Here is a 52151-nt window from a genome sequence, read left to right as displayed (position 1 = left end):
AATTGGCATCTGTATAAAAAGCGCCATCTGATCGAAAACATGTTCGCAAAGCTGAAAGACTGGCGACGGGTGGCAACACGATACGACCGCGGCACTCATATCTTCATGTCCGCAATCCATATCGCAGCAAGCTGCACCTTCTATCTTAAAGAATGAGTCCTGAGCCTAGATGATGGTATTGTCAGGAATACTCATTGAAAGAACGAGACATGCGTAAAATATCCTTATTCCTTCTTTCTATCGCGCTGCTAGCCCCTTCAATGACTCATGCCCGATCATACGGTGGCGGAGGACGGTTGTATGGTGGTTACAGTCACGTAGAAGCGCCACGCTCTTATTCCGCGCCGTCTTATGGTCATGTAAACCCAAGAAATCACTACACGTCCGGTTATACGCGTGATAATGGAACGCACGTGCAGTCGTATCATGCAACCAATCCAAATCAAATGCGGAACGATAACTATAGTACACGGGGAAATATTAACCCTTATACTGGGCGGTTAGGCACCAAAAACCCAGATTAAATTTTGTGAGCACTTATTGTAATGGAGTGTTTACATCTTATTTATTTTTGACTGTTTGAGCTGGACGTTCGGCCTGACTTTGATGGGGGCTGGGGGTGCCCCCCACAGTGCATCTGCGTTAAACGCCAAATAAGCAGCCTATCCCGCTTGTAACACTCATGGCCACAATGCCCCAGAACGTAACACGCAGTGCAGGCCGCAATGGTGCAGCACCCCCGGCCACTGCACCGGCAATGCCCAATAAAGCCAGTGCGACGATGGAGGTGAGAGAAACACTCCACGCAACCCATGCAATCGGGCTCAAGACAGCCGCCATAACAGGAAGTAAAGCGCCTGATGAAAAAGCGGCAGCCGAGGCAAAAGCAGCCTGAAGGGGTCTGGCAGCAGTGGCATCGGAAAGGCCCAGTTCATCTCTCGCATGTGCGCCTAGGGCATCATGTTGCATAAGAGCGATGGCAACCGTATGTGCCAGTTCCTTGTCCAGACCTCTATTATGATAAATGCCTGCCAGTTCAGCGACTTCTCCATCCCAATCTACGGCAAGTTCGTGTTTTTCCCGGGCAAGATCAGCATGTTCGGAATCTGCTTGTGAACTGACCGAAACATATTCCCCCGCAGCCATGGACAAGGCCCCTGCGACAAGTGCGGATAGTCCGGCAACAAGGATGCTGGTGTGTGTGGCATGTGCGCTGGCGACCCCGACAATAAGGCTGCCGGTGGACAGGGTTCCGTCATTGGCGCCAAGCACGGCTGCGCGGAGCCAGCCCAGTTTTTCAACAGTATGGCGTTCGGTTAAAGGATGAAGGCGCGACATAAGGATTCCTGTTGTTCAGGGTCAATGCCGCTTAGGACTAACAAGGTGATCTGCGTCTCTGCAACATATATTTTATTATGATATTGCGAGTAATTTTCAATAATTTTTATGGTTGGTGGAATAGGTTTGTCGTTCATTTTCAAGTCAGGAAAGTATGATACAGAGGGTATACCAGACTCCATTTTTGCCGGGATATACATGACGTATTCAACTCCAGACATCAGGGATTCCCAGCGTTATGATGGGCCGACCATTGCTTTGCACTGGGTGACTGCTTTTTTGATGCTTTTACAGTTCACGCTGGGAGAGTGCTGGAGCTGGCCAGCAAAACCCGTGCATCATCTGATGGTTGTTGCACACCTGAGTGCAGGAATAGTGCTGAGTGCGGTCATGGTATTGCGTATTGTCTGGCGCCTGACAAAAGGGCGGCATCTGCCAGATGCCTCTAGGCCTGTCAGTCGGGTGCTGGCGCTTGGGGTGGAATATACGCTTTATGCACTGATTCTGGCAGAAATTGTGTTGGGTTATCTCTGGCGGTGGGGTGGCGGGCAGGCCATGAGCTTTTTTGGGGTGTTAATTCCGCCTCCGTTTGCGCATTTCCGGGCCACGCCACTAGGGTGGATTCATAGTGTGCACGATTGGAATGCGTGGCTGATTATGGCCCTTGCAATAGGCCATGGCATGGCTGCTCTTTTTCATCATTTTGTTCTGCGTGATAATATTTTGCGGCGTATGCAACCCAGTGTTTGCGATGTTTTCAGGTGCGAGAAGTAAGCAGCCATCCTTTGGTCCGGTCGGCCAGTTTGTGGGGCATGATGTAAAATAGTATTATGGAAAACATATTATATTTCAGAAATTTTTTTATATTCTGTATTTTTCTCTTCGTTCAGGTTCGCGTCATTTTCCCCTGATATGCATTAAAAAACGATTGGGGATATGATATGAACGTGCCGACCATTCCGCAACGGGCAAACCTTGTTGGCAAGATGGCCCGTTATGGATCTCTGCTGCTGCTTATGCTGGTTTTAGATGCAAGACTGGCGCGTGCGGACGATGCAGCAGAACATGCCTGTGACACGGTGGAGCAGGGCCTTTTGCTGCATGTTGATGGCACATATGGGGGCTATCCTTATTCCGTTCTGCGCGCTGCGGTGTTGGGGGGCCTGACCTGTCCATCTGACAAGCTGGAATTACAGGCATTTGGTGTGATAGCTATTCCGCCGCCGCATATGCGTATTACCGTCATGCGGCCTGTGGGGCAGGGGCAGCAGGGCACAATTTCTGCCATGTTGTACGCACAGGGGCGTTTTGTGATTGGTGAGAGAATGTCTCTTTCCTCATTTTCCCGCACCCAGTCTCCGGCATCTGTAAAAGCGGATATCAGTCTTGTCACAACCAATCTGTGGAGAGACTTGGGAGCACGGATTACGCATAATAAACCGATTATTCCATAATGCCTGTGTGGGAATAATTGTATGCGCAGCCTTATGTTTGCAACGGTGTTTTGTTCAGCTTTCAGCATTGCCGCCGTAAAAGCGCAGCCCGTGCAAGATGGTCTTTCGTTTCATGATGCGGTGCGTCTGGCATGGGCTATGGACCCGGTGAGAAGCGAACTTCAGGTCGGGCATCGTGCTGCGCGGGCACGGGCCAATGCGGCCGGGTCATGGTTTGCGGGTGGTCCGACGTTAACAGGTGAATATATGGATGACCACGCCATTGGCAGTAATGAGGGATACACGACCTATCAGGGTGGTGTATCCGTGCCACTGTGGCTGCCGGGGCAGGGGAGCGCCACCCAGCAGGTGGCCGGTGCTGAATCGGAAAGTATAAGCGAGCAGCTTAATGTAGAGCATCTGGCGCTCTCTATTAAGGTTCTGGATACCGCAGCGGTGCTGCAAATTGCTCAGGCGCGCTTACGTGTTGCAAACGACCTGTATAAAGCCGCAAGCCGGATCAGCCAGGCTGCTGTGCATGCCGTGCGTAGTGGCGAACTGGCGTTGTCGGATAGTCAGATGGCGCAGGCAGGGGTGGAAAATGCCAGAAATGAACAGGCTCTGGCGCGTGAGGCGGTAAATAATGCCAGTGCAGAGCCGGAGGTTTTGCTTGGTAATTCCGCCGGTGTGGACCTTGAGAAGAGCGAGGGTCTGGCACATGCGCGTTTTGTGGACACGCGCGAGATGGAAGACAATGACCCGCGCGTAAAAGCGGCCCATAGGCGCGTTGAGGCCGCACATGCCAATATGAAGCTGGCCCGCCGGTCTTTTATGCCTAACCCCGAAATCGGTATCGATGCGATACATGAAAAACAGTACGGCAGCCCGTGGGATGACCGGGTTGGCATTAACTTCAGCGTGCCATTACCCAGCGAGGTGCGGAATACGCCCATCATGTCCGAGGCGAGCAACAGGCTTGCTGCGGCTGATAGTGAGGAAATACAGGCGCGTCGCATGGTTCATCTGGAAATGATACGGGTTCGTGAGCGTTTGCTTGCGGCTACGGCGGCACGGCAGAGTGCGCGGATGGCAGCAGAAAATCTGGACCGTCGCGCTGCAGCACAGGAACGCGCCTGGCAGGTGGGGGAAGTCGCGTTGGGGACAACTCTTCAGGCGCAACAGGATGCTAGCACCGCCCGGTTGGCGCAGGCCCGGGCCGAAGCGGAATGGCGTGTGGCAACCATTCGCATGTTGCTCGCCATGGGAGTGGTGCCATGAGAAAGCTGGTTCTATTTTACATGGTGTTGTGCGCCAGTTCTCCGTTAACAACCTTTGCGGCGGAACAGCTTTTGCCAGCAGACGTCGTGTTGGATCATGCAGCACTTAGCCATAATAACCTTGTGGTCGCCCCCGCATACCCGGGCATGGTTTATCCCACTTTGGCTGTTGTTACTCAGGTTGTGCCTGACCCGACCCGCCTTGTACACCTCCACCCTGCAGGGAGTGGCAAGGTTGTGGCGGTGCTGGTGCAGCCGGGCACACGCGTTACACAGGGGCAGGCTTTGCTGCGTTATCAGGATCATGCGCTGCATGCCACGCGGTTGCAGGCTGCGCAGGCGCAGGCAGCCCTGAGCGCGGCCTTTGCCGCACGGCAGGATGCAGCACAGGCTGTGCATCGGGCACAGCAACTGGTGGGGCAGAGCGTGTCTGTTGCCGAGTTACGCCGCAGGCAGGATGTGCTGGCGCAGGCGGAGGCCAGCGTGCGGGTGCATCAGGCGGATGTGGATACGCTGGGACACAGGTTTAATGAGGAATTCAACTCTGTTTCCGAACAGAGTGCGCGGCAAAGCCAGAATGAAATTTCCACTCTGATTTCCCCTCTGGATGGTGTGGTGCAAACTCTGGATGCTTCGGTCGCAGCGGATCTGAGCGCGTCTCAGGAGATTGTGACGGTGGCGGACCTGTCTTGCGTATGGCTTGTTTCCGATATTTTGCCAGAGCAGGCACATCTTATTCAAACAGGGGGGCAGCAGATAACCACGGTAGGGGCGCAGCCTGTGGTCTCGCGGATCGATACGGTGGAGGGGCTGGCCAGCCCGCTTACGGGCCTGCTCAAGGTGATAAGCCATGTGACTGACCCGGCTGGCCGTCTGGTGCCCGGCATGGTGTTGAATGCGACATTGTCTGAAAAAAATGGAGTGTCGGGGCTTATTGTTCCATCGCAGGCCGTGCAGACAATAAACGGTCGTTCCGTGGTTTTTGTGCGCAAGGATGCAACGCATTATCGGCCTGTGGAGGTGGATGTTGCTTTGGATAATGGTGAGCAGGCGGTCATTCACGCAGGGCTGCAAGAAGGAGAGCCAGTGGTTGGGCAGGGGAGCTTTGTTCTTCGCTCCGTTCTGGAACTGGCCGGAATGGATGCGGACTGATGATTGCCAGATATCTGCAAGCTCTTATTCGTAATCGCCTTTTGGTTGTCAGTGCGCTGATCTTGTTTGTTGTGGTCGGGGCTGTGGTGGTCACGGGGCTGCCGGTTGAAGCCGTGCCCGATATCTCGCCCAAGCAGGTTCTTGTTTCGGTTGTGGCTCAGGGGCTGGCGACGGAGGAGGTGGAAAAACTTATTACATTTCCAGTAGAATCTACCATGACAGGTCTTCCCGGTATGGTGGATTTGCGTTCTGTCTCACGCAGTGGTGTGTCAGTTGTGTACGCACAGTTTGCGGATGATACGGATATCAACCTTGATCGCACACGGGTGAACGAGCGTATGCAGCAGGCCCGGGCAGCCATATCTGTCCCGGGTATTACGCTGAGCATGGGGCCGCTCGCCACGGGCATGGGGGAGATCATGCAGTTCCAGATCAAGGGCGCCGGTCGGTCCTTGCTGGAACTGAACCGGCTTATGAACTGGGTTGTGGTACCGCAGATGCGCCTTGTCCGTGGTGTGGTGGATGTGAATGTCAACGGCGGGGGGGAGGAGACCTATGAAGTTACTCTGGACCAGGCGCGCCTGATTGCCAGCAACCTCTCTGTAGGGGATGTCTACCGCGCGGTGGATGCCAACAATGCTGCGTCTGGCGGTGGCTGGATTACACACCATGCGGAGCAGCAGGTGGTTGTCGGGCGTGGTCTGGTTGGCAGTCTGGCGGACTTTGGCGCCATACCAGTCAAAAGCAACGCAGATGGTTCCGTCCTGCGGCTGCGTGATCTGGGGCGTATTGATACGGGAGTACGTACCCGCCTTGGCGCCGTCACGCGTGATGGTGAGGGAGAAATTGTGACGGGTGTGGTAATGATGGAAAGCGGAGCCAGCTCCAATGCCACACTGGCCGCCATACAGGAGGCTCTGCCACGTATTGGGCGGAGTTTACCCCGTGGGGTTACGCTGGAGCCATACTATACCCGTTCAACACTGACCGGAAACACCATAGCAACCGTGCGGGATAATCTGCTCATGGGTGCGGCACTGGTTGTGGGTGTTCTGGTCGTTGTGATCGGGAGTTGGCGGGCCGCACTGGTTATGACGTCTGTTATTCCTGTTGCTCTTGTCAGCGCTATGGCAGGCATGCGTTATTTTGGAATTTCAGCCAATCTGCTCAGTCTGGGGGCCATTGACTTCGGGATGATTGTTGATGGCTCTCTGGTGGTCATCGAGCATATTCTCGCCCGTAGGGAAGAAGAACCAGAGGCCAGCTTTGTGCCTTTGGTCATTTCCTCCGTGCAGCAGGTCATAAGGCCAGTAGGGTTTGCCATACTGGTGATTGTCATGGTGTATTTGCCGGTACTGACCTTGCAGGGCATAGAAGGCCATATGTTCCGCCCCATGGCGCAAACTGTCATCATGGCGTTGCTGGCTTCTTTAATCTACTGTTTTGTCGGCATGCCCGTTCTGGCCGTTCTGGTGCTGGGGCGGGTGCGCCCCAAAGGGGATACATGGCTGATCAGTTTTTTGCGGCGGCCATATACTGTTATGCTTGGGTGGGGGGAGGTTCATCCCCGCATCCTGTTTGGTGGCACCTTGGCCTTGTTGGGTGTTTCCATCGGGTTGGCAATGCATTTGGGGGGGGAGTTTATTCCCCAGCTTGATGAGGGCGCTCTGGCGGTTACAACAACACGCCTGCCTTCTGCTTCGTTGCAAACCGTGCTGGCCTCGGTATCCCGTCAGGAGCAGATTTTACGCCGCTTTCCTGAAGTGAGGACAGTTGTCAGCAATACCGGCACTTCGGCTATTCCAACTGATCCAATGGGTGTGAATGAAACAGACAGTTTTATTATTCTGAACGACCCCACAACATGGAAAACAGCGCGGACACAGGCCGGGCTGGTGGCGATTATGAATGATGCCTTACAGCGTGAACTGCCCGATGCGCTGTACTCCTGGAGCCAGCCTGTGCAGATGCGTATGGATGATCTTTTGTCCGGTGTGAGAACCCAGATTGCTGTCTCCATTTACGGAGATGACCTGAACACCCTTGCGCGATTGGGGGAGGCCGTAACCGCTGCCATGTCTGAGGTAAAAGGCGCAGCAGATGTGGCTCCTGCAGGGGAGGGGAGTATTCCGTTGATTGTGATTGACGTGGACAGAGTGCAGGCAGCCAGTCGCAATGTGTCCTTGCAGGATATTCTGGACACTGTGGAGGCTGTAGGGGGACATCTGGGGCGGCCAGTCAGTGTTGATAATGCCATTATCAGCACTCAGGTCCGGTTTGATGCCCGGCAGGTTGCCTCTGCTAAGGCTATCGGTGCTCTAAAAGTCCGGCGGGCGGATGGTCAGGGTTATGCCCTGCTGGCGCAGGTCGCGCATGTGCGTGAGGTGGATGGTCCATCACGCATCAGTCGGGACCGGGTGCGTAGGCGTATGGTTGTGCAGGCCAATGTGCGCGGGCGTGACCTTGCCTCCTATGTTGCAGAGGCGCAGCTCCGCGTGCGCCAGAAGGTCCGGCTGCCTGCCGGTTATACAATGGAGTGGCAGGGGCAGTTCCAGAACCTGCAATCTGCAACCCATCGGTTGGAAGTTGTGCTGCCTATTGCTCTGGGGTTGATCTTTGCCTTGCTTGTTTTGGCCTTTGGGGCTGCTTTGCCTGCACTTTTGGTGTTTATGAATTTACCGGTCGCCGCAACCGGGGGTATTATTGCCCTGACACTCAGGGAAATGCCGTTCAGTATTTCCGCAGGCATCGGGTTTATTGCGTTGTTTGGTGTAGCCATTCTGAATGGTGTTGTGCTGATCAGCGAAATATCGGCATTGCGCGCTGGGGGGATGCGGGTTGCACAGGCAGCTTCCGGTGCAGCGCAATCGCGCTTTCGGCCCGTTATGGCAACGGCTCTGGTTGCCAGTCTGGGCTTTTTCCCCATGGCGTTTTCCCAAAGTGCGGGAGCAGAGGTTGAGCGTCCGCTGGCCAGTGTTGTTATTGGCGGTCTTGTGTCTTCCACCCTGCTCACACTTCTGGTTCTGCCCACCCTGTATGCCCGCGTTGTGCGGGAAAAGGAGCCGGAGTAATGCGTATTCTGGTTGTGGAAGATGAGCATGATCTGGGAGCAGCCGTGCAGGAACGCGTCAGTCTGGAAGGCCATGCGGTGGACTGGTTCATGACGATGGAAGATGCACGGGCGGCGCTGGCAACTGTCGATTATGATTTTTTGTTGCTGGACATGGGGCTGCCGGATGGCCATGGGCGGGATTTGCTGCGTGAGGTCAGGCAGGCGTCAGGGCACCTTGCTGTTCTTATCACCACAGCAGAAGACCAGATTAGCGACCGCATTGCGGGTCTGTCCGAGGGAGCGGACGATTATATTGTCAAACCTTATGATCTGGATGAACTGGTTGCCCGCATTGCGGCTGTGGCGCGCCGGTACATTACTCCTCGCAAGCAGTCAGTGCATCAACTGGGGGAGTTGACCATCGACCGAGCAAATCAGTGTGTGTCCCGTAATGGCCAAAAGTTGGAACTGACAGCGCGAGAGTGGACGATTATGGAACTTCTGTCACGCAATCCGGGCCGCATTTACTCCCGCCAGCAGATAGATACAGTGCTTTATGCCCTGGATCATGAAGTTGATAGCAACACGGTAGAAGTTTTTATAAGCCGATTGCGCCGTAAGCTGGGGAACACAGCAATCAGAACCCTGCGTGGTCGTGGTTACTGCCTGAATGACAAGACCCAGCCCGCATGAAAAGCTGGAAACTCTCGACCCGCATCGTCAGTGGTATCTTGATGGTGGTGGTGCTGGGCATGGTGTTGCTCAGTGTGGCAGTGGGTGGTTTTACCCGTTATGAGGTGACGGAAAGACTGGATAATTCCTTGCAGGAAGTGTCCGAGCGTCTCCAGACAATTGTTACCGAACGTATTCAAAAACAGGCACCCACTTCAGTCGCATTGTTGCCCGAAGTAGGGCCGCGCACACTTGCTTATCAGGTACTTGATGATGCAGGGCATATTGTGTTGCGCTCGCAAAATGCTCCCAATGCTCCGTTTGTTAGAGATTTTCGGCCCGGTTTTGTCAATGTGGCGGCGTTCCGGGTTTATGTGGCCGCACCCAGTGCAGAAAAATACCATGTACTGGTAGGGGAGCCAACATTCCACCGGCAGGAGGCTGTCCGGCGGGCGATCATGATTTCGATTGTGCCTATGCTGGTCTTTTTGCCGTTTATCTGGTGGTTGGTGCGTCTGATTGTTCATCGTGCCCTGCGCCCTATGGACCGGCTGCACGATGAGATGCGCGCACGCGGGAGCGGCAACCTCCAGCCGATCCCTCCACTGAATTTACCTGATGAACTGCTGCCTATCCAGCAGTCGGTGAACACGCTGCTGGAACGGTTGGAAACAGCCCTGTCTACAGAACGTGCTTTTGCTGCCAGTGCGGCGCATGAACTGCGTAACCCACTTGGCGCACTTCTGGCGCAGGTGCAGATGTTGGGGCATGTTCTTCCCGCCGGGTCGGATGTTGGGGAACGGGTGGAACTGATAGCCAACCGTACACGTAGACTGGCGCGAACTGTGGAAAAACTGCTGCAACTGTCCCGCGCGGCATCCGGGGCCGCATTTCGGCGGGATCGTTTTGATGTGCTGGCCATTTTGCATGTTTTGGTGGATGATCTATCTTGCAATATATCCAATAATGTGACGATCACCGTGCACAATAACAGTATTTCCAAAATGCTGGTTTATGGTGACATGGATGCAACGGGAATTCTGCTGCGCAACCTGCTGGAAAACGCCATTCTGCACCGCCACCATGCAACGCCTGTGCATGTTGTAGTTTCGCCTGATGGGTGTGTTGACATAACAAACGACTGTACTGCCCTTAAGCCCGCAATACTGGCACGCCTGACAAACCCGTTTGTGCGTGGTGGCAGCACGGCCCATGGCAGTGGTCTTGGGCTGGCTATTGCGAGTAATATTGCCAGTCAAATGGATGCACGCTTTACACTTTATTCGCCATTGCCGGGAACGGTGCGCGGGTTTGGGGTTTGTATTCAGTTTCCTGATATGGAAATTTATTGTGAATTAGAAGGATAATACGTAGCGAACACGTTAATGGCGGGGGAGCCTGTCCTTGCTACGAGGTAACTGAATTTCGCAACGTAATCCGGGCGCGTTATCCCGTAATGTGATGTGCCCGTGATGGAGTTGGATAATAGCCCTGACCAGACTCAGGCCCAGCCCAGTGCCGGGAATAGACCGGCTATGGTCCAGCCTTACCATTTTCTCAAATACACGCTCGCGTTCATGTTCGGGAATACCAGGGCCGTTATCGGCTATGATGAGTGTATCGGTTGTGTCCGTAGTAAAGGAGGAAACTGTAATTGTGCTGCCAGCCGGGCAGTGATTGGCGGCATTTTCCAATAGATTGGCGAACATTTGTACCAATAAAACCTTATTGCCGGAGCAGGTCATATCGTCTTGCGCAAGAGCGACTAGAAGAGTTTGTTTTCGTTCTTCCATAATCGGGTGATAAATGTCTGTAATGGAGAGCAGAATTTCCCGAACAGAAACATCTTGAATGTCCGGAATGCCTGAGCCAGCTTCCATTTGGGCAAGTTTGAGCAAGGAAGAAAAAATTTCCAATGCTTCATCAAGGTTGGCTTTGGCGCAAGTTAAGGCATTGCTCTGCGCGGGAGAGCATTCCTGCTGCATGGCATCATCCAGATGCTGACCAAGGTGTGCCAGAGGGCGGCGCATATCATGGGCAATATCATCTGTAACCCGATGCAGGCTTGCAATCAGGCGTTCGTTCCTTTCCAGCATGGCGTTCAGACTTGTAGCAAGGTGGTCGAATTCATCATTGCTGGCGTTCAACTCAAGCCTTCTGGACATATCCCCACGCATGATGTCGCGGGCTGTCTGGCTGATGGCTTCAATCTTGCCAAGCACAAAACGGCTGACAAGCAACCCGCCCCCAGCCCCGATAATCATAAAAACTGCCATACCCCAGATAAATGTAAACCACAGGTCGTGGCGCAGGGTCTGTATAGGTTCGGCGTCAATCCCGACAAACAGATAGCCTCCATCTTGCAGGATTAAACCATACCCTATGACCGGTCGGCGCTCGGGGAGGAGGGAGCGATGTGTCCATGTAAGGTTTCGCCACCCTTGATCGGGTTTGAGATGAAGCATATTACCCGTGACAATGCGCTCCTGCGCATCTTGCAGCAGGTAATAAAACCCCGGCCCATTTCGGACCAATTCGGCCATGACGGGACGTAAATGGGCAACATCGTGGATACCGGCCTGAGAAAGGGCTTCTTCTCGTTCGTCCGAGACAGATTTTTGTATCTGCCGGGTTAATAAAGACAGGCTGTGGTAGCCTGAAATAGCCATGACACAAAGACCACTGATAACAAAACATCCTGTAAATATAGCCATGATACGGAATGATGAGCTTTTGAAAATTGAAAACTGGTAGGTGCTCGGCTTTACATGTTCTCGCATTCTACTGGTTCCGCAGCATATAACCCTGCCCTTTAATGGTATGGATCAGGGGGGAGCAGTCACGGCCCAGTCGCTCCCGTAGTCGGCTGATGTGTGTTTCAACCAGATTGGTGCGGATTGGAAAATCAATATCCCACACGGCCTGAAGCAGCATTTCACGAGAGAGCAGGACAAAAGGGTTGCGCATAAAATATTCAAGGAGTTTCAATTCCTGTGGCTGAATATAAAGCTTTACGCCAGCGCGCCACACCTCCCTGCTCAGCAGATCGACCTCGACATCCTCAAAAACCAGACGGGTTGTATTCAAAGGTAATTTATGCCGCCGCAGCAGGCTTTTTATTCTTGCTGATAATTCGGTCAAAGCAAAAGGTTTGACCAGATAGTCGTCTCCACCGCTGCGCAAACCACGGACACGATCATGAATACTATCCATGGTTGTCAGAAACAGGACGGGGGTCTGTATATTTTTTGCTCTCAGATGGGTCAGAATTGTCAAACCGTCCATGCCGGGAAGGCGGCGGTCAAGAATAATGCAATCCCACGTCCCCGATACAGCCAGTTCCAGAGCCTGTGTGCCGTGAGTGGCTGTAGTAATGCGAATTGGCGTTTCTTCAAAGAATTTTTCTATATACGCTACTGTTTTACGGTCATCTTCTATCAGAAGGACCGATGCCGCAGGGCAGGGTGTGTCCGCATTCATGCAATAGCTCCGGGTCGTGTGTCAGGATATATAAAAGACTGTTTTGGCGAAACTGTGATGCGTTTTCTGGGCAGATGCGCAACAATGCTGATTACTGCGGGCGTGGAAAAATACCCTAACCATTTGGTCGTCAGGAACGATTGCATAACTCCTGTTGTATGCGGCGTGAATGAATGCAAATGATGATTGCAGAAATATAAATTCCGGGAAATATAAAAATCCCAATGTTGGGCATATTTAATAACATATGGATAAAGATGGGGTTAGAACTCCTGTCGCTGGCATTGTTCTGCAATCAAGAACATGCGCTACGATGCAAGTCTGTTCAGGTTGTGTGATGAATATTTTCCATCAGTTATTTATACATATTCTTTGTTTTATCAGAGATTTCCCGAATTGGTTGCGTAGAAAGTGACGCCTGTTCCGTGCTGCTTTTGTCAAACCGGCGCGCATTGACGCTGCGGAGTGCTTGTTTATGGTCGTCTGGGTTGTTTTATTCTTTGCCGCAGTCATGGCGTTTGCCCTGAGTGCAGTCGCTGGAGGTGGGGCGGGGTTGGTTCTTATGCCAATCCTTGGAGTGATCCTGGCGCCAGAAAGTGTTCCTGCTGCACTTTCTATTGGCACAGCCGTAAGTTCTGTCTCTCGGATTGCATTTTTTTTCCAAAATATTCGTTGGGCCATCGTTGTTCGGTTTGTGCCCTTGGCGCTTCCTGCTGCATGGGGGGGCGTGCTGCTGCTTAGGCAAATGCAACCTGCGTATTTGAGTCTGCTTCTGGGCCTGTTTTTGTTGGGTAATCTGCCGTTTATGCTGCGTGGTCGTCGGGGGGTAAACAACAGCCAGATAACTGGTCCCCAAAGCATGGTCTGGTTGCCTGTTATTGGTGTGCTGGCGGGGTTTATTTCCGGATTTACGGGGGCAGTGGGGTTACTCTTTAACCAGTTTTATCACAAATTAGGCCTTGAGAAGTCGGAAATTGTTGCGACCCGTGCCGCCAATGATGTGCTTTTACATTTTGTTAAAGTCATCTTGTATGTCAACTATGGCATGGTCAGTCAGGCAACATTGCTGGCAGGGGGGCTTGTTGCCGTGGCTGCGCTGGCGGCTTCTTTTGGTATGAAGCTATTTTTGCATCATATTCCCGATCATCTGTTCAAACAGGTTGGGCATGGAGCGGCAGTGCTGGCCGGTGTGGCAATGATGGTAATGGCAGGCCAGCATGTTGTTGCCCAAGATCAGGTGGTTTTGCAATATACGCGACAAAGTCATGCTGTGGGTATGGCCGTGGACTGGCGGCAGCATCGCCTGTCTGTAGAAATGGAGGCGCCAATTGAGCTGGAAGTCCGGCATAGCCTGATTGCTCAGGAGATGCAGCCATCTTCCAATGCACCTTTGCAAAACGCCACCCTGTCTATTCTGCACATTTCGCCGTGGCAGGGGGTTTATGTGACACGGCTTGAATAGAGCCGTGGATTTCTATCCTATCCAGTCAGGGCGCATCGCTTATACGAGTGCTCCCAGCATAGCCACAACAACATCTGCCATAAGAAGAGTTGCAGCCCAGCCCAACCATTTTAACCAGCCCCGAATAACAAACTCCCCCATGACACGCTTGCTGGCTGACACAAGCATAATAATGACCATGATCGGAACGGCCGCCACGCCATTGAGCACAGCGCTCCAGAACAAAGCCTTTATGGGGTCGAGAGGGACAAAGTTAAGGATCATGCCAACCAGAGTTGCAATGACCAGTGTGGCGTAAAAGGCTTGGGCTTCCTTGGGGCGGTGTTTAAGGCCGGTGGGCCATTGGCGTGCTTCTCCCACAGCATAAGCGGCAGAGCCAGCCAGCACTGGCACGGCCAGTAACCCGGTGCCAATAATGCCAAGAGTAAAAATAAGGGAGGCAAAATTTCCAGCAATGGGCCGTAGCGCCTCTGCTGCCTGCGCGGATGTCTGGATATCCGTAATACCGCTGACATTCAGCGTGGCTGCCGTAGTGATAAGAATGGCTAGTGCAACAAGGTTGGAAAAACCCATGCCTACTAAAGTATCAATCCTGATCCGGCGTAGGGCATCTTTCCCTTGATCTGGGGCATCGATCAGCTTTGTACGGCGGGGGTAGACATGCATGTCCTCCACTTCTTGCGATGCCTGCCAGAAGAACAGATAAGGGCTGATTGTGGTGCCAAGGATTGCGACCAGAGCCGTCAGGTAGTCCGATGTCAGGGGATGGTTGGGCCAGAGCAGATTCCATGCCAGTGCGTGCCAGTTGACATGCACATATGCCAGTGCGGCAAAGTAGGCGAACAGGGCAAGAGTTAACCATTTGAGAACGGCAACATACCGCGTGTATTGCAAAAATACCTGCATGGAAATTGAAATGGCGGCAAAAAGCAGCACATAAAGTACACGGTGTGCAGGAACCAGCAGGTGCAGGGCATCTGCCATGGCGCCAAGGTCTGCGCCAAGGTTAATAATATTTGCAACCAGTAAGAGCATGATGACGCTGCTAAGCAACCATGTAGGGCAATGCTGGCGTAACACACCAGCCAGCCCGTACCCGGTTGTGCGACCGATACGCGCACTGATTGTCTGGATAGAGACCATGAGGGGGTACGTAACCAGCAGCGTCCAGGACAGCCCATAAGCAAACTGTGCGCCGACCTGAGAATAGGTGGCTATCCCGCTTGGGTCATCATCTGACGCGCCGGTAATGAGACCGGGCCCCAGAACATGGAACAGGCGAGGCCGGCTTGGCCCGACAGTCGGGCTTGGCATTTCCGGGTCATGGTCGGGAGTGTGGTCCGGTTTTTTAAAGCGGTCAGATGACAGGAGGAGTTTGCCGCTTTTGGTGCAACGGAATATCTGGGACGCTGCCATGGGGAGTTCAATTCTGCTAAAATGACTTTGTGGCCAGACCATAAGGCATATCGCAGCGCAAAAATATTAAATAGAAATGTATAATTAAGCCTCTATGGTAGAGGCTTTTGTGATTTTTATTGGGAGGAGGTGGTGGTATTGTAGAATTTTGAATTGAATATATTGTGGGCTTTATCTTAACAATATTAAATTTATATCAAAATAGAGTATTTTCGGATGTGTTGGAATATTTAAGCGTAAAAACCACCAGAATTTTTTTCCTGCATGATATTTTTAATCGTTTTATCCACAAATTTTTCGTTAGCATCTACGCGAGCTTCTTTCAGGTCATTGGCATAGACTTCGCCAGATCCGCTGAATGTAGCCTGAATACTGTTTGCATCAGTATTGCTCTTGGACGGAATCGTATTGTCCCGGATATTTGTATATGCCTGATTTACAAAAGAAACAGCGTATTTGTACATAGCTTACCCCTCCATGGCGCGAATATGCCTGTATTTTTAGAGTCGTGTAAAACAAAATTCGATATGAGGAAGCAATAATTTGGTATTTTTTATAACAATTGCGTGATTGTTGGCAACGCTGAGCTACGGTTGGGGGCGGGATTTTTTCACGTTTGGTACAGGCATGGGGGAGGTGCGCAGATTTCTCTGTATGTTTTGCAGGGAATGGAGAAACATACCCTCATAACGGACCAACGTGGGTACAAGGGGGGATCGTGGGCAATACCGAGCCGAGTGACTGGGCGACAGATGAGAATCTGGCCGTTCGGGTTGTTGCCATGCGGCGGGATACCAATGCGGCGGGCGATATTTTTGGCGGCTGGGTTGCCGCACAGATGGACCTTGCCGCCAGCACGGCGGCGGAAGGCTTTGCCGGGTGTAAATGTGTGACAGTGGCCATTAACGGCATGGTCTTTCACCACCCCATGGCGGTGGGGGATGAGCTGAATGTGTATACGCGTATTGTTAAGGTCGGTCGCACCTCCATTACCATCTGTGCTGAATCCGTGCGGCGTATCCGGCGCAGTAATATTCGGCAGAAGGTGACATCGGGGAACTTTGTTTTTGTTGCTGTGGGGGAGGATGGGCGACCACAAACCCTAGGCCAGAGCTGAACGCGGTGGTCAGTGCTGGTGGGGCGGCAGTACGCCCTTAAAGAGCATTGACGGGTTTACAGGTTGGCAATGATTTTGAGCCCGACCAGAGCCGCATCGGGAATATGCGATGTCTCGCCCGGGCGGATCATGTATTCAAATTCGGGCTGCACGGTAACACCGGGCATGGCATCAATCGCGTAATAGGCCTCAATCACGTGTGAGTCTGTTTGTGGCCCACGCACCTGTGCCCCCAAAGACAGTCCAGCCGCCTGAGTATACATCTGCCCCAGCCGCTTGCGGTCGCTGACGTGGTACCATGAATACATGATGCCAAGCCGGTCCGTCATACGGGACGGGATAAGGCCGTTAAAAGAGAGGCCACCATATGCCTCGTCTGAAATGGTGGAAACATGGGGCGTGTTGTGGATGTAGCCTGCCATCAGGTATCCACCAGCCATCTGGTTGCGCCCTCCCATGCGATAGACCATCTGATCTCCTTCAAACCAGAAAATATCCATGGGAGCACTCCGCTCGTGCTCAGGCTGTGCCAGCAGGGCGGCGGGTTTTGCCCCCAGAGCATCGGCATAGCGGGATGTATCGTGCGCGTAGCCGAATACATAGTGGCCGGGTAGGCGGTTACGGCTCAGAAAAGGCTGCCAGCTCACTTCCACAGGGAGCATCAGCCCCGTTGTCTGCTCGCTTCCCCAAGACCATCCGCTTGGATTGCCGCTGAGGGGGGAGACCTGATACGCACCCAGTTGCATCATGGTATCCCGCGTAGGGCGGAAGCGCATACGCGCCCCCCATGTGGCTTTGGGGTAAACGGAAAAACCTTGGTCCAGCTTAAGGGCTACAGGAGCGGAGCAGGTGACCATAAAGGAGCATAGGAGTGGAGATGTCGCAAAAACATGGGTGAGCGACATGCGGCCAAATGTAATGTCCATCCGGTTATTGAGGAACTGCTTTTCGGCGTACAGATCAACCAGATGGGCCACAACGTGCCCTGACAGGCCATAAACTTCCATCAGGTTGACATAATACTCCCCCACCATGTCGTGCGAGACCTCGCGCCCGGCGCGGTTCATCAACAGGGTATGAACAGACCAGCCTTCCAGCCCTGCCATTTTGCCCAGATCAAAATTCATCTGCAATGTCAGCTCATGCACATAGTCCATGCCCTGACGTGTGCCACCATTGATATTGGCCATGGTCTCGCCTTTGTAAGTAAAGGAGAAAGCAAATCCTTTTTGTTGCAAACGTGTACGAAAAAGCATGATCTGGGGCAGCAGATGACTGCTGCCAGCGGTGGGCACGTAGTAGGGGTCTTCCATATCCGTGCGGCGCTGGGCATCCACTTCCGACGGCAAAAGCCAGGATGGTCCTTCACGCAGGCTTAATGGTTCCAGTGTCATAATATGATGCGGTGTTTTAAGGCCGTAATCATTCACGCTGGGAATGTTCATGGTGGCAAGTCCCGGCCAAGGGGCCACTGGCACGCCGCTGGGGGGCAGTGGGGAGTTGTCGGGGCGTTGCAGAACATGGGGGTCGGGTAGCAGGGGCGGCTCTAACACAGGGGGCATGGCATGGTGCACCAGTGCTTCGGTGTTGGCTGGGGTGGACAGGAGTGTGCGGGCATATGCATGCGGTGCGGTGTAACAGGCCGCAAAACTCCATGCGGCCAGAGCCAGAAGCCCTGATGATTTGATGGTCATGTCGCGTGATCTGTTATTTTTTGAAAAAATGATTTTTCAAAAAACTTTCCAGTTGTTTGTGCGGGAACTGACGTGACCGGACAGGCGCGTCAGGCTTTGATAAACTGGAGTGTGCGTAACATGATTTTTTAAAAAACTTATTATAAGATAACGTGATTTCAAGCACGTATTGGTGAGTGGCTGCGTGCATAAAAAAACGCCCCGGACTTGCACCCGGAGCGTTTTTTACTTGGCACTATGCGTGGCAGATTATGAAACCTGAGGTTTGCGGGCATTGGCGGACGCCACGCGCTTGCCCCACTGCACCAGCATGTCCGTGCAGTCCGTCCGTTCAATCTGGCATTCGATAATGGTTGGACCACGGCGGTTGGCCTGCGCCTTTTTAATGGCTTCGGCCAGTTCCGCACCGGTTGTGACCGTCATGCCCAGACCATGGCCTTCACCCGCGTTGAACACGTTCATCAGGCCGGCATAATCCCAGTTCTTGATATAGTTGTAAGGCCCGTCATGGATGGCAATTTCAATGACGTAACCACGATTGTTCACCAAGAAAATAATGACTGGCAGTTCGTAACGCACCATCTGGGCGACTTCCTGCGCCGTCAGCTGGAAGGAACCATCCCCTACCATAACAATGTGTTCGCGGTCCTGCGACCCCATGGCATTCCCGAAGGAGGAGGGAACAGACCAGCCAATATGGCCCCACTGCATTTCTGTTTCCACGCGTGCATGGCGTGGCAGGTGCATGCGCATGGCGTTGAACCAGGAATCACCCGTTTCGGCCACAAGGGTGGTTTTGGATGTGAGCATACCGTTGATCTGACGGGTCATTTCGTCATTCGTCAGGCGTGCATCCGGGGCGGCAGGGGCAATTTTGGTCGGCGTATAGCGTGACTCCCGTGCACTGGCGGGGCGGGTGGGGGCTTTTTTGGCCAGTGCGCTCAGGAATTCGCGCAGAGTAAAGCCCTCAAACGTCTGCCCACCCACGGTTACGCGGTTGGGGTCAGCAACCAGTACGTTCTCACCCTTGGGCCATGCGGTCCAGCCAACGGTTGAGTAATCGTTGAACACGGGTGCAATGCACAGCACGGCATCGGCTTTTTCCACCAGTTCCTGCGTGCCGGGGGCGGAGACTTCTCCCCAGTAAAGGCCACGGAAGTTGGCGTGGTCTTCGGGGAACAGTCCTTTGGCTGCGGCCATAATGGTTACGGCGCAGCCAATACGGTCGGCCAGTGCTTCGGTTTCGCTCAACGCATGGGCGGAGCGGGCTTTGGTGCCAACCAGCATGACGGCCCGCTCGGATTTTTCCAGCAACGCCACGGCAGCATCCACAGCGGCGTTCAGGCTTGTGGTGTCGGGTGTCAGTTCTGCCAGCAGGGCGGTCACAGGGCCGGGGCGTACGCACGCGGCGGAGGACACGTTGCAGGCAATTTCCAGATACGCCGGTTTACGCTCACGCAGGGCGGTGCGGATGACGTGGTCGATCTTGGCTGGGGCGGAGGCGGCATCAGTAATGCTTTCCGCAGCGCAGGTTACGTGGCGCACCATTTCCAACTGGTAGCCATAATCGGTATTGCCCAGTGTGTGGTGCAGCACATGGCCGCTGCCATAGTCATTGCTGTTGGGCGAGCCGGAGATCAGGATAACGGGCAGGTTTTCCGCATAGGCGCCGCCAATGGCGTTCATGGCGGAAATGGCGCCTACGCTAAAGGTGACAACCGCTGCGGCGGCACCATGGGCGCGTGCGTAACCTTCAGCACTAAAGCCGCAGTTCAGTTCGTTGCAACAGTAGATCTGCTGCATGTCCTTGTTGAGCAGGAGCTGGTCAAGGAGTACGAGATTGTAATCCCCCGCCACGGCAAAATGATGTTTGAGACCGATCTGTGCCAGACGCTCGGCCAGATACATTCCAACTGTATAGGTCATGATGGGTATGCATTCCTCAAAAAATAGAACCCTGCGTGGACGGGGCATTGCGGTAAATAAACGCGTGATGCTGGGGGGATGTCCAATATATGAATCCCCTATAACCCATATGTAACCAATATGACTTATCAGGGGCCAATGAGCCCTTGTTATGCCCAAAAAAATTAACAAACCATTGTTATTCAATGGCTTGATATATATTTTAAAGATTTTCCTGTCCCGTCCCACAGGCGTGCCTGGTTTTGTATGGCGGCGGGGGGCACACCCTGTTTCACCTCAACGTGATACAGGGTGGAATGATACACTGTAATTTTGCTGCAAAAAGGCAGCATCTGTTTGGAAGCGACTGGTCGTGATTTAAAAATTCTGAATTATTATTGACAGAATTGAATAGAATGGAACACAGACCTTCATCTTTCCAAGGAATGGCGGGGTGTGGACCAGTCAGGGCGGTTTATCCAGGTCTGCAGCACTGATGTTTTTGGAAATTTCGGGTATTGGGAGAAAAAAATGGATCAACCGCTCAGGACGGGGGCTTGGGTCACATTGACCAATGTGTACCGGGTTCTTTTTGCGCTGCTCAGTGCCGGGGTCGGGCTTGCCCTCGCCTATGGTGGCGGACAGTTGCTGGCGTTGGGGGGCTCGGCATATTACCTGCTGGCAGGGCTTGCCTATATTGGGCTGGCAGCCCTGTTTTTCCTGCGTAAAAGCAGTGCTCTGCCTGCCAGCGTTGCCGTATTTGCGGCGACATGCGTATGGGCTTTGTACGACACGCCCCATATTGGTTACTGGGAGTTGCTGCCGCGTCTGGTTGTGCCTGCCATTCTGCTGGCACTGAGCCTTTGGCTGGCAGCCCTGTTCCCCAATATCCGTGCTGTTGTGCGGCGCTGGAGCGCTCTGGGTGGTCTGGCTGTGCTGGTTGCTCTGGTGGGCACGCTGGTTGCAGCGTTTTTCCCGCATGGTCGTATAGCCAACCCCGGTGCGTTGAGTGCAGAGGCCACCGTTGCGCAGGCCGGTCGGGCCGATGCGCCGCAGAACTGGGAGTTCTATGGCCGGAATGCCGCAGGCACACGCTTTGCGCCCTATGACCAGATTACGCCTGCCAATGTTGGTCAACTCAAGGTCGCATGGGTTTACCGTACGGGCCGCCGCATACGCGGGAGTGGTTTTGGTACGGATGAGAATACGCCCCAGCAGATCGGGAATGTACTGTATTCCTGCACACCAGAGAACCTGATTACGGCGATTGATGCCGATACGGGGCAGAAAATCTGGGCTTTTAACCCCGGAGCAAGCACGGCCGAGCACGTAAGCTGCCGTGGCGTCGGGTATTATGATCAGGACGCGGATACCAGCCTGACGCAGGAGCAGAAGTCCAACTCCCCCAACCCGGAATGCCGCCAGCGTATTCTGGTCTCCTCTGTTGATGCACGCCTGTTTGCGCTGGACGCCCACAGTGGTGCGCTCTGCAAAAGCTTTGGCGATGCAGGGTTTGTAGACCTTAAAAAGCAGATGGGGCCGACCGAAAACAGCAAGCGCTACCACCCCACCGCTGTTCCCGTGGTTATGGGGCATCTGGTTGTTATTGGTGGCTGGGTGCGTGACATTATGCCCGGCGAGCCTTCAGGCGTTGTGCGTGCGTTTGACGTGCGTGACGGCGCGCTCGCCTGGGCGTGGGATGTAGGGAACCCGGATAACACACATGCGCCCGCCCCCGACCAGACCTACACGCTCTCCACCCCCAATGTCTGGACCGTGCCGACATATGACAAGGAGCTGAACCTTGTTTACCTGCCTACGGGTAATGGCCCGCCAGATTACTGGGCTGGAGATCGTAGTGCGGCCAACAACCGGTTTGGCTCGGCGGTTGTGGCGGTAGATGCGGCTACAGGCCAGACCCGCTGGGTCTCCCAGTTGATCCACCACGATGTGTGGGATTATGACCTGCCGTCCCAGCCAGTGTTGTATGATGTCACCAACGCGCAGGGCGAGCGTATTCCTTCGCTGATCCAGACCACCAAGACCGGGCATATTTTTGTGCTGGACCGCCGCACAGGTAAACCCGTGACCGAGGTGGTGGAAAAGCCGGTGCCCACATCGCCCGCAGGGCAGGGTGAGCAGCTCTCCCCCACCCAGCCGTTTTCTGTTGGCATGCCGACCATTGGCGCAGACCCGCTGAGCGAAAGTGCCATGTGGGGGGTCAGCACGTTTGACCAGCTTTATTGCCGGATCATGTTCAAAAATTCGGTGTACGAAGGGCCGTTTACACCACCGGGCGAAAAACCGTACATTGAATGGCCCAGCCTTCTGGGTGGGATGAACTGGGGCGGCATTTCCATTGATGAGAACAGTGGCCTCATGTTTGTCAACGACATGCGCATGCCTTTGCGGATGTCGCTTGTCACGCGGGAGAACGCCAAAAAGTTCAAGGTCTCAACGGACGAGGTGCCGGGCTTTATGGGCACCATACGCCCGCAGCTTGCTGGCCCGTATGGCGGGGTAAAGATTGATATTCTGCAATCTCCTCTGGCGGTGCCGTGCAGCACGCCACCGTTTGGCACCATGACGGCTATTGACCTGCACAGCAAAAAAATTGTCTGGCAGGTTCCCATGGGTACGGTGGAGGATCTGGGGCCGCTGGGGATCAAAACCCACCTGCCTGTCCCCATTGGTATGCCCACATTGGGTGGACCGACCTCTACGGCATCGGGTCTGGTCTTTTTTGCTGGTACGCAGGATTATTACCTGCGCGCCCTGAACGCGCGGACCGGGCAGGAGGTGTGGAAGCAGCGCCTGCCAGTGGGTGCCGTGGCGGCCCCCCTTATTTACCGCTCACCCAGAACCGGGCGGGAATATGTGGTGATTTCCGCAGGCGGTGCCAGCCATTCGCCTGATGTGGGGGATTACATCATCGCCTATGCTCTGCCCGAGGGTGTAAGTCCGCACGAATAAGCTGCGTTAAAATATGGGGGCATTGTCCGGTTTGTCATAAGCCGGACAATGCCCTTTTTTTGTGCCAGTGTTCCCTGTGTTGTGCAGGTTCAGGGTTATGGCAGAAGTGCCAGCACCGTATCGGCCGGACGGCAGGCTCTGGCCCCTTTGGGGGTGACAACAACAGGGCGGTTGAGCAGTGCGGGGTGCTCGGCAATGGCATTCAGGATCTGGGCATCTGTTACGTCTGCCTTGTCCAGCCCGAGTTCTGCGCACAGTTTTTCTTTTGTGCGCAAAAGATCGCGTGCGCCCTGCGGGTCTTGGCGGGCAATTTCCTCAAGCTGTTTACGGCTGGGAGGGTTTTTCAGGTAAAGCACCACTTCGGGCTCTATCCCTGCGTTACGCACCAGTTCCAGCACGGAACGCGACGTGCCGCAGGATGGATTGTGGTAAACTGTTACAGTCATGTTACATGCCCCTTTTGCAAAGGCGCAATTGTTGCATGTTCTGCAAGGCTGGCAAGGGCCGGGGTTGTCTGGCAGGGGCGGCGGCAGACCACGGTTGAGGCAAAAAAGGAGCAGGTGCCACGTGCGTACAGTGACCGGCTGGTGGCAAAAACCGTTGACCATAAGCAAAAATATGTGGGCGGGGTTGTCTCTGGCATCCATGAACATTCCGCAGGTTCTGGGGTATGCGCGTATTGCGGGCATGCCCACGGTAACCGGGCTTTACACGGTGCTTTTTCCGCTGGTGGCTTTTGCCCTGTTTGGCTCATCCCGTCATCTGGTGGTCGCGGCTGATTCTGCTACCGCTGCCATTTTTTCCAGCGCTTTGTCGGAAATGGAGCCGGTGGGGAGTGCTGCTTACATACGGCTGGTCAGCGCGGTTGCCCTGCTTAATGCGGTGTTTTTGCTGGTTGCTCGCCTGTGCCGGTTGGGTTTTTTGGCGGATTTTTTGTCCCGTACGGTGCTGGTCGGTTTTTTGGCCGGTGTTGGCGTGCAGGTCAGCATGAGCATGTTATACGACATGGTGGGGCTGGAGGCAGGGTCGCACAATACTGTGGCGCAGTTTGCCGGGCTTGTGCAGGCTGTGGCGCATGTGCACCTGCTCTCGGTTGCCATATCCTGCGTGGCCTGCGCGCTCCTGCTGTGTGGTGGGCGTTTTCTGCCCGGTCGGCCTGTGGCGCTGGTGGTTGTGCTGGGCGCACTTGGGCTGAGCTGGCTGTTGGGGCTTGCGCGCTATGGTGTAACCGTTCTGGGGCCTATGCAGGGAGGCCTGCCGCATTTTCTGGTGCCCGTAGTTTCATGGCATCAGTTTTTAGCACTTTTGCCCATTTCGGCTTCCTGCGTGTTTGTTATTATTGCGCAAAGTGCGGCGACATCACACGCATTTGCCTATCGGCTGCATGAGACGGTCGATGCAAATGCCGATATTATGGGCCTGTGTGCCGCCAATGCCGTAGCGGGGATGAGTGGCACGTTTACGGTCAATGGCAGCCCGACCCAGACCGCCATGGCCGTGCAGGCCGGGGCAACAAGCCAGCGGGCGCAGCTTGTATTTGCTGCTGTCACCTTGTGCGTACTGCTGTTTTTTACCGGGCCACTCCAGTATTTGCCCCGCTGTATTCTGGGCTCTGTGGTGTTCTGTGTTGCTGTGGGCATGATTGATGTGGCAGCCCTTAACCATATCCGCAAGGAGAGTCCGGGGGAGTTCCGTCTGGCGCTGGTTACGCTGGCAACCGTGGTCAGTATTGGGGTGGAGCAGGGGATTTTTATTGCCATTGCCCTCTCCTTGTTCCGGCATGTGCGGCATAGTTACCGGCCCCATACCATGGTGCTCAGGCCCGACCCCGCAACACATGAGCTGGAGGCAAGCCCCGTGCGCGCCGGTATGCAGACGGAGCCGGGGCTTGTGATCTACCGCTTTTGTGCAGATCTGTTTTACGCGAACTGCTCGCTGTTTGCGGAGGATATTGATTTACTGCTGTGCAACCCACCCACTCCGGTGCGCTGCGTGGTGGTTGATTGCAGCGCCATTACAGATATTGATTACTCTGCTGCCAGCGTGGTGCGTGACGTGCTGTTCCGCCTGCAGATGCGCGGGGTAAGAGTGATTTTTGGTAGGGTAGCCTCTTATGCACTGGCCGATATGGAGCGCCACCATATTGTTGCAGCGCTGGGGGAGGGGAATATTTATGCCCAGTTGCATCAGGCCATGGCCAGTGCGCGGCAGACACTGGCGCAGCCGGAACCGAACAAAAGTGCTGCGGACAGCCTGTAAAAAATACGTTCGCGTAAGAGCCGGGGGGGCTTAACCCATAAGCTGGTGGATGCCCTGCCAGATCATATATGCAGCCACGACAAAGATCAGGCCGGCAAAAACAGTGGTCAGCCTGCCCGTGGAACCTGCCAGTGCGCGGGATGCCTTGGTGCCAATGCTGCACCCTATGGCGCCACCCAGAATGAACATTCCGGCCAGTTGCCAGTTGACGTAGCCGGAGAGCATGTAGCTCAAGGTCGTGCTCAGCCCGAATGCCGCAACAGCCACCAGGGATGTGCCAACCGCGTTAAGGATGGGCATGCTGGTCGAGGCCATAAGGCCGGGTACAATCAAAAACCCCCCGCCAATGCCAAAAAAACCGGACAGCACACCAGTGCCAAATCCGTATCCCATGACTTTGGGCGCGTTCTGCCTGTTACAGCTTGCGCCGGGGCAGCCTGTATTGTGGCGTCCACGGATCATCAGAACCCCCACCCCGATCATAAGGATGGCGAACAGCAGCAGCAGGTGCTTGCCGTCCATGGCCTTGCCAAGTGATGCTCCCAGAAAAGCGCCCCCAACGCCGCAAAGGGCAAAAATGCCGGCACAGCGCCACTTTACGGTTTTATTGCGTGCATGATGCGCCAGCCCGACCAGCGCGTTGATGGAGACAGAGAGCGCACTGGTGCCAATAGCCACATGGGCATTGGGCACCCCCACCAGATACACCATAAGTGGGACAGCCAGAATGGAACCGCCCCCCCCAACCAGCCCGAGGGTAAACCCCACAATGCCGCCAGAGGCAATTTCCAGCGCGATATGCAGGATGTGGGGCGTTAACATGGGCTCTCCGCAATAAAGGTGGTCTGGGTATGCACGCGAGGTTTACAGGCGATTGACGGGAATTTTGATATAGCTGACGCCATTGTCTTCAGGCTCAGGCATATGTCCACCGCGGATATTGACCTGCACGGAGGGCATGATCAGGTTTGGCAGGCTCAGGCTTGCATCACGCGTGGTGCGCATGCTGACAAATGCGTCTTCCTCCACACCATCATGAACATGAATATTATGTTCGCGTTCGGCCCCTACGGTTGTTTCCCACGCAAATGTATCGCGCCCGGGGGCTTTGTAATCGTGGCACAGGAACAGGCGGGTCTGTACGGGCAGGGTCAGCAGGCGGCGGATAGAGCGGTACAGCATGCGTGCATCCCCACCGGGAAAATCGGCGCGGGCAGTGCCATAATCGGGCATGAACAGCGTATCGCCAATAAAAGCGGCGTCCCCTATGACAAAGGCCATGTCCGCAGGTGTGTGGCCGGGTACATGCAGGGCAATACAGTCCAGATTACCGAGCTTGAAGCCCTCACCATCCCGGAACAGGTGGTTGAACTGGGAGCCATCGCGCGCGAACTCGGTTCCGGCATTGAAGATTTTGCCAAAAACCTCCTGCACTCGCACAATGTCGGCCCCAATGGCCAACTGGCCACCAAGCTGCTCCTGCAACCATGGTGCGGCGGAAAGGTGGTCGGCATGGGCGTGGGTTTCCAACTGCCAGGCAACGTGCAGCTTCTGCTCGCGCACGTAATCCACGATCTGCTGGGCAGACGCATAGTTGGTGCGGCCAGATGCGGGGTCATAATCCAGCACGCTGTCTATGACTGCGGCCTGCCTTGTGGCGGGGTCATGTACAACATGGCTTGCGGTAAAGGTCGCAGGGTCAAAAAAACTCCGCACGACGGGCCGGTCCTGCGGGTGGCGCAGCATCATCATAATCTGGGCCGTAGCTGCTGTGATGGCGGTATCCGACATGCGAAGACTCCAATGATTTATAACTTACTGTAACATTGTATATTTGGTTTCACTAAATATGAAACCATCTTGCGTCAAGATCGGGATTTCGCGTAAAGGAAACTGCCATGAATGATCGCATAGCAGATGCCTGTCCCCTGGTGCCTCTTTCCTCCTCCCTCAAGATCGGAGACGAGGCCCCAGATTTTACGGCCCGGACCACTCAGGGTGACTTCACGCTCAGCAGTCTGCGCGGGCGGTGGGTGATCCTGTTTTCGCATCCGGCTGATTTTACCCCGGTCTGCACCAGCGAATTTATTGCCATGGCCCGTGCCGTACCGCAGTTTGAATCCATGGATTGCGCCCTTGTTGGCCTGTCGGTGGATAGTCTGCCAGCCCATCTGGCATGGCTGGAGGCCATACGCGCCCGCTTTGGCGTGACAATCCCTTTCCCTGTGATCGAGGACCCGTCTCTGGCTATTGCCCGCGCCTATGGCATGCTGGACCTGGATGCGCGCAATAGCGCGACCGTGCGTGCGGCGTATTTTATTGACCCGCGCGGTATTGTGCGGGTGATTACATGGTACCCCGCAACAGTTGGCCGCTCCGTAGCCGAGATGCTCCGTGTCTTGCGCGCCCTGCAACGGGTGGAGCGAGGTGATGTCATGACCCCCGAAGGCTGGATGCCGGGTGCTGATGTGGTGTTGCCCGCAGGCCAGACGTATGATGAGGTCATGGCAGCAGGCCCGGACTGGTTCATGAACATGCAGCCGGATGCCGAGGCATGAGCGCGCTGTGTGTTGAGGAAGCGCGGCAGCTTGTGGAACGCATGAAGCTGTTTGCCCAGCCACAACGCCTGATGATTCTGGATGCTCTGCTGGAGCACAGCTCTCTGGCCGTGGGAGAGCTGGAAACCTGCACAGGTATTGGCCAGCCAACCCTGAGCCAGCAGTTGGGCGCGCTCCGGCGGGCCGAAATTGTGGTGCCACGGCGCGAATCCCGCACCATCCACTATAGCCTTGCCAGCGAGGAGGAGGCCCTGCGCGCGCGTGCACTGATTGGCCTGCTACGGGGGGACCGTGCGGCTCTGCCAGCCCTGCGTGCTGTCTCCGAGCGTTATGCGGCCAGCAATCGCACCACTGCCCAGCGGGAGGCGGAAGGTGGTGCGCAGTTCGCCCTGATCCGCACCAGTGACACGCCCCGTTCCTGACGTGGTGCCGGGCAGCACCCACGCGCTGGTCCGCTGTGGCTGGGCCGAGGCCAATGACCTGCTCCGCACCTACCATGACCGGGAATGGGGGCAACCTGTGACGCAAAGCCGCGCCCTGTGGGAGGCGCTGGTGCTGGAAACATTTCAGGCCGGGCTGTCGTGGAATACGGTTTTGCAAAAACGTGAGAACTTCCGCGCCGCATTCTGTGGTTTTGACCCGCACAAGGTTGCGGCCTTTACCCCCGATGATCAGGCGCGGTTGATGGAAAATACCGGTATTATCCGCTCCCGTGCCAAAATTGCTGCGACCATTGCCAATGCGCAGGCTTGGCTGGCCATGCACAATGCAGGGGAGGATTTTTCCGCATTTGCATGGGGCATGGTGCATGCAGCGCAGGCGCACGAGCGCGGCACAGGGTTGGAGGCACAAACCCCTTTGTCGGGCAGGGTTGCAAAAGCTCTCAAGCACAAGGGCTTCCGCTTTGTTGGCTCCACAACCGCGCAGGCCTGGATGCAGGCGGTGGGTATGCTGGACGGGCACGAGGCCGCGTGTTTTTGCTACCGGGGTGCCTCTTCCAGACCCTGAGCCGGGGCCTGGCCCAGTGCGCCGGTTGCAAAGCCAAGGCTGGCAGCAGCAATAAGGGCTGCGTAATAAGCATCCGAGCGGGCCAGTTGTGCATCAACCAGTCCGCTCTGGGCCAGTGTTGCGGGTGTTATGGAACCAACACCACTGCGATAGGCTGCAAAGGCTGCATCAAAACTGGTCTGGGCAGCAGCCTCCAGCTTGGTGGCGGCCCGGTAAGCGCTCAGGCCCGTGTGTAGGCCGTTTTGTGCGGCAACAATCTGCTTGGCAGAGTCGTCTACTGTCTGCTCCAGCGTGACCTGCGTGCTGTCTGCCCGGCTTTGGGCCTGTTTGAGCACGGCGGCACGCATCCCGCCATCAAAAATGGGGACAGAAATACCGCCCAGCACAAGGCTGCTGAAGTTGTTGGAAGAGAGGTTGAGGGTGGGGGATGAATCGGTCCCCGCTCCAGGCACGGAGGAGAGCGCCAGATGCCCGGTAGTGTAGGCGACATTGCCGGTTACAAACACTTTGGGCAGGAACTCGGCCTTGGCGGCGGTAACATTGCTGCGCGCGGCTTTTGCTGCGGCATAGGCCGCCAGCACGTCCGGGCGTTGCGATACAGCGGTGCGGATCATCTCGTCCGTCATGCGCATGTCGTCTATGTTCAGCACCCGTCCGGAGACATCCTGCGTGTGCAGGCGCGTGGCGGGGGCAATGCCCATGGCGGTCATGAGTTCCAGATAGGTGTTTTCAATTCCGTTCTGGGCCTGCACAAGGCGTAGCTCTGCCTGAGCAGTCATCTGCTGGGTCTGGGCAACATCCACAACAGTGCCTTGTCCCTGATGCAGGCGTGCTTCTGCAGCAGCCTGTATGGTCTGGGCATTGCGGAGGGACTGCGCGACCAGCCCGGCGCGGGCAACGGCTGCGGCGTGGGTGTAAAAGGCCAGTGTTACGCCATAAATGACTTTCTGATGGGCGGCGGTAAACAGCACATTGCTGGCCAGTTGCAACTGGGATGCCGCATCAATCATGGCCTCGCGCTTGCCAAAGTCGAACAGCAGCCATTCCATGTTCAGCGTCTGCACCTCCCCATGCCCGTTGTTGTGGGTTCTGGGGGTGTCCATGTTGTTGACGATACTGCCCGGCAGTCCGCCATTTTCAACACTCAGGTCGCTGTTGTTGTGCCGGGTGCCATAGCCGCCAACAATGGAAGCACTCAGGTGGGGGACATAAGCGGTGCGCGCAATGCCCACTGTGAGTGCCGCATTGCGTGCTGCATCCCACGCCCTGCGGGTGCTGGGGTTGTTGGACTGGGCAATGTCGATCAACTCGGGGAGCGAGTATGGGTGTGCCGTGTCTATCGCACCATCCGGCGCGCGGGGCGTTATGGCATGGTTGGCAGGTAGTACATAACCGGGGGGCAGCATAAGCCCCCGCCGCCCCGCTTTGCCGGGCAGGAGCTCGCCATTGGCGGCAACATTGGGCTGCCACGGCATGTCTGGCCGTGCGGGTGCGCTGTTGAGTGCCTGTGTGGCACAGCCTGACAGGCTCAGCAGCAGGCTGGGTATGGCTAGCAGGATCCGGGTCTGTGCGCGGTCTATCATGTCAGAGCCTGTTCCATATCCTGTATGTGGTGCTGCACGGCGTGACGTTGAGCGGGCAAAAGCCCGTCCTCGGCCGCAATGGCCGCCTGTCGTGTTAAAATGGCGTAGGTGGGCAGGAGCGGCATGTGAGCACGCATGTGCTGCGGTTCAGCTTCCGCCAGTTCCAGTGCCCGCTCCGCACCGGACAGGTCCTCCTGCACGGTGGAGGCCAGCCGGACCTGTTCGGCGGGATCTGTGGTTGTTGTCAGTTTTTTCAGGCTATCCAGCAGGGTGCGCCACCGTTGTGCAATTGGGGCATAGGCACTGGTGGGCCAGAACGTGACAAAAACGGCATAGGTAATAAAATTGCCCAACAGAATGCCAATAATACGGTCGCGGGCGGTGGTCATATCTGCGGTGGGACCATACCCTTTGAGGTCGCTCAGAAAAAAGGCAAGCCCGATCTGGAAGCCTGCATAGGCTATGCGCTCGTCACCATTTTTGATCCATGAGGCAAACAGGGACACAACAAAAATCAGCAGCAGAAAAGCAGCAATATTGTAAAGATGCGGCAGGATGAAAATAATGGAGGCAATGCCAATGCTGCCTCCCACCAGTGCACCGCTAATACGCAGCCGGAGCTTTGTTGTCATTTCCCCCACGGTGGGGAGAGCAACAATAAAGCAGGTGATAATGCAGGTGTGTATGCCCGGCCAGAAGAGAATGGTGAAAATAAAATAGCTGATCAGCACCGCTGTCGTACCCTTGACGGCAAAGCGGACATGCTCGGGGTTGCTGAATGCATCGGGTACAAAAAATCCCGATTTTTCTTCCGGTGGGCGGGTGTGCTGTGCGGCTGGTTCGGCCGGGTTGGTAAAGACGTGGAGCAGGGCCGCAAGTTCGGCCAGAGCCGGTGTGCTGGGCGGGGCATGCAGGAGAGGCACATCCTGCGGGTAGCCGTTATGCGAGAAAATTTCGGCCATGTTGCGCAGGGTTTGCGGAAAATCCTGCCCTTCTGGCGGCCTCTCCCCATGGCGGAAGGCTGTATGGGTCAATGCAAGGGCTGCGGCACTGGAGTAGGCGGCTTGCTCCAGATGGGCCAGATGGTCCTTGCTCAGGATTTTTTCCAGCCGGGCCATTTTCAGCAGTTTGAGCATGCCGCTGGTGCCTGCACGTAATGTCGTGCGGGCGTAGTCGAGCTGGTAGCGGTCGGGTTGTTCGAGCAAGGTGGCGCACAGGCGCAGGCGCGCGGCAATTTCGCGCATCAATAATGTAGCAGGCGAGGGGCAGATGAGTGGGCCACACACGATCATGACCGCGCCGGGCACCAGAATGAACAGATCGGCGTACAGCAGGGCGCGGGTTGCCAACTCACCAATGGGGGCCTGATCCGCAACAATTAGTGCAAAAACAACAATCAGCCCCAAAAGATAGGAGACGGGTTTGAGTTTGCTGGCCGAACCCAGAAAAAAGAATGCGAAGGACAGCAGCATAATAGCCACGACCAGAGCAAACGGGTGGTCCAGCGTGAGGTGAATCAGCACAAAAAGAAGGGACAGAATAAGGACGATCAGTACATTGACCGCAACACCTGCCAGCAGGTTGGTTGTGCGGTCCTTCTGCCAGAGCGCCATTGTGCACAGGGCGGGCACAGCCAGATCAGGGATCTGCCATATCTCCCCGATTAGCACCACTATGGTACATGCCGCAGCCATACGCAGGCTGTGCCCCCCCCGCCCCGGCAGAGGGGCGCGGATCAGCCACCATAACCGTGCCAGAGTGCTGTCGCCTGTGTCAGTCGCAGGCAGCGCCATGGCGTATTTCCACTGTGGCCGTGGCCCCGAGCCGCAGCAGTTGCGGGTTGGCATGTTCCAGCCTGATCCGGACGGGAAAACGCTGGGCGACATGGACCCAGTCCATCTCCCGCGGGACAATGGGGAGTGTGCGGCTCAACCCCGCAGAATCGGCGGAAAAAACACCCCAGCCAATGCTTTCCACATGGCCGCGTATGGCTGTGTCGCGGTTGATCATGGAGTAAACCGTGGCACAATCACCCGGATGAATGGCGTGTAGTGTTCCTTCGCGCATATTGGCGGTTACAAACCATGCGTCATCGGCGATCAGGGTAAACAGGACCTGTGACGGCATGAGCACTTCCCCCGGTATGACCCGCAGACTGGTGACGTAGCCGTCTGCCGGGGCCGTAACGGTGGTCTGGCGCAGCGCGTAGCGTGCCTGTGCCAATGTGGCCTCCGCCACCTGCCGCGCTGCAATGGAGCTGTTAAGGTCGCCTACCGCAACCTGAGCGGCATTTGCCTGTAGGTGGCTCTGGTCCAGTGTTATGCCCGAATCATGCAGGGCTACCTGTGCCTGATCGTATTGCTGCCATGGAATATAGGATTTGCTGGCAAGTGGGCGCAGGCGCTCCACAGTGCGCGCCGCAAGTTCCTGATTAGTCTTGGCGCGTAACGCCTGATTTTTGGCAATGTCGGCATTGGCCGCTTCCACCGCAACCAGACGCTGCTGCTGCTCCACCCCTGCCTGAGTAAGTGCCAGCCCGGCTATGGCCTGCTGGACGGCCAGATTATACGGCTCGGGGTCGAGTTGGTACAGCAGATCTCCCTTTTTGACCGACTGGTTGACGTGGACATGCAGGCTTTGCAACCGCCCGCCAACAGTGGAGGCAACATGCACGACCTCTGCATCCACCGTGCCGGTATCGGACGAGGGGTAGGATTCGTCTTTCCCCATGACATAAATGCCAAGGGCGGATGCGGCGACAATACAGACAATGGCAATGGTCATGCCAAGGGGGCTGCGTGTGGTGAGGGGTATTTTTTTCATGCGTTACGGCCCAAAAGCCAAAAGCCAGAACAGCAGTGCCGTTATGGTGCCAAGCGAGACATAGGTGAACAGACGCAGGCGGAGCAGGGCGTCAATGTCGGTGGCAAGGAAGAGCACGCGCAACCCCACGGCCACAACAATGCCAATAACGCCGCATAGCATCCAACTGGGGAAGTATGCTCCGGCGATTGGAAAAGAGGGAGCGCCCGCAACCTTGCAACCTGCCAGTGGCAGAAACACAACAGGTATGGCGCGCAGGAGAGGACGGTAGCGCATGGTCGGGGCATTAGGACGTGATCGCGCTTTTACTGTCAAGAAAATGCCGCCAGTATTGGTATTTATGGAACAGTTTTTGAAAAAAAACGCCATTGTTAAGGTTACACTAACTTATTTTGCGAAAGGCACATACAAGTCATGGCGGATAATGTCATACAACAGCGCGTTGAGCTGGCGCGCGGGGGAGCATACCCCAAGGTTATTGGACGTATGGCATCTGGCTGGCTGGTCATGGCGGATACACAGCCCGTGCCGGGATACTGTATTTTACTGGCAGACCCGGTCGTGCCCAGCGTAAATGACCTGCACGGCCAGCAACGGCTGGATTACCTGCAAGATGTTGTGCGGGTCGGGGATGCGTTGCTCAAGGTAACAGGGGCTGCACGCATTAATTATGAAACATGGTGCAATCAGGCGCCATCGCTACATACCCATATTGTTCCGCGGTATACAACCGAACCTGCGGACAAGCGTCTGTCCCCGCTCTGTGTGGCTTATGATATTGCGCAGGCCCGGGCGTTTGATGCATGTGTGGATGCTGAGTTCATGCAAAAAATGCGTGTTATTCTGGGTATTTTACCAGTGGAGGATCAAGACGTGCCGACTTGCCTGACGTTATACGGCATTAAAAATTGCGATACCGTGCGCAAGGCCCGTAATTGGCTGGAAGAGCATGATATTGCGTATATCTTCCACGATTACAAACTGGCAGGCGTTACCGCGCAGACGCTGGAAGAGTGGGCAGCACAGGTGGGGTGGGAAAAACTGCTGAACAAAGCCGGTACGACGTTCAGAAAACTGCCAGATGCGGATAAAACGGACCTGACGGAAAAGCGGGCCATAGCCCTTATGCTCGCCCAGCCAACGCTGATAAAGCGACCGGTGCTGGATACACCGCAAGGCTTGCTGGTGGGTTTTAAACCCGACCTTTACGCTGCGGCCTTGGGCAAAAACTAGGCCATTCAGGCCGACCTGCCGCCATGCCCGGATAAGGGCATGGCGGCAGGGAGCATGTTATTCCTGCTCGGGAGCGGAGGCGGAGTTGAGCTGGATGTAACGCTCAACGCCAATCTGCTTGATCAGGTCGAACTGACGGTCAATGAAGTCTTCATGTTCTTCTTCATTGGACAGGATCTTGAGCAGCAGGTCGCGGGACACAAAGTCACGCACGCTCTCGCAATAGGCAATGCCTTCGCGCAGGTCGCTCATGGCCTTTTCTTCCAGCTTCATGTCGCATTCAAGGATTTCCTTGACGTCCTGACCGATCAGAATCGTGTTCAGGCGCTGTACGTTGGGCAGGCCACCCAGATACAGAATGCGTTCGATCAGCCAGTCGGCGTGACGCATTTCCTCAATGGATTCTTCGTATTCTTTTTTGCCCAGCAGGGTTACGCCCCAGTGGCGCAGGGTGCGGGCATGCAGAAAATACTGGTTGATGGCGGTCAGCTCGTTGGTGAGCTGGATGTTCAGGTGTTCAATAACCTTGGGGTCTTTAACCATGGTGGCTTACTCGCAATAACAGAAATGACTGGAGTGGACACTACTATAGAGTTTGGCGCTTCGTAAACAAAAAAATGTGAAAAATCAAATGGTTTTGAATAAATAATTATTACTTGCAACACCCGTTCTTTCAATTGCGAGTGATATGCATGTATTCGGCGTTATTTTTATTTATTCGCAAGTGCGAGTGGTAGGTGTTCGCGTATTTTATTAGAGTAATTCGCATCTGGTGTGGCATTTTCTGGCCGTATGATCCGGCTGAGCCTGCGCAGCGTTGCAAAGTCATACTCTGTGTTGAGTAACCCCAGATCATAGGCGAGGGAGGCTGTGTAACCGCTCAGCAGAACCCGCCAGTCCAGCCTGTAGCGGGTGCGGGCGTTGGCACGGGCCAGAATTTCGGTTGTGCAGTTGTCCATGAGCGTATTGTACCAGCGCGGTTGTACGGTGAGCTGGTGGATCTGTGTCAGATAGTTTTTAAAAACCGCTTCACGCGTCTGGGCGGACAGGTCAAGGCGGTAAAGATAGACCCGCTCCTTGCGAATGTCGGTGCGCACGCCAATCAGGTCCCGTTCGTCTGCTGTGACGTATGTCAGTTCGTAATGGTGGAAAAAACCGGCAATAGTGGAATAGGAAAATTTTTTCTGGCGTCGTGTTTCAATGGATACGGCAAGATGGCGGCCATCATCAAACCCGAAAGACAAAAACACATGGGCAATGCTGTCTCCCGCCCAGTAGGATGTAATCAGGTCAATGCTGGCCAGATGGTCGAGATCAAAGTCGGCGTTGTAGTAATGTGGGGTGTAGTCGGTTTCGGTTCTGTAGGTAAAATCACGGATGTTGCGGACATGGACTATGCGACCGTCCTGTATGGCGTCTGCCAGAATGGCGTATTCGCCCGCCCACTCGCGGTTATTGCTCGGGCGGTCAGTATAGAGCCAGATGGCAAAGCACGCGCACAGGCCGCATAATGCCCCCAACCGGTGCAGTGTGTGGCGGATGCGCAGGGTAGATGCACATAGCAGGGCGCACAGGCCCACTGCCCCAAGGCGCAGGGCGTCTGGCTCAAGCGTGGAATAGTAGAGAGCCGCACAGGCATAAATGGCAAAAAGGCAGGTCACAACACAAAGTACGCGTCTGGTGTGGCGTTGGGGGCTGGCGTGTTGTAAGGTCATTGTGCGGGTTTTGCCCATGTTGTGGGGAGTGTGTAATCCCCGCCAATACGGGTGATGTTGGTGTGGTTCATATCCCCCTTCATATGCATGTCGGGCGTGGTGGCGGCCAGCTGTTGCAGCAGAATGCGGCGGACTTCGGCTATGGTTATCGGGTTGGCCTGCGTGGAGTGCCCCGAGTTGCGTACAATCAGTTCGCTTTGCACTCTTGGATCATGCGCGCTGGCGTACGCAACAACACCGTCATCCGCTGTGCCGAGCGGTCCATCGCCCAATACGGGAATAATGGAGTGGCTTTGCACCTGAGGGGCCACCGGAATGGCGGCCAGAGCCTGTATGAACGTACTGCGGGGTGACATGCCATAAACGCTGCCAAGGCGGCTGGGGCTCATATCCACCTTGAGAGCCCCCGCATTGCCCTGCAAAATCTGCTGGGTCACTTCCGTAATGGCTGCGGGGAAGGTGACCATCCGCCCGATCAGATGGGCGATGGAAAAATCAGCCAGATAGCTGCCGTGTTGCGGGGTGGAAATAAACACAACACTTTTGACCTCGGGCATGGGGGTGGGGAAAAGGGCACGCTCCAGCAACTGCCGTACATCGGCCGACAGGGTCAGGCTGGATAAGGAGCGAGGGGTCAGCGCGTTCCACAATGCATCATGCGGGTCAATGGCCAGCATTTTTGCCAAAAGCCCCCCCTGACTGTGACCGATCAGGGTGATCTGGCCCAGTGCAGGGTCTGCCTGTGTGCCCCCGAGGTCGCGGATGGTGCGGCTCAGCGCATCGCGGAGTTGCAAGGCGGAATAGGGGATGGGGTTGCCCGTTGCATAGGAGAAAAACCAGAATTCAAAATGGGCGCGTATTTCCGGGTCTTCCAGCAGGTCATTGACCATGTCCGCCCAGCGCCCGGGGCTGGAGGCCGTGCCATGCACCAGAACCACAGGCATGTGGCCATACTGGTGGGGCTCCATGGCAATAAGCTGTGCACGTTTATTAAAGATGTTCCCGTCCAGAAAACCCTTGTATTCAACCGACCAGTCCACGGCATTGTTCAGGCTGATGGCGCGTGATGCCGTCTGGTCATATTGCAGGGGAATAACCCCCTCTGTTGTGGGCAGGGCAGTGGTCTGGTCAATGGTTGCCAGTGTCAGGCGCGCATGGATGTGGTCGGTAAAAATCTGCTGGCGTGGGTTGGGTATTTCCATAAAAAGATTAACGGGAATACGCAGCTTGTCGGTAATGGAAAAGGAAATCTGGCTATTGGCCGGGGGCTGCGGTACCGCAGCCAGTGGTTCGCCCAGCCCGGCCCTGCGGTAAATATTCTTGATCCCACGGACCGATAGACGCGCCGTGGGGCGGAAGTCGGTTAGGGTGTACCCATACCACTGCTTCTGTTCCGGGGTGGTGGACAGGTCCAGTGTGGCAAAGGGGAGTGTCCAGCGCTGTGGTGTTATGTCCACAGGGTTGCCCATGGCTTCGGTCAGGCCAAACATGTACAGGTCACATGCTTGGCGAAAATGCACGTCATATGGGTTGGGTTTTGCGTCGTCCGGCCCTGTGGGGTTGAGGTAGGCATAGGCATACAGGGCCGTGGCCATATAGGCCGCGCGATCGGAGTTCTGGCGGGCCAGCAGGTAATTCAGTTCCGCAAGGGCAAATAGCTGGTCCTGTAGGTCTGGTGTGTAAAACTGGGCCTGTGTGCTTGCCCGTAATGTGGCAATTGCCTGTGCTGGTTTCTTTTTCCATAACGGCAGCAGGTTCTGGCGTTCCAGCACAATGCGTGTGGTGTTGCTGAGTGTGCGCCCGCTCAGCGTGCTTTGGCTGCGCTCCTTGTAGCTGTCCGTCAGGCTCAGGCGCTGGACCGTAACGGGGGCAGCACAGCCTGAAACGGCCAGACACAGGACAACACACGAAAAACGTGAGCGTAGCGTGCGAGAGGGCATGGGGGTGGGGGTGGGCATCCGAGTCTCGATTTTAAATCGCGGTCAAATAATGATTGATGGTGTAGGGTGTCCGCGCCATGCTGGCAAATCCTGTGCGGCCATGGGCATGTCCTATGGGTGCGGGCCAATGGGGGAGATGTCTGGGTTGAGGTTGCTTTGCTGTGCATCTGCGTTGCCTCCGGCTGTCAGCCGGGGCGAACTGCCCGGGGGGGCAGACGCGCTGGCAACCGGTTTTGACCTGCAAAAAGCGGCGGCTTACCTGCCAGCGACCAGCGGCTTAACCCTTCATTACGCCCCCGATGTTGCAGCCCCCGATGTGGACGGGCCTTTGCTGTGCTCGCAAAATGCTCTGCGTGACAGGGATTATGGCCTGTGGGCAGGGCGGAACTTGCGGGATGTAGGGCCGGAGGAACAGTTATCCTTTTTGTCCGATGTGGCGTTTGCCCCACCGGGGGGCGAGAGCTTTGCCACCAGCTACCAAAGAATGGCCCACTGGCTGGATGTTTTGGAGCAGACGGTGCCAGCCGCCGTGGTGCTGGCGCGGCCAGCGTGCGTGCGTAACCTGATCCTGCGCGTGCTGTATCCGGGAGAAAACCCGGTGAGCATGGCCCATGCTGCCCGTGTGGATGTCTTGCCCCACAGTTACAGCCTGCTGACCTGCCACGCAGGCCGGTGGCGCGTGGGCATGCTGTCAGCCCCGATGTAAAGGGAAAGGTGCCCGCCTTTTTTGCTCGCGGTGCTCTGGGCTTGCCGCTATAGGTTTAAGCTGTCGGTCAAAGGTTCCGTGCAAACGGATGAAAAGGGAACACCGTAAGCTCTGCTCAGGAGTAAGTCGGAGACTGTGCCCGCAACTGTAGGCAGTAGCCTGCCACCCGTTGCTCCATAAGGGGCAGCCACTGGTGCATGCCGGGAAGGCAGGGTGGAGTGCGCATCTGCAAGTCAGGAGACCTGCCTTTGTCTTGCAAGCCATGCCACCGGGCGGGACGGACCGGGGGCGGGGATGTGTGATGTCACGGTATTTTTTGCCGGGTTCCAACCCGTATTCTTTTGCATGTTTTTCCACGGCGGGAGCGGGGGTACACCCTGTTCTGCACCGCCTGCTCAGTCTGGCACCCAAACGAACAGAACTGCTGGCCCTTGTTGGGGAGAATGTTCCTGTTGCGGAGGAAGAGGCTCTGCGATGTGCTGGTGGACAGATGCTGGAAGTTTTTGCGCAGAACCTACCACGTTCCTACAGAGAGAAAGGGCAGAGGCTGGAAGACCTGTTCCGTATGATGGTCGAGCATGCGCTTGATCTGGCCCACAAGGCCCGCTTTATGCACGAACAGGGTCCGCAGCAGGCGGACACCACCCGGCAGGCCCTGATCACGGCCTATGTGGCCGCACAACATGTGATTGGCGCGCAGTGCAGAGCCATGGATTTGTATAACAGCAAAGGAACATGCTCATGAAAATCGGGTTTATCGGTCTTGGGGCAATGGGTCACCCTATGGCAAAGCGCCTTCTCAAGGCGGGGCATGCTCTTGTCGTCTATAATCGGACAGCCGCAAAAGCTGATGATCTGGTCGCGCAAGGTGCGGTTGTGGGCGCAACACCCGCTGCGGTCGCCCACGACGTTGATATTGTTTTTTCAATGCTGCTGGATGATGCCGCTACTCAGGATGCAACATTCGGCCCAAACGGGATAGCCGCAGGGTTGCCACCCCATGCTGTGCACGTCTGTTGCAGCACAATTTCTCTCGCTCAGGCGCGCCGGTTAAGAGATGGCCATGCCGAGCGTGGGCAAACCTATGTTAGCGCCAGTGTTCTGGGGCGTCCTCCCGCAGCGGAGGCAGGAGAGTTATTTGTCATGGCCGCAGGGCAGGCTGACGTGCTGGACCGGCTGGAACCGGCACTTCAGTGCTTTGGCCCAAAGATTTTTCGGGTGGGTGAAGACCCGGTGCAGGCCAATCTTGTAAAACTGTCTTTGAATTTCATGATCTATTCGACCATAGAGCAAATGGCAGAGGTATTTGCCCTGAATGAAAAAGCTGGAACAGACCCACATACGATTTTTGAGATCATGACCGGCAGCTTCTACAATGCTCCGGTTCACAAGAACTATGGCAAGCTGATGGTTGATCAGGAGTATGATCATCCCGGAGCGCCCGTTACACTCGGGCTGAAGGATGTTGGCATGTTCATGAACGCGGGAGGGGATTATGGTGTGCCACTCCCTTACGCATCTGTCGTGCGTGACCGTTTACTGAGCGCTATCAGTGCGGGTGATGCGGAACGCGATTTTGTTGTGATACAGGAGCGTGTCCGGCAGGAGAGTGGCTTAAAGCAGGACAGTAAAAAATAGACCAAGACTTACCAGCCGTTAGGCTATTTTGGATGTGGCCAGCTTTAACCCGAAAGCAATAAAGACAAAACCGGTCATACGGTCGAGGATTTGAACAGCCTTGGGCTGGCGCAAAAGGCGGCTCAGGGATGCTGTTGCGGTAATCAGCACTGCAAACCAGATAAGTGTGATGACCACATGCAGGCAGGCCAGAAAAAAGCTGTACCGTGCGACTGATGCTCCGGCAGGCACGAACTGCGGCAGAAACGTGATATAAAAAACTCCCATTTTGGGGTTGAGAAGATCGGTCAGGAAGCCACGCAAAAAAGCACTCGAACCTTTGGGGGAGGGCGAACGGCTTTCGGTTTGTAAGGTCGTTCTGGGCTTTAAAAGGAGTTTGCCACCAAGCCAGATAAGGTAGAGTGCACCAGCAGATTTAAGCACTGTATAGGCCAGTTCAGAAGCACGTAATACCGTGCCAAGCCCGAACGATACAGCCGCGCCCCAAATCAGACACCCCAGCGCAATACCGGATGCTGCCAGTATGGCAGGACGTTGCCCGTCAACTGTTGCTGTGCGCAGCACCAAAGCGGTGTCGACCCCCGGTGTGATCGTCAGAACAAACGCTGCCAGCGTAAAGGCGAGGAGTAGAGGAATATCAATCATCGCACGGTCTTAACACATCAATCATGCGCAGGCATGGGGCACACCCAAAGTTGCTCAACAAAAGGGTATAAAATCCTGCATACCATAACGCACGGATGTGCCGCAGGTGGCCCGGAGCAGATGGTGTCCGCCCCGGTAGCCAATGCGTGCGCAGTTTACCAGCGGTAGGCCAGAGTTACGAACATGGCGCGCCCCGGTGCCCATGCGCATGCGACATTGCGGGTGCAGACCGCAACATATCGGCGGTCCGTTATGTTGGTTCCGTTAAGCTGGATAGATGTGCGTCTGTAATCAACATGCGCAACAATATCCCATACCAGCTGGCTGGGAACGGCAAATGTCTCTGGTAGAGAGCCAGCTGTGTTGCCAGTGTAACGTAACCCGCCCCCCGCGCCGAAGGTAAGGTCATGCAGGATATGGACGTCCCGTTTAAGAAAAAGCGAGGCCATATGGGATGGCACGGCAACAGGGCGCTGATTGATTTGCGATGTTGTTGTAGATTTTGTTATTTTGGGGTCCTGATAGGTAAAAGAAGCCAGAAAATCTATTTTCCCCGGTAGGCGGCCCATACCTTCAAACTCAAAACCTTTCGTCCGTTGTTCGCCTGCCTGAATATCATAAGTTGAATCCACTGGGTCGGGGGTGAGGATATTGGTCTCAACCAGATCAAAAAAATCGGCTGTCAGCATCAGGTGTTCGCCCCACGGCGCACCCGGCAATGGCTTGTATTTTAACCCGGCTTCAATCTGCTTCCCACGGGTTGGCAGAAAAGGGGTGTTCAGGCGTGTGGTGCCAACCTGAGGCTGGAATGATGTTGAATACGCCACATACGGTGCGAACCCCAGAGGGGCTGTGTAAAGCAGCCCGGCGCGGCCGGTAAACGCATTGTTTTTTTGTGGTGTCTGCAAACCGGTAAGGTTGTTTACAGTCAGGCTCTGGGTAAAATCCCCCCGTCCTGAAAGCGTTAAATGGAAATTATGCCAGTCAGCCTGTTCCTGCGCGTAAAGTCCGGTCTGGCTTTCTGTCTCGTTTGTATTGGTTGTGGTGCCATATGATGGCCATGTAATGGCGCGGTACACCGGATTATAAAGATCCAGCGAGGGCGCATTACCCTGCCCACGACGGTTTGCCAGAAAATCACTGCGGAAATCAACGCCTACCAGCAGTTCATGCTTGACGGGACCAGTTGTGAGTTTGAGGTCGGAGCGCGTATCAAGCGTGACATTGTTATAATTGGCAGATTGGCGGAGTGCTTGACGCGTAATGGTGCGCTGGTCGCTGGAAAGCGCTTTGGTTGTTACAAAGCGGTAGTCTAGGTCCAAATGGGCATAACGCATATTTTGTGTAATGCTCCAGTTGGGCAGAATACGGCGTGTCAGACTATAACCAATGGCGGCCTGCCGTTTGGAATACACATCATAATTGGCATCGCTGGATAAGAAGTCGCGTGCGATGCGCCCATATTTTGTAGCAGTAATTGTGCCCGCAGCAGGCAGAAACTGTGCTGTAGAGCCCGCATCCAACTGCTCAAAACTGGCGAGTATGGTAAAATCAGTTTTGTCGTCCGGCTTCCATCTCAGGGATGGAGCCACGTAAATCTCATTGTTTTTGATGTTGTTTGCATAGGTGTTTGATTTGCGGATCAAGCCATTAAAACGCCATAACAGTGTTTTGGAGGGGTTGATCGCGCCCCCAATGTCGGCCGCCCCCTGAACCCGGCTGTAGGACCCTGTTTGAAAATTGATCTCGTTTTTTTGTCCTGCATTCGGGCGTTTGCTCACCGCGTTAATAATGCCGCCAAGTTGCCCTGACCCATAAAGGGCGGATGTTGCACCGCGGAGCACGTCCATTTCCTCCAGCCCCCATGGTTCGATACTGAAAGACTGGGAGGATGTTGCATCCGGCGTGCGCGTGCCATCCAGATAGATGTCGGGCGAAAACCCCCGGATCGTACCAAAATATCCTCTGGGATCGTCCTTGGACCCGTAGTCAGAAACACCAGCCGCATAGCGCACGGCTTCCGAAACACTGCGGGAGTTCAGGATTGCCATCCGTTCCTGGGTAATCACGGTAATGTTCTGGGGTGTCTGCTCGATGGGTGTATCTGTTTTGGTGGCAGAAAACCCGTTACGCGCCAGCAGGCCGTGCCGTAATGCAGAGACGTCGATTGTTTCGTCTTTGCTGGTTTTATCCTTGGAGGGGCGCTGTTTGTTTGTGGTGGGTTTATCCTGCGGAGCCTGCGGTGTTGTTGCAAAGGCATGCGTTGCCATAAGCAGCAGAAACGAAGACGCAAGTAAAACTGTGCGAACGGAGTGCTGCATGAACGTAGAGTGCTCATCATAAATGTTGATGGCCCTCAATAGTGCATTTGATAATCATTATCAATATAATCTGGCGTGCTGGCAGCGGGTATTCCTCATAATGTCATAGTGCCTGTGGCTTATTGGCACCACGTCCCGGCCCGCCAGCCTTATGTTTGCAAATTCCGGAAGTGGACGGGCGATAAACCCATCAGGTTTGTAAATGCTTTTGCAAATGCGCTCAGCGATGCGTAACCGACATTGGCCGCTACATCAGTAACCCGATGGCCTTCAGCCAGCAGGCCTGCCGCGCGGAAGAGGCGCGCCTGCGTAATCCAGTCCTGCCATGTCATTCCTGTTTCTTCCTGAAAATGACGGCGGAAACTCCGTTCTGACATACCAGCCTGTTGCAGCGCTCCAGTCAGGTTTGCAAGGCCGGGGTTGGCAAGGGCCGTATCCATGGCGCGCACCAAAGACGAGTGGGTTGCACGTGGTAATGTAAAAAGCCGGTCGGTTTTCGCCTGCATCTGCTCCATGCAGAGCAGGCCAAGAGTGCGGAAAAAACTCTGGGCAATGGGGGACTGCTCGGCTGCCCCTGCCTGCCAGCGCAGAGTATGGAGCAACATCTCCTGTAGCATGGTCGTTATGGGGAATATCTGCACGTGCTCCGTGTGGGCATGTGGAAAACAGGCCGGGTCAAAATAAACGGAAACACCATCCAGATCACAGATCATGGTCCGGTGCCGTGTTTGTGCTGGAATCCAGATAGCGTGCGCCGTGGGCAGCAGGTGATGACCATCCGGGCCTTCAACCTGTGTTGTTCCACGTCTTGCGTAAGTAATCTGGTGGCACGGGTGGACGTGCCAGTCGTAAAATATGGCGCAAGACGGATTGCGGAAGGCAAAACCGGGCTTTGCTGACGTGTCCAGTCTGTTCGCGACAAGGACGCTGTGTGTCTCTGTGGCTGTGAGAGTTTTCATTGGCCGATATCCGGTTATTTATGGCCGGATAGCGTTAGACGGCCAATTGCCCATACCTTACCCTGAACCAATAAGGAAAGGAATCATGATGTCTGCTTCTCGTACATCTCACGATGCCCGGATTGTTGCGCAGTTCACGCGTTGGGCAAAACCGTTTGCTGAGCTGGCTATTCACGCAGAGGCGGACAGTATGGCGCAGACGCTCGCCGCCTGTGCCGTGTGCTCCGACATGCCTGTGCTGGATGTTGCCTGCGGCCCCGGGATTGTGGCCTGTGAACTGGCGCGCGCCGGAGCGCAGGTTACAGCCCTTGACCTGACACCCGCCATGATTGAGCAGGCCCGCCAGCGTGCGAATAATATGGGTGTGACTGTTGCATATCATATTGGCTCTGCACTGCATTTACCGTTTCAGGCCGAAAGTTTTGACCGGGTGGTCACACGTTACAGTTTGCACCACATGCTGGAGCCCCAGAAAGTTCTGGCGGAAATGGTGCGTGTCTGTCGTCCCGGTGGCCGGATTATTGTTATTGACGCCACTCCAGCCCCGGAATGCCAAAAAAACTATGACCGGGCGGAAACACTCCGGGACCCGTCGCATACCAGCGCTCTAACACTGGACCAACTGCTGTCATTAGGCGCTGAAGCAGGGTTGTCCCCGGTTATGATGCACCAGTATCGCCTTGAATCCCGTTTGCACGATCAGGTGGCACCGGAGGACTGGCGTGCTCTGCAGACGCTGTTTGCAGAGGATATTGCCAGCGGTGAGGATCGTCTGGGTATGGGGGCGTGGGAGAGTGCGGACGGGATCTGCTTCTATTTCCCAATTTCAATTGTGGTATGGAGCAAAAGCATACCCCAAAAAGCCGGTTGATCCGCAGGCACGCTGATATTGCTTCGGAGTATTGCTACTCTTTTACCAACGTCCCGGTCTGCCTGCTTCGGGTTTGGCGGGTGCTTGGTGCCTGTGTTTTTTTGTGTTTCCTGTTCTTTTTTGGCACAATCGTGTTCTCATGCAGGTTGTGTTGGCGTGCATTGTGGAGTGTATTGCCCGATATTGCAGAGCAGGATCAAAGCATGCCGGATATGTTGTTACCCATACTGACCTTTGCTGCCGCGTGGGGTGTTCTGGTGCTCACACCGGGGACCGAAACGGCGCTTGTTATCCGTCTGGGTATGAATGTCGGGCGTTCAGCGGCTCTGGGGGCGGCACTGGGTACGGGCACCGGGCTTGCTCTTTGGGGCGTAGGCACTGCGTTTGGGGTCAGTGCGCTGGTTGCGGCCTCCCCCACGCTGTATCTGACGTTGCAATGGGCGGGGGCCATTTATCTGGCTTTTTTAGGTATCCGACTGCTTAGACCCTCTACCGGGGCCAACGATCAGGCTCAGGCAGATGTGCAGGCCCGCCGGGTTGCGGGCATGGGTACGGGGTACCAGCGTGGTCTGTTGACAACATGCCTGAACCCGCTGGTGGGTGTCTTTGACCTGACGGCCTTTGCGCAGTTCATTCCCGCAGGCGTTGAGCGGGTCAGCTACTCCCTGCTGCTTGCCGGGGTGCAGGTGGTTATGGCTGTGGTGTGGTACGCGGTGCTGGCCTGTCTGGCATTTTCGCTCGGTCGTGTTCTGTCCAGCCCCAAAGTGGTGCGTGCGCTGGATATGCTGACGGGTGTGGTTTTCCTCTATTTTGCGTTCAGGCTGGTCCTGAGTGGTCTTCCTGCCTGACGCGTAGGGGGGCTGTGGCTTAAAGGTTCAGCCATGATGGATTGAGAGGCGATGCGTAAAACACCCAAGCTTATTCAGTCCATAGAGCGTTCTGCCGCTATTTTGGAAATTATTGCCCAGCAGGGTGGGGGCGCGCGCTTGCAGCAGATTGCCAGTATTTCTGGTATTGGCAAAACAACAGTGCACAATATTTTGCAAACTCTGGACCATCTGGGCTACGTGCAGCGCCGCGCGGGGGATGTGCGTTACCATTTGGGAGGGCGCATCCTCAATCTCGCGCGGATTGCGGGGGATGATAACATGTTACGCACTCGCCTGCGCCCGGTGCTGGAGAGTGTGGCGCGCAAAAGTGGTGCCACGGCGTGGCTGGCCGTGCCCAGCGGGGATCAGGCAACCTATCTGGATATTGTAGACCCCAATGGGTTTTGTGCGGGGCTGCCCGCCATGCCGCAGCGCGAAAATCTGGAAGGGTCTGCTGTTGGCTGGGTTTTTCTGGCCTGTGTGCCGGGCTTGGGCAAGCGGGTACTGGCAACGCGCGCCAATGCGCTGGATGATGATGTGCTGGGCAGAATAGAAGATGTCCGCATCAAAGGATATGCGCTGGATCTGGAGGCATACAGGCCGGGTTTGAATGGCGTTGCCATTCCATGGCGTGACAATGGAGAGGTCCGGGCGAGCCTGTGCCTTACAGGCCCGCCAGACAGCTTTCCACGTCACCGCCTGATCCGGCTGGCATGGATGATGATGCGCGCTGTGGAGCCGCAAAATATTCAGCAATATTGAACAAATGAGTTTTACGCTATTTTGAGCGTTCCTTTCCCTGCCTGTGTGATTAACTACGGGCCTTTACGCACATAGGGATGTTCACACCATGCAAGATACCGCTGTCACGACCATTCTAAACGCTGCCCATGCCGAGGCGCAGCGACTTGGTGTTAAGGTCTGTATTTCAATTCTTGATGCTGCCGCTTGGCCTGTTGCCTTTCTGCGTATGGAGGGTACCATTCTGGGGGCAATTGATGTTGCCAACAAAAAAGCCCGTACGGCAGCACTGTTCCAGATGGATAGTGCTGATTTTGCCAAAATTGGTCACCCCGATGGTGGGGCTTACACGCTGGAAAACACCAATGGCGGGATGACCAGCTTTGGTGGTGGTCTGGTGCTCAGGGCGGCAGATGGCACGCTGCTAGGAGCGATTGGCGTGTCTGGTGCCAGCACGGAGGATGACATTGCTATAGCCCGTGTTGGTGCCGCCACCCTTTTGGCCTGACAGGATTTTTTGGGTAGAGAAAACACTTCATGACAACACAGACCTTACCCTCACCGGCTGGCCCGGCTCCCATGGCCTCACCCGCAGGCAGGGGGGCTGCATTGCTTGTGCTGACATTTGGCGCTTTTGTTGTTGGTACAGGTGAGTTTGCCATTATGGGCATGCTGCCGGAATTTGCTGCATCGCTTCACCTGTCCACGGCAGATGCGGGGCATGCCATTACGGCTTACGCGCTAGGGGTCGTGGTGGGAGCTCCCCTGATTACCATTCTGGGAGCACGCCTGTCACGCCGGGAACTGCTGCTTGTGCTGCTGCTCGTGTTTGGACTTGGCAATTTGCTCAGTGTTGCCATGCCTACGCCCGGATTGGTGGAAGTGGCGCGTTTTATGACCGGGTTGCCGCATGGTGCCATTTTTGGCGTATCGGCGCTGGTCGCAGCATCCATGGTGGAGCGGACCCGCAGAGGGTGGGCTGTGGGGCGGGTTTTATCGGGTATTGCCATCTCTACTTTGGTGGGCGCACCATTTTCCACTTTTGCGGCCAATCATTTTGGCTGGCGTGTGGCCTATCTGATTATTGCGCTGTTCGGGTTTTTAACCTTTGCGGGTGTTTGGCGCTTTATCCCGGCTGACACACCAAACCGCACCAACTCCCCACTCAGGGAGGTTACGGCATTGTGCAATGCTCAGGTGTTGCTCACATTGTTGAGTGCCGCCATTGGGTTTGGGGGTATGTTTGCAATCTACACTTATCTGACAAGTGTTTTACAAAATGTAACCCATGTTCCCGAGTGGCAGGTCATGCTGTACATGGTGGTCTGGGGCGTGGGTATGCTGGCCGGTGCCAATATCGGGGCATGGCTGGTGGACCGTAATATCAATCTGGCTGCCATTTTTGCTCTGGCCGGGAGTGCTTTGGCCATGCTGGTTTTTGCCGGGGTTTTACAGAGTAGCGTGGGGTTGATGCTTGATGTGTTCCTGATTCCGGCGTGCGTAAATGCTCTGGGGCCAGCCCTGCAAACGCGGTTGATGGATTTTGCAGGAGATGCGCAAACCCTTGCGGCCTCCCTTAACCATTCAGCATTCAATATTGCCAATGCGCTGGGGGCATCGTTAGGCAGTGTTTTGCTGGGGCAACAGTTTGGTTATGGCGCACTGGGCATTGGCGGTGCTTTGCTATCCATTGGTGGGCTGCTGGTTTATCTGCTGGCGCTGTTCATGCTCAAAAAAAGTGGCGTAGCAGAAGAACGCCAGCCCATAATATAATACGACACCTGACAGCACACCGCTCGTGCGTGGAAAACAGCAGGGCGGTGTGTGCCAAGGTTAGGCAAGGCTTATGTTGCGCCGTGATTATGATGTATGTGGCTGCGCGTGTTTGTGATGAATTGCTCGTGGCCGGGGCTATCCTGCTGAACAGCTTTTGTTTTTTACTGAGTAGTTCGGAATAACTATTGATATGTTCAGAGTTTATCAGGAACAGGCAGCATTTACGTGTTTCAAAAAAGGATGCGCCATCATTGCCGTATAAGATGTGGCACAAATATGCACCTGCGCTTGGTGGCATGCGCCGAACATAAGCGCGTAGTATGCCAGAGTGTTAAGACCTTCTCTTCGGAAGAAGGTAAACAACATTCAGTGCACTACTATAAAAATGATATTTTTTGGAGGTGTAACGCCAAAAAACAATGGTATCCCGTACGGGAGCTTTTTTACCAAATGCTACAACATATTGATTTTTATGAACAAAAAATCACAAAATCTTGTTTCTTAGCCACTGTGTGACACATATGTAGCACATGTGCTTTTAAGTGGTAAAGTTTTAAGACTTAAAAAATGTGTGTAGGTGCATAACCCTGCGTATGTGTAATTTTGTATCGAAAAAAGCGAGCTATGACGTATGGTAACAGAATGACCAAGAACACTGAGGAACACGAGATTCCTTACAAATCCACGACCTCGACACTTAATGACCTTCTGGCTCGTTTTGATCCTGAAAAGCATAAGCATGAATTGCTCATGGATGATGAACCAATGGGACGGGAAACTATTTAATGGGACATTAATATAAGGGAATGGTTGGCTTTGATCAGAAAGACGAGGAGATTTTTTCCTTTTCCAACAGACTTCGGCAAGTTCAAATCACGTCTGGGCATTGGCAAGAGCGTAGTGTTCCATTCGTTCCGGCATAATGTTTCAACCAAACTCAGGAACATTCATGAGCATGGAGAAGGTGGATTACGTGAATCCTGGATTGATGACTTTCTGGGGCATGAAAGCACCGACAAATCAGTCTGTAGCACTGTCTATGTCGATGATGTGGATATTGTGAACATCAAGAAGGTTTGTGAGAGCGTGAAATATCCGGAGTTTTGGAATGCAAAAAATCTTTTTCTAATTAAAGTCTAAAAAATGTACAAATTCCAAAAAAATATTAGATTAAAATTAATATTTATTCTTTTATAGAAGAACTATATGCATAAACCTGCATTTCCATTCTTATAGAACGAGCTAAACCATCCAAGTCTCCATACAGACTTTTACTATTTAAATTCATTTTCCTTAGTAAGGCAAATATTTCTCTGTATAGAGAATGCGATATAATTAATTTTTCAAAAGAACAATTTTTATATAATTCTAGATTCAATGCATCCTCAATTCTCAAATCTCTGTTTCCAGACATCAAGAACGAACCAGCCTGGCGGTCTAAACGAACATTCAAAATTTCGGGTTCAGTTATCCAAACAATATTATGGGATCTCAAATCAACAAATTTATCAAATATTTGGTCTTGATTTTCCAAAAGATTATCAATACTAAAATTAAAATCATTGTTATTTTTCTTTATATATTCAAATGATTTCTGACGAAATTGATCGTAATTAATTGCAAAAACAGATATATCTTTTTTTAGATATGGATTATAATTTTCCAACGCAAAATAAAGAGCTACATATGGACTTGCAGTGAAATCAAGCAATCTAGTTGGAATACCATAATGTTGCATTGCGGATAACCAAGAGAGTTTTGAAGCAGGTCTAGTATTCTCTCTGTCATATATACTAAATTTTGACTTAAACTGGTTTAATGAAAAATCTTCAAACTTCTTAACATTCTCGTGTGACCAAGATAGTGAAATAGCTCTTTCTAGAGCAGATTGTAATTTCCATTCAGAATCTGCTTGACCCCTATAAATATAACCATTTCCAAAACAATCTAACCGAACGATTAAATCATTTAAATTGTCAATATTATGACACAACATCATGACGTAACCTCATATAAATACTTGTTATTTTCTTTATAATTGTTTTTGGATCTACGTCTCTACCGAATGCACGCTTTAATGCATTATCATGTAAAGATATTTTCCGCGTTGCATCTTTCGGATGCCGCTGAATCCGTGCGCTTACCGTGTTACCTGTAGCTGCTGAACTTTTGGCAATTTCACTAACTACTTCACTTTGGAGAGATTCGCCTTCAATGGTAGCCTGTCCTTTCTGACCATGAGCCTCAGCAAGTAATCGTGCCAAAGGCTGTTGGAAATAAGCATCTGCATCAAATGGATTCGGACGTCCAAATGATGCTGTTAGACTAAATATCCTATGTGCTTCCTGTATTTCTTTAACAAAGGAATCTGGATTAGGAATAGGAAGTATTTCTATTTTTATTTTATTTCTTATAATAGAATAAGAACGAGATAAAACTTTTTCCATTTTTTTTGATATTTCTTTTGTGTCTTTTGCTAAAGTATACTTATTTGCTATAGCAACAAGTCCAAACTCTGCATTAAACACACAATGTGTATATGGACTTTCATCTTGCTCTTCTTGCAGAAAAACAGATTGTTTTTCATCAAACTTTTCTATCTTGCCTCGCGTAGTACGACCAAAGGCGAAATAACCTGTAAGATGTTCGTAATGCAGGAGGTTACCAATATGCCAGCGAAAAATTTTCTTTTCACCCTGTAAACACCTCCCAGATACTAAATCATCTAGCGCTAAAAGAAAAAAATTGTTAGACTTTTCAACTTCAAGAGGCAAAGATTCTTGCCTTGGCTTTATAAACTTTATTCTATAAATGCTAAAAACGTTATTTTTCATTTAAGATTTCCCTAGTATTATTTATATACGCACATAATTTATATTGTATTATCATAACATGTTCAATTTCTGATGCATATACTAAAATTCTATGTTTCTGGCATGTCCCTTCATATCACGCTTTCGTTATTACCATACACTTTCTGACCAGAGTGACAGCTTTTCGCTTCATTCTGTCAGGAGGTTCAATTCCCATCCCTTGAAGACGTTCCAGCAAAGTCAGAACAGCAGAGGCATCCTCTACACTGACAGAAGGTTTCCCATTGGAAGCCACCAGGGCTTTGCCTGCATTTCTGTCCTGTCTGATTTTTTCCAGAATAGCCAGTGTCAGCCACTCTCCGGCTTTCATGCCCTGCTTCTGGCTCTGTGTAATGACAGCTTGCCTGACATCAGCAGAAATCCCCCTGATGCCCCATGTTTTTGTAGTGTCTTCCATATGTTTCCTTCCCTGTTAAACAGCCCTGTCCAACCAGTATGACAGGAACACAGGCAAGGAAGACTGGATGTTGCAAGGAATGGCTCGACAGCCAGTTTAACAAAGGATGCCCTGAAATCTGGACACAAAAAAAGCCAGACTTGTGAGAATCTGGCCTCCATAACACAGATGGGGAACTACTCCATCCAAACTACTGTTTTTGTGTAAGTTTAGTATGCACAATTTTAGGTATTTTGTCAAGTAAAAATGCATATTTATTAATAAT

46 protein-coding genes, 2 pseudogenes and 1 riboswitch are annotated in these 52151 nt (G+C 54.2%); of the genes and pseudogenes, 25 read left to right on the top strand and 23 right to left on the bottom strand.

Features of this window, described 5'->3' with window-relative positions; translation table 11 throughout:
• Nucleotides 1-156 (top strand): annotated as a pseudogene (locus HK26_RS13865) (IS5/IS1182 family transposase); the annotation flags it as partial.
• A gap of 486 nt (nt 157-642) precedes the next feature.
• On the opposite strand, the gene HK26_RS07375 reads toward HK26_RS13865, so the two are convergent.
• Nucleotides 643-1338, bottom strand: a complete 696-nt coding sequence (locus tag HK26_RS07375; RefSeq protein ID WP_086639189.1) for a VIT1/CCC1 transporter family protein — start codon at nt 1336-1338, stop codon at nt 643-645.
• A gap of 198 nt (nt 1339-1536) precedes the next feature.
• On the opposite strand from HK26_RS07375, the gene HK26_RS07370 reads away from it, so the two are divergent.
• The 7 genes from HK26_RS07370 (at nt 1537) to HK26_RS07340 (ending at nt 10291) form a co-directional block, all read left to right on the top strand.
• On the top strand, nt 1537-2112 hold the full coding sequence (locus HK26_RS07370) for a cytochrome b (protein WP_257640910.1): 576 nt from the start codon (nt 1537-1539) through the stop codon (nt 2110-2112).
• Nucleotides 2113-2279: 167 nt separating this feature from the next.
• On the top strand, nt 2280-2792 hold the full coding sequence (locus HK26_RS07365; protein WP_143296309.1) for a hypothetical protein: 513 nt from the start codon (nt 2280-2282) through the stop codon (nt 2790-2792).
• Nucleotides 2793-2813: 21 nt separating this feature from the next.
• The gene (locus HK26_RS07360) at nt 2814-4049 is read left to right on the top strand and encodes a TolC family protein (RefSeq protein WP_086639187.1); all 1236 of its coding nucleotides are present in this window, start codon (nt 2814-2816) and stop codon (nt 4047-4049) included.
• Nucleotides 4046-5200: an efflux RND transporter periplasmic adaptor subunit gene (locus HK26_RS07355; RefSeq protein ID WP_086639199.1), complete on the top strand. Its 1155-nt coding sequence runs from the start codon at nt 4046-4048 to the stop codon at nt 5198-5200. The genes HK26_RS07360 and HK26_RS07355 overlap by 4 nt, the downstream gene beginning before the upstream one ends.
• Nucleotides 5200-8271, top strand: a complete 3072-nt coding sequence (locus HK26_RS07350) for an efflux RND transporter permease subunit (protein WP_086639186.1) — start codon at nt 5200-5202, stop codon at nt 8269-8271. The genes HK26_RS07355 and HK26_RS07350 overlap by 1 nt, the downstream gene beginning before the upstream one ends.
• Nucleotides 8271-8945 (top strand): response regulator transcription factor, encoded by a 675-nt coding sequence (locus HK26_RS07345; RefSeq protein ID WP_086639185.1) that lies wholly within the window; start codon nt 8271-8273, stop codon nt 8943-8945. The genes HK26_RS07350 and HK26_RS07345 overlap by 1 nt, the downstream gene beginning before the upstream one ends.
• Nucleotides 8942-10291 (top strand): sensor histidine kinase, encoded by a 1350-nt coding sequence (locus HK26_RS07340; RefSeq protein ID WP_086639184.1) that lies wholly within the window; start codon nt 8942-8944, stop codon nt 10289-10291. Before HK26_RS07345 ends, HK26_RS07340 begins: the two co-directional genes overlap by 4 nt.
• 15 nt (nt 10292-10306) lie before the next feature.
• Here the strand turns inward: HK26_RS07340 and HK26_RS07335 are convergent, their stop codons facing one another.
• Both HK26_RS07335 and HK26_RS07330 read right to left on the bottom strand, forming a co-directional pair.
• On the bottom strand, nt 10307-11593 hold the full coding sequence (locus HK26_RS07335; RefSeq protein ID WP_180539414.1) for a sensor histidine kinase: 1287 nt from the start codon (nt 11591-11593) through the stop codon (nt 10307-10309).
• Between the two features lie 112 nt (nt 11594-11705).
• Nucleotides 11706-12404, bottom strand: coding sequence for a response regulator transcription factor (locus tag HK26_RS07330; protein ID WP_086639182.1), 699 nt, complete (start codon nt 12402-12404; stop codon nt 11706-11708).
• 475 nt (nt 12405-12879) lie between these two features.
• On the opposite strand from HK26_RS07330, the gene HK26_RS07325 reads away from it, so the two are divergent.
• Entirely contained in the window at nt 12880-13866 is a 987-nt protein-coding gene (locus HK26_RS07325; protein ID WP_086639181.1) for a sulfite exporter TauE/SafE family protein, read from the top strand.
• 39 nt (nt 13867-13905) lie between these two features.
• Here HK26_RS07325 and HK26_RS07320 read toward each other — a convergent pair whose 3' ends face one another.
• The gene (locus HK26_RS07320; protein WP_219337083.1) at nt 13906-15282 is read right to left on the bottom strand and encodes an NRAMP family divalent metal transporter; all 1377 of its coding nucleotides are present in this window, start codon (nt 15280-15282) and stop codon (nt 13906-13908) included.
• A gap of 230 nt (nt 15283-15512) precedes the next feature.
• Nucleotides 15513-15746, bottom strand: coding sequence for a hypothetical protein (locus HK26_RS07315; RefSeq protein WP_086639180.1), 234 nt, complete (start codon nt 15744-15746; stop codon nt 15513-15515).
• 317 nt (nt 15747-16063) lie between these two features.
• Between HK26_RS07315 and HK26_RS07310 the strand changes: the two genes are divergently transcribed.
• Complete coding sequence (locus HK26_RS07310) at nt 16064-16399, top strand: acyl-CoA thioesterase (protein WP_086639197.1); 336 nt, start codon at nt 16064-16066, stop codon at nt 16397-16399.
• A gap of 56 nt (nt 16400-16455) precedes the next feature.
• On the opposite strand, the gene HK26_RS07305 is transcribed toward HK26_RS07310, so the two are convergent.
• A complete protein-coding gene (locus HK26_RS07305; protein WP_257640911.1) occupies nt 16456-17961 on the bottom strand; it encodes a carbohydrate porin in 1506 nt (501 codons plus the stop codon).
• A gap of 381 nt (nt 17962-18342) precedes the next feature.
• Nucleotides 18343-20019 carry an alpha-keto acid decarboxylase family protein gene (locus HK26_RS07300; RefSeq protein ID WP_086639178.1) on the bottom strand — a complete coding sequence of 559 codons (1677 nt, stop codon included), beginning with the start codon at nt 20017-20019 and terminating at the stop codon, nt 18343-18345.
• 510 nt (nt 20020-20529) lie between these two features.
• On the opposite strand from HK26_RS07300, the gene HK26_RS07295 reads away from it, so the two are divergent.
• Nucleotides 20530-22971 carry a membrane-bound PQQ-dependent dehydrogenase, glucose/quinate/shikimate family gene (locus HK26_RS07295; RefSeq protein ID WP_086639196.1) on the top strand — a complete coding sequence of 814 codons (2442 nt, stop codon included), beginning with the start codon at nt 20530-20532 and terminating at the stop codon, nt 22969-22971.
• 95 nt (nt 22972-23066) lie between these two features.
• On the opposite strand, the gene arsC is transcribed toward HK26_RS07295, so the two are convergent.
• Nucleotides 23067-23417: an arsenate reductase (glutaredoxin) gene (gene arsC, locus HK26_RS07290; RefSeq protein ID WP_086639177.1), complete on the bottom strand. Its 351-nt coding sequence runs from the start codon at nt 23415-23417 to the stop codon at nt 23067-23069.
• 172 nt (nt 23418-23589) lie between these two features.
• Between arsC and HK26_RS07285 the strand changes: the two genes are divergently transcribed.
• A complete protein-coding gene (locus HK26_RS07285; protein ID WP_086639195.1) occupies nt 23590-25230 on the top strand; it encodes a SulP family inorganic anion transporter in 1641 nt (546 codons plus the stop codon).
• A 30-nt stretch (nt 25231-25260) separates the two neighbouring features.
• Here the strand turns inward: HK26_RS07285 and HK26_RS07280 are convergent, their stop codons facing one another.
• Nucleotides 25261-26052 carry a sulfite exporter TauE/SafE family protein gene (locus HK26_RS07280; protein WP_086639176.1) on the bottom strand — a complete coding sequence of 264 codons (792 nt, stop codon included), beginning with the start codon at nt 26050-26052 and terminating at the stop codon, nt 25261-25263.
• 42 nt (nt 26053-26094) lie between these two features.
• Nucleotides 26095-27021 carry an MBL fold metallo-hydrolase gene (locus HK26_RS07275; protein WP_086639175.1) on the bottom strand — a complete coding sequence of 309 codons (927 nt, stop codon included), beginning with the start codon at nt 27019-27021 and terminating at the stop codon, nt 26095-26097.
• A 107-nt stretch (nt 27022-27128) separates the two neighbouring features.
• Between HK26_RS07275 and HK26_RS07270 the strand changes: the two genes are divergently transcribed.
• From HK26_RS07270 to HK26_RS07260, 3 genes are read left to right on the top strand one after another with little or no spacing between them, the layout of a single operon-like run.
• Nucleotides 27129-27788, top strand: a complete 660-nt coding sequence (locus HK26_RS07270; RefSeq protein ID WP_086639174.1) for a peroxiredoxin — start codon at nt 27129-27131, stop codon at nt 27786-27788.
• Nucleotides 27785-28210, top strand: a complete 426-nt coding sequence (locus HK26_RS07265; RefSeq protein ID WP_086639173.1) for an ArsR/SmtB family transcription factor — start codon at nt 27785-27787, stop codon at nt 28208-28210. Before HK26_RS07270 ends, HK26_RS07265 begins: the two co-directional genes overlap by 4 nt.
• Nucleotides 28191-28796, top strand: a complete 606-nt coding sequence (locus tag HK26_RS07260; RefSeq protein ID WP_257640909.1) for a DNA-3-methyladenine glycosylase I — start codon at nt 28191-28193, stop codon at nt 28794-28796. The genes HK26_RS07265 and HK26_RS07260 overlap by 20 nt, the downstream gene beginning before the upstream one ends.
• On the opposite strand, the gene HK26_RS07255 is transcribed toward HK26_RS07260, so the two are convergent.
• Genes HK26_RS07255 through HK26_RS07240 form a run of 4 tightly spaced genes read right to left on the bottom strand, consistent with a single transcriptional unit; the run spans nt 28769 to nt 33478 of the window.
• On the bottom strand, nt 28769-30379 hold the full coding sequence (locus HK26_RS07255) for a TolC family protein (RefSeq protein ID WP_086639172.1): 1611 nt from the start codon (nt 30377-30379) through the stop codon (nt 28769-28771). The two genes, HK26_RS07260 and HK26_RS07255, sit on opposite strands and share 28 nt — an antisense overlap.
• Nucleotides 30376-32226, bottom strand: coding sequence for an FUSC family protein (locus HK26_RS07250; RefSeq protein WP_257640908.1), 1851 nt, complete (start codon nt 32224-32226; stop codon nt 30376-30378). The genes HK26_RS07255 and HK26_RS07250 overlap by 4 nt, the downstream gene beginning before the upstream one ends.
• On the bottom strand, nt 32153-33202 hold the full coding sequence (mdtN, locus tag HK26_RS07245) for a multidrug transporter subunit MdtN (protein ID WP_086639170.1): 1050 nt from the start codon (nt 33200-33202) through the stop codon (nt 32153-32155). Before mdtN ends, HK26_RS07250 begins: the two co-directional genes overlap by 74 nt.
• A 3-nt stretch (nt 33203-33205) precedes the next feature.
• On the bottom strand, nt 33206-33478 hold the full coding sequence (locus HK26_RS07240; protein WP_180539412.1) for a YtcA family lipoprotein: 273 nt from the start codon (nt 33476-33478) through the stop codon (nt 33206-33208).
• A 138-nt stretch (nt 33479-33616) separates the two neighbouring features.
• Between HK26_RS07240 and HK26_RS13985 the strand changes: the two are divergent.
• A pseudogene (locus tag HK26_RS13985) lies at nt 33617-34060 on the top strand (HIT family protein); the annotation flags it as partial.
• 15 nt (nt 34061-34075) lie between these two features.
• The gene (locus HK26_RS13465; RefSeq protein WP_374188230.1) at nt 34076-34435 is read left to right on the top strand and encodes an ArsC family reductase; all 360 of its coding nucleotides are present in this window, start codon (nt 34076-34078) and stop codon (nt 34433-34435) included.
• A gap of 57 nt (nt 34436-34492) precedes the next feature.
• Here the strand turns inward: HK26_RS13465 and bfr are convergent, their stop codons facing one another.
• From bfr to HK26_RS07220, 3 genes are all read right to left on the bottom strand, one after another.
• Nucleotides 34493-34978: a bacterioferritin gene (bfr, locus tag HK26_RS07230; RefSeq protein WP_025826363.1), complete on the bottom strand. Its 486-nt coding sequence runs from the start codon at nt 34976-34978 to the stop codon at nt 34493-34495.
• Between the two features lie 167 nt (nt 34979-35145).
• Nucleotides 35146-36150 carry an Lnb N-terminal periplasmic domain-containing protein gene (locus HK26_RS07225; protein WP_086639168.1) on the bottom strand — a complete coding sequence of 335 codons (1005 nt, stop codon included), beginning with the start codon at nt 36148-36150 and terminating at the stop codon, nt 35146-35148.
• On the bottom strand, nt 36147-38090 hold the full coding sequence (locus HK26_RS07220) for an esterase/lipase family protein (RefSeq protein WP_257640907.1): 1944 nt from the start codon (nt 38088-38090) through the stop codon (nt 36147-36149). Before HK26_RS07220 ends, HK26_RS07225 begins: the two co-directional genes overlap by 4 nt.
• 49 nt (nt 38091-38139) lie before the next feature.
• On the opposite strand from HK26_RS07220, the gene HK26_RS07215 reads away from it, so the two are divergent.
• From HK26_RS07215 to HK26_RS07205, 3 genes are all read left to right on the top strand, one after another.
• Entirely contained in the window at nt 38140-38796 is a 657-nt protein-coding gene (locus HK26_RS07215) for a histidine phosphatase family protein (protein WP_180539410.1), read from the top strand.
• 54 nt (nt 38797-38850) lie between these two features.
• Nucleotides 38851-39060, top strand: a riboswitch (cobalamin riboswitch).
• 37 nt (nt 39061-39097) lie between these two features.
• Entirely contained in the window at nt 39098-39541 is a 444-nt protein-coding gene (locus HK26_RS07210; protein ID WP_143296307.1) for a hypothetical protein, read from the top strand.
• Nucleotides 39538-40434 carry an NAD(P)-dependent oxidoreductase gene (locus tag HK26_RS07205; protein ID WP_086639165.1) on the top strand — a complete coding sequence of 299 codons (897 nt, stop codon included), beginning with the start codon at nt 39538-39540 and terminating at the stop codon, nt 40432-40434. Before HK26_RS07210 ends, HK26_RS07205 begins: the two co-directional genes overlap by 4 nt.
• An 18-nt stretch (nt 40435-40452) precedes the next feature.
• Here HK26_RS07205 and HK26_RS07200 read toward each other — a convergent pair whose 3' ends face one another.
• The 3 genes from HK26_RS07200 to HK26_RS07190 form a co-directional block, all read right to left on the bottom strand.
• A complete protein-coding gene (locus tag HK26_RS07200) occupies nt 40453-41079 on the bottom strand; it encodes a LysE family translocator (RefSeq protein WP_086639164.1) in 627 nt (208 codons plus the stop codon).
• Nucleotides 41080-41234: 155 nt separating this feature from the next.
• Nucleotides 41235-43400 (bottom strand): TonB-dependent siderophore receptor, encoded by a 2166-nt coding sequence (locus HK26_RS07195; RefSeq protein ID WP_086639192.1) that lies wholly within the window; start codon nt 43398-43400, stop codon nt 41235-41237.
• 149 nt (nt 43401-43549) lie between these two features.
• Nucleotides 43550-44359, bottom strand: a complete 810-nt coding sequence (locus HK26_RS07190; RefSeq protein WP_086639163.1) for a helix-turn-helix transcriptional regulator — start codon at nt 44357-44359, stop codon at nt 43550-43552.
• 85 nt (nt 44360-44444) lie between these two features.
• Here HK26_RS07190 and HK26_RS07185 point away from each other — a divergent pair, with 85 nt between their 5' ends.
• The 5 genes from HK26_RS07185 to HK26_RS07165 all read left to right on the top strand — a co-directional run bounded on the left by HK26_RS07185 (nt 44445) and on the right by HK26_RS07165 (nt 48613).
• Nucleotides 44445-45230 (top strand): class I SAM-dependent methyltransferase, encoded by a 786-nt coding sequence (locus HK26_RS07185; protein ID WP_257640906.1) that lies wholly within the window; start codon nt 44445-44447, stop codon nt 45228-45230.
• Nucleotides 45231-45433: 203 nt separating this feature from the next.
• Nucleotides 45434-46078, top strand: coding sequence for a LysE family translocator (locus tag HK26_RS07180; protein ID WP_086639162.1), 645 nt, complete (start codon nt 45434-45436; stop codon nt 46076-46078).
• Between the two features lie 51 nt (nt 46079-46129).
• The gene (locus HK26_RS07175; protein WP_086639161.1) at nt 46130-46861 is read left to right on the top strand and encodes an IclR family transcriptional regulator; all 732 of its coding nucleotides are present in this window, start codon (nt 46130-46132) and stop codon (nt 46859-46861) included.
• An 88-nt stretch (nt 46862-46949) separates the two neighbouring features.
• The gene (locus tag HK26_RS07170) at nt 46950-47348 is read left to right on the top strand and encodes a GlcG/HbpS family heme-binding protein (protein ID WP_086639160.1); all 399 of its coding nucleotides are present in this window, start codon (nt 46950-46952) and stop codon (nt 47346-47348) included.
• Nucleotides 47349-47377: 29 nt separating this feature from the next.
• The gene (locus HK26_RS07165) at nt 47378-48613 is read left to right on the top strand and encodes an MFS transporter (protein ID WP_086639159.1); all 1236 of its coding nucleotides are present in this window, start codon (nt 47378-47380) and stop codon (nt 48611-48613) included.
• Between the two features lie 1186 nt (nt 48614-49799).
• Here HK26_RS07165 and HK26_RS07155 read toward each other — a convergent pair.
• The 3 genes from HK26_RS07155 to HK26_RS07150 all read right to left on the bottom strand — a co-directional run bounded on the left by HK26_RS07155 (nt 49800) and on the right by HK26_RS07150 (nt 51886).
• Nucleotides 49800-50615, bottom strand: a complete 816-nt coding sequence (locus tag HK26_RS07155) for an FRG domain-containing protein (RefSeq protein ID WP_086639158.1) — start codon at nt 50613-50615, stop codon at nt 49800-49802.
• The gene (locus HK26_RS13220; RefSeq protein ID WP_143296306.1) at nt 50599-51450 is read right to left on the bottom strand and encodes a hypothetical protein; all 852 of its coding nucleotides are present in this window, start codon (nt 51448-51450) and stop codon (nt 50599-50601) included. Before HK26_RS13220 ends, HK26_RS07155 begins: the two co-directional genes overlap by 17 nt.
• 115 nt (nt 51451-51565) lie before the next feature.
• Complete coding sequence (locus tag HK26_RS07150; RefSeq protein WP_086639157.1) at nt 51566-51886, bottom strand: hypothetical protein; 321 nt, start codon at nt 51884-51886, stop codon at nt 51566-51568.
• Between the last annotated feature and the right edge of the window lie 265 nt (nt 51887-52151).

It is taken from the genome of Acetobacter okinawensis (assembly GCF_002153655.1).
GTDB classification, from domain to species: Bacteria; Pseudomonadota; Alphaproteobacteria; order Acetobacterales; family Acetobacteraceae; genus Acetobacter; species Acetobacter okinawensis_A.
Note: the sequence above shows the minus strand (reverse complement) of the source record. Positions and strands in the feature narration are given on the sequence as shown.

Coding starts and splice junctions, on each gene's coding strand:
- HK26_RS07195 (WP_086639192.1), bottom strand. CDS start 43,400: ATGCAGCACTCCGTTCGCACAGTTTTACTTGCGTCTTCGTTTCTGCTG.
- HK26_RS07310 (WP_086639197.1), top strand. CDS start 16,064: ATGCGGCGGGATACCAATGCGGCGGGCGATATTTTTGGCGGCTGGGTT.
- HK26_RS07275 (WP_086639175.1), bottom strand. CDS start 27,021: ATGTCGGATACCGCCATCACAGCAGCTACGGCCCAGATTATGATGATG.
- HK26_RS07150 (WP_086639157.1), bottom strand. CDS start 51,886: ATGGAAGACACTACAAAAACATGGGGCATCAGGGGGATTTCTGCTGAT.
- HK26_RS07225 (WP_086639168.1), bottom strand. CDS start 36,150: ATGACCTTACAACACGCCAGCCCCCAACGCCACACCAGACGCGTACTT.
- HK26_RS07270 (WP_086639174.1), top strand. CDS start 27,129: ATGAATGATCGCATAGCAGATGCCTGTCCCCTGGTGCCTCTTTCCTCC.
- HK26_RS07190 (WP_086639163.1), bottom strand. CDS start 44,359: ATGAAAACTCTCACAGCCACAGAGACACACAGCGTCCTTGTCGCGAAC.
- mdtN (WP_086639170.1), bottom strand. CDS start 33,202: ATGAAAAAAATACCCCTCACCACACGCAGCCCCCTTGGCATGACCATT.
- HK26_RS07370 (WP_257640910.1), top strand. CDS start 1,537: ATGACGTATTCAACTCCAGACATCAGGGATTCCCAGCGTTATGATGGG.
- HK26_RS07340 (WP_086639184.1), top strand. CDS start 8,942: ATGAAAAGCTGGAAACTCTCGACCCGCATCGTCAGTGGTATCTTGATG.
- HK26_RS07180 (WP_086639162.1), top strand. CDS start 45,434: ATGCCGGATATGTTGTTACCCATACTGACCTTTGCTGCCGCGTGGGGT.
- HK26_RS07265 (WP_086639173.1), top strand. CDS start 27,785: ATGAGCGCGCTGTGTGTTGAGGAAGCGCGGCAGCTTGTGGAACGCATG.
- HK26_RS07200 (WP_086639164.1), bottom strand. CDS start 41,079: ATGATTGATATTCCTCTACTCCTCGCCTTTACGCTGGCAGCGTTTGTT.
- HK26_RS07305 (WP_257640911.1), bottom strand. CDS start 17,961: ATGCCCCCTGTGTTAGAGCCGCCCCTGCTACCCGACCCCCATGTTCTG.
- HK26_RS07375 (WP_086639189.1), bottom strand. CDS start 1,338: ATGTCGCGCCTTCATCCTTTAACCGAACGCCATACTGTTGAAAAACTG.
- HK26_RS07155 (WP_086639158.1), bottom strand. CDS start 50,615: ATGATGTTGTGTCATAATATTGACAATTTAAATGATTTAATCGTTCGG.
- HK26_RS07215 (WP_180539410.1), top strand. CDS start 38,140: ATGATTGATGGTGTAGGGTGTCCGCGCCATGCTGGCAAATCCTGTGCG.
- HK26_RS13220 (WP_143296306.1), bottom strand. CDS start 51,450: ATGAAAAATAACGTTTTTAGCATTTATAGAATAAAGTTTATAAAGCCA.
- HK26_RS07325 (WP_086639181.1), top strand. CDS start 12,880: ATGGTCGTCTGGGTTGTTTTATTCTTTGCCGCAGTCATGGCGTTTGCC.
- bfr (WP_025826363.1), bottom strand. CDS start 34,978: ATGGTTAAAGACCCCAAGGTTATTGAACACCTGAACATCCAGCTCACC.
- HK26_RS07220 (WP_257640907.1), bottom strand. CDS start 38,090: ATGCCCTCTCGCACGCTACGCTCACGTTTTTCGTGTGTTGTCCTGTGT.
- HK26_RS07165 (WP_086639159.1), top strand. CDS start 47,378: ATGACAACACAGACCTTACCCTCACCGGCTGGCCCGGCTCCCATGGCC.
- HK26_RS07255 (WP_086639172.1), bottom strand. CDS start 30,379: ATGATAGACCGCGCACAGACCCGGATCCTGCTAGCCATACCCAGCCTG.
- HK26_RS07280 (WP_086639176.1), bottom strand. CDS start 26,052: ATGTTAACGCCCCACATCCTGCATATCGCGCTGGAAATTGCCTCTGGC.
- HK26_RS07185 (WP_257640906.1), top strand. CDS start 44,445: ATGATGTCTGCTTCTCGTACATCTCACGATGCCCGGATTGTTGCGCAG.
- HK26_RS07355 (WP_086639199.1), top strand. CDS start 4,046: ATGAGAAAGCTGGTTCTATTTTACATGGTGTTGTGCGCCAGTTCTCCG.
- HK26_RS07170 (WP_086639160.1), top strand. CDS start 46,950: ATGCAAGATACCGCTGTCACGACCATTCTAAACGCTGCCCATGCCGAG.
- HK26_RS07345 (WP_086639185.1), top strand. CDS start 8,271: ATGCGTATTCTGGTTGTGGAAGATGAGCATGATCTGGGAGCAGCCGTG.
- HK26_RS07285 (WP_086639195.1), top strand. CDS start 23,590: ATGTGGGCGGGGTTGTCTCTGGCATCCATGAACATTCCGCAGGTTCTG.
- HK26_RS07175 (WP_086639161.1), top strand. CDS start 46,130: ATGCGTAAAACACCCAAGCTTATTCAGTCCATAGAGCGTTCTGCCGCT.
- HK26_RS07335 (WP_180539414.1), bottom strand. CDS start 11,593: ATGGCTATTTCAGGCTACCACAGCCTGTCTTTATTAACCCGGCAGATA.
- HK26_RS07240 (WP_180539412.1), bottom strand. CDS start 33,478: ATGCGCTACCGTCCTCTCCTGCGCGCCATACCTGTTGTGTTTCTGCCA.
- HK26_RS07365 (WP_143296309.1), top strand. CDS start 2,280: ATGAACGTGCCGACCATTCCGCAACGGGCAAACCTTGTTGGCAAGATG.
- HK26_RS07330 (WP_086639182.1), bottom strand. CDS start 12,404: ATGAATGCGGACACACCCTGCCCTGCGGCATCGGTCCTTCTGATAGAA.
- HK26_RS07205 (WP_086639165.1), top strand. CDS start 39,538: ATGAAAATCGGGTTTATCGGTCTTGGGGCAATGGGTCACCCTATGGCA.
- HK26_RS07210 (WP_143296307.1), top strand. CDS start 39,098: ATGTCACGGTATTTTTTGCCGGGTTCCAACCCGTATTCTTTTGCATGT.
- HK26_RS07250 (WP_257640908.1), bottom strand. CDS start 32,226: ATGCCAACCCGCAACTGCTGCGGCTCGGGGCCACGGCCACAGTGGAAA.
- HK26_RS07360 (WP_086639187.1), top strand. CDS start 2,814: ATGCGCAGCCTTATGTTTGCAACGGTGTTTTGTTCAGCTTTCAGCATT.
- HK26_RS07300 (WP_086639178.1), bottom strand. CDS start 20,019: ATGACCTATACAGTTGGAATGTATCTGGCCGAGCGTCTGGCACAGATC.
- HK26_RS07350 (WP_086639186.1), top strand. CDS start 5,200: ATGATTGCCAGATATCTGCAAGCTCTTATTCGTAATCGCCTTTTGGTT.
- HK26_RS07295 (WP_086639196.1), top strand. CDS start 20,530: ATGGATCAACCGCTCAGGACGGGGGCTTGGGTCACATTGACCAATGTG.
- arsC (WP_086639177.1), bottom strand. CDS start 23,417: ATGACTGTAACAGTTTACCACAATCCATCCTGCGGCACGTCGCGTTCC.
- HK26_RS07315 (WP_086639180.1), bottom strand. CDS start 15,746: ATGTACAAATACGCTGTTTCTTTTGTAAATCAGGCATATACAAATATC.
- HK26_RS07320 (WP_219337083.1), bottom strand. CDS start 15,282: ATGGCAGCGTCCCAGATATTCCGTTGCACCAAAAGCGGCAAACTCCTC.